The sequence below is a fragment of the Cognatilysobacter segetis genome (assembly GCF_004359965.1).
Taxonomy (GTDB): Bacteria; Pseudomonadota; Gammaproteobacteria; order Xanthomonadales; family Xanthomonadaceae; genus Cognatilysobacter; species Cognatilysobacter segetis.
Map to the genome: position 1 here is coordinate 1 of NZ_SMRQ01000019.1, position 56,438 is coordinate 56,438.

The following is a 56,438-nucleotide window of genomic DNA, read 5'->3' on the forward strand; positions in this document are numbered from 1 at the left end:
GCGCCTGCCGCGCATGCGCGTTGGCGATCGCCACCGCGTCCTCGAGGCGCCGGCCCGCCAGCGTCAGCGGTTCGAGCCGCGCGGCCGCGGCGCGGTCGACCAGCAGGTGCCGCCGCACCGCCGCCGCGTGGCTGTCCGGATCGTCGGGATGGAGCCAGCGTTCGTCGACCAGCCCGACGTCCACGCGCTCCCAGTCCAGCGGCGCGCGCGCCAGGGCGCGCAGCACCGGCGCCATGGACTCGCTCGGCGACAGCAGCAGGCGCGACCGCGGCCGTTGCTGGAGGTCGCGCCGGAGTTCGCCCGCGATCATTACCGCCGCGGCCCAGGTCCAGACGTGGGTATCGCGGTGCAGGTAGAGCTGCGCGCCCGCCGGGAGCGTCCGATGTTCCGTGGCGGGCACTCCGGGCGGGATGCCGAAGACCATGCCGGGATCATGACGGCTCGACGCCGCCGGCGCACCCGTTGGGCGGCCCGGCCGGCCGGCGCGGCGTCGCACCGCCGCTATACTCGCGGGCCGCGCGCCGGCCCACCGGCCGGCGCCCTCCGCGAGCCCTGCGCCGCACCCGAGGTCGCTCCGCCGAATGCGTCTTTCCACGATCAAGCTGTCGGGCTTCAAGTCGTTCGTCGACCCGACCACCGTCCATCTGTCCGGCAACATGACGGGCGTCGTCGGCCCCAACGGCTGCGGCAAGTCGAACATCATCGACGCCGTGCGCTGGGTGATGGGCGAGAGCTCGGCCAGCCGCCTGCGCGGCGATTCGCTGACCGACGTGATCTTCGCGGGCTCGTCGGCGCGCAAGCCGGTGTCGCAGGCGATGGTCGAGCTGATCTTCGACAACTCCGACCACACGATCACCGGCGAGTACGCCGCGTTCAACGAGATCTCGATCAAGCGCGTGGTCTCGCGCGACGGCCAGAGCCAGTACTACCTCAACGGCACGAAGTGCCGCCGCCGCGACATCACCGACCTGTTCCTCGGCACCGGCATCGGCCCGCGCAGCTACTCGATCATCGAGCAGGGCATGATCAGCCAGGTCATCGACGCCAAGCCCGAGGACCTGCGCATGTACCTGGAGGAGGCCGCCGGAATCTCCAAGTACAAGGAACGCCGCAAGGAAACGGAAACGCGCATTCGCCACACGCGCGAGAACCTCGACCGCCTGAACGACCTCCGCGAGGAAGTGGGCAAGCAGTTGCAGCACCTCGCGCGGCAGGCGAAGCAGGCCGAGCAGTACCAGGCGATCCAGGCCGAGCGCCGCGTCAAGGACGCCGAGTGGAAGGCGCTCGAATTCCGCGCGCTCGACCGCAAGGTGCAGGCGCAGCGCGAGAAACTGTCGCAGGCCGAGACACGCCTCCAGCAGCTCATCGCCGAACAGCGCGAGGCCGAGCGCCAGCTCGAGGAAGGCCGCGTCAAGCGCGAGGAAGCCGCCGAGCATCTTTCGCGGGCGCAGGCCGAGAGCTACGAGGTCAGCGGCGCGCTGGCGCGCGTCGAGCAGCAGATGCAGCACCAGCGCGAGATGTCGTCCCGGCTGCAGCGCGCCCGCGACGAGGCGCTGGCGCAGCTGTCGGAGATCGCGAACCACATCGGCAGCGACCAGGCCCGCCTGGATGCGCTGCGCGACGCACTCGAGAACGACGAGCCCCGCCTGGAGATGCTGCGCGAGGAGGAGATCGCGCGCGCCGACGCCTTGCGCGATGCCGAAACCAAGCTCGGCGACTGGCAGCAGCGCTGGGATGCCCACGCGCGCGCGCAGGCCGAGGCCTCGCGCGCCGCGGACGTGGAGCGGGCCCGCATCGAGGGGCTCGACCGCATCGCCCTCGACGCGGAACGCCGCCGCGAGGCACTGGCGGCCGAGCGCGCCGGCCTCGACGTCGATGCGCTCGCCGAGGCGGCTTCGTCGATCGTCGAGCAGCTGGAGACGCAGAAGCTCTCGGTCGACTCGCTGAGCGAGCAGCTCGACGAGCGCAAGCAGGCGGTCTCCGCATTGCAGGAGCGCCAGCGCGAATCGCAGGCGCAGCTGGCGGATGTCCGCAAGGCGACGCAGGCCGCGCGCGGCCGGCTTTCCGGGCTTGAAGCCCTGCAGGCCGCGGCGCTGGGCCAGGAGCAGGGCCGCGCGATGGAATGGCTGCGGGCGCATGGCCTGCAGGACGCGTCGCGCGTTGGCGAATCCCTCGATGTCGACGCCGGCTGGGAAACCGCCGTCGAGACCGCGTTGGGACAGTTGATCGAAGGCGTGCTGGTCGACCGGCCCGAATCGCTCGCGACGGCGCTCGATGCGCTCGGCGAGGGGAGGCTGGCGCTCGTCGCGCGTGACGGCGGTGATGCCGCCTATCCATCGACGTCACTGGCCTCGCGCGTGCGCGGCCCGGCCGCGATCCGCGCGATGCTCGCCCGCGTGCATGGGGCGGACGACGTCGCCTCCGCGCTCGCGATGATTTCCGGTCTTCCGGCCGGCGACCTGGTCATCACGCGATCGGGCGAGCGACTCGGCGCCGGCTGGGTGCAGGTCGTGCGCGCGAGCGCCGCGACGCAGGGCGCGCTGCTGCGCGAGCGCGAGATCCAGTCGCTGCGGTCGGAGATCGACGGCCTCGTGCTGCGCGAGCGCGAACTCGACGCGCTGTTGATCGAGCTTCGCGACCAGGTGCTGGTCGCCGAGCAGCACCGTGAGGACGCTCAGCGCGGCCTGTACATGGCGCATCGCGCGGTCAGCGAGCTGGGCGGGCAGCTGCAGAGCCAGCAGGGCAAGGTCGACGCCGCGCGCGGTCGCATCGAGCGCATCGACGCCGAACTCGCGCAGCTGGCCGAAACGCTGGAGTCCGCGCGCGAGCAGTCGCGGCTGGCGCGCTCGAACCAGGAGGACGCGGTCGTCCGCATGTCCGAGCTGGAGGACACGCGCGGCGAGCTGGAGAACGAACGTCGCCGCTTTACCGAGATGCGCGACGGCGCGCGGAATGCCGCGCGCGAGGCCCGCGATGCGGCGCACGCGCTTGCGCTCACGGTCGAGTCGCAGCGCGCTCAGCTGGCCGGCCTGACGCAGGCCCTGGACCGCATGACCGGGCAGCGCGGGCAACTCGATTCCCGCCTGGGCGAGCTCGCCGCGCAGCTCGCGGACGGCGACGCGCCGGTGCGCGAGCTCGAGGAGCAGCGCCAGGTCGCGCTCGAGCAGCGTGTGCTGGCCGAGCAGAAGCTGACCGCCGCGCGGACCGCGCTCGACGGCATCGACCATGAACTGCGCGGCTTCGAGCTCATCCGCCAGCAACGCGACGAACAGGCGCTGCAGCAGCGCGAGGCCATCGGCCAGCGCCGGCTGGAGCAGCAGGCGCTCGCGCTCAAGGCCGAGCAGCTCTCGGTCGCGGTCGCCGAGGCCGGCTTCATCCTCGACGAGGTGACCGCGACGCTGACGGACGAGATGGAGCCGCAGGTGTGGGAGCGGACCGTCGCCGAACTCGACGCCCGGCTGCGCCGGCTCGAGCCGGTCAACCTCGCCGCGATCGCGGAACACGCCGAGGCCGCGCAGCGCAAGGACTACCTCGACGCGCAGGACATCGACCTGCGCACGGCGCTGGAGACGCTCGAGGACGCGATCCGCAAGATCGACCGCGAAACGCGGGGCCGCTTCAAGGACACCTTCGACCGCGTCAATTCCGGCATGCAGGAGCTGTATCCGCGCCTGTTCGGCGGCGGTCATGCCTACCTCGAACTCACCGGCGAGGACCTGCTCGACACCGGCGTCGCGATCATGGCGCGCCCGCCGGGCAAGCGCGTCTCCAACATCTCGCTGCTCTCCGGCGGCGAGAAGGCGATGACCGCGGTCGCGCTCGTGTTCGCGATCTTCCGCCTGAATCCGGCGCCGTTCTGCCTGCTCGACGAGGTCGACGCACCGCTCGACGAGGCCAACGTGGGCCGGTTCACGGCGATGGTCAACGAGATGAGCGAGCAGGTACAGTTCCTGTTCGTCACCCACAACAAGGTCACGATGGAGGCCGCGCGGCAGCTCATGGGCGTGACCATGCGCGAGCCGGGCGTGAGCCGCCTCGTGTCCGTCGACCTCGCCGAAGCCGCGCGCCTCGCCGGCGCCGCCTGACGCCCAGGAGCACACGATGTCGAGTATTTCGGACCAAACGATGCTGCGCGTGTGGATCCTGATCGCAGGCGTGGTGCTGGTCGCCGCGATCATGTTCTTCGGCCGGCCGCGCCGCCCGGGGCAGGGCCGGCGCGTCGCGCGAGGGGAGGGCGGCCGGGTCGAGCCGACGCTCGGCGAGCAGCTCCAGGCCGAACTCGCCACGGACGACGCACCCGCCGAGCCCTCGCAGGAGTCGCTCGACCTGCAGCCCCGCGGCGGCGCTGCGACGGACGAGCTCGGCAAGCGCACCACCGAGGAGTTCGACAAGATCGTGACGCTGTACCTCGCGGCGCGCGCCGGGCAGCTGCTGCACGGGCCCGACATCGTGGTCGCGGCGGAAAGGCCGGGCTCGACTACGGCCACATGGGCGTGTTCCATCGGCTCGTCGAGGGGCATCCCGAGCGCGGGCCGGTCTTCAGTGTCGCCAACATCATGAAGCCCGGCAGCTTCGACATGGCGAACATCCAGTCGCTGCAGACGCCGGCGATCGCGTTCTTCCTGACGCTGCCCGCGCCGGTCTCGGCGCTGGATGCGTGGGACACGATGCTGCCGACCGCGCAGCGCATGGCCGAGTTGCTCGACGGCGTGGTGCTGGACGAGCAGCGCAACGCGATCGGTCGCCAGCGCATCGCGCACATCCGCGACGAGCTGCGTGCATACGACCGGCAGCGCGAGGCGCCGCCGCTGACCCGCCCGACGCGTTGGTGACCGGCGACGGCGCGATCACGGTTCGGCGCTAGACTCGGTCCGTCTCTTAGGGAGGCGGCCGACATGCCCGACATCGGACTCCATCGTTCGCGCCACGACCGCATGATCGCGGGCGTGCTGGGCGGCGTCGCGCGTCGCTACGGCTGGAACTCGACGCTGCTGCGCGTCATCTACGTGCTCGTGTCGCTGCTCTCGGCGGCGTTCCCGGGCATACTCGTCTACCTGATCGCCTGGCTGCTGATGCCGGAGAGCGACTGAGCCGCGATGCGCGATGAAGGGGCGGACACCCCGGCATCCGCGCGGGTCGAGGCCGTGGCCCGACGTGCACTGGTCGCGCTCGGGATGCTGTGGACGCTGCCGAACACCGCCGTCGGGCTGCTGCTCGGTGCGGTCGGGCTCGCGTTCGGCGCGCGCCCGCAGTGGCGCCGGCAGGAGCTTGCCTGCGTGTTCCATGCGTGGCCCTGGGGCCCCGGCGGCGCGCTCACGCTCGGCAACGTGATCCTGCACACCGGCGCCGACCTCGACGTCGCCTGCGTGACCTATGCGCACGCGGCCGGGCTGCACGTCGAGGCGCCCGTCCAGCTCGCGGCCCATGAGCGCGCGCACGTCTACCAGTACCTCGTGCTCGGCCCGCTCTTCCTGCCCGTCTACCTCGTCTGTGGCGGCATCGGCGTGCGCAACCGGTTCGAGCGCGCCGCGGACCGCTATGCCGCGACGGGGCGCGGCTGGTGGCCCTGGCCGACGCCGCCGATGTCCGTGCGCAACGCCGACGAACGGTGATCAGCGGATTCGTTGCAGCGGTAACGTCGATTGCACAGGGGGCTGCTGCGTCGCGTCGCGACACGGAGGGCAGCAATGGACTTCAAGGCTTACCGACGACCCGACGGCGCGTACGTGCTCGTACCGGATTGCCTGGTCGCTTCCCGCGATGCGCAGGCGCGGCACGGTCCGCTCGTGCTCGTCGCGCGCTTCGACGCACCATGCCCGGCGGAGGATCCCGTCTGGAATCGCGTGCTCGGCGACCTCGACCGCCAGTCGTACGCGGTCGTCCGGCGGGAGACCGGTGAGCAGCTGCTGCGCCTGGCCACGGTGTCGGAACTGGTCTGAGCGCGGCGCGTGAACCCGGCGGCGCAACGAGAAAGCCCCGTCGTCGCGGGGCTTCTGGTGCCGGAAGTGGGACTCGAACCCACACGCTTTTAAGGGCGGCGGATTTTGAGTCCGCTGCGTCTACCGATTCCGCCATTCCGGCGCGGACGCGAAGTATAGCCGCGGTCAAATGCGCCGGCGCGCGGTCTGGCCCGCTTACGCGGCCTCGTCCGTTTCGAGCGTGCGGTCGTTGCGGACGTACCACTCGCCCTCGCTGGGCGCGAACGTCGAGCAGCACTGCATCTCGGCCTTGTAGATATGCAGCGAGATGGCGACGCGATCGTCGCTGGCGTTCCGGATGGTGTGGTACTCGTGCGGCGGAATCAGGCTGCCCGCGCTGCCCGGACCGGCCTGGATGCCGCCGGCGGGGCGGAAGCGGAACCGCTCGCCGTCACGCTCCAGCAGCTCGTACTGCGTGATGTCGAGCTCGCCGTCCCACACGCCTTCGACGCACCAGAGGCCCGAGTGGTCGTGCACCGGGGTGCCCTGGCCGGGCCCCCACGTCATGGCGACGACGCTGTAGCCGTGCAGCGGGCTGCGGTAGAGCTCGCGCCGCGCGTAGTGGTCGCTGATGGGCTCGTAGACGCAGGCGGGCAACTCGACCTCGCGGTCGCGGATGAGTTCGCACAGCGCCTGGCGCACGGCGCGCGTGACCGACTGGCAGTCCCCGCGCGACACCGCGGCGTCGAGCGACGCGATCATCTTGTCGTGGCCGGGAAACGAGACGTCGGGGAGAGCGGCGGCGTTCATGCGTCGATTCTAGCCCCGGCGGTCCGCGGCGTCCGCAGCGTGTCGAGGAAACCGCCCACTGCGGGCCCGAAACGGGCGAAATCCACGAGGAACGCGTCGTGGCCCTGCGGCGATTCCAGCGGCAGGAAGCGCGCGTCGGTGCCGCCCTGAGCGAGGCCCGCGGCGATTTCCTCCTGCTGCTGCAGCGGGAAGAGGATGTCCGTCTGCACGCCGATGACCAGCGCCTTCCCGAGCGGGATCGAGGCGAGCGCGGCCAGCGTGTCCGTGTGGCTGTCGCCGCAGCGGCCTGCGCAGTAGTCGCCGATGTCGAACCAGTCCATCGCACGGCTCAGGTAGAGGTAGCAGTTCGGGTCGAAACGGCGCACGAAGCGGCGCGCATGCGCCTCCAGGTAGCTCTCGACCTCGAACTCTAGGCCGAACGGATCCTCGCCCGCACGGTCGGACTCGAGCCGCACGCGGCCGAATCGGCCGTCCCACTCCAGCGCGGAGCGGTACGTGATGACGCCGAGCTTGCGCGCCATCCGCATGCCCGATTCCGGATAGGTCGCGTCGTCGTAGCGCCCGCCGTTCCAGCTCGGGTCGAGGCGGATCGCCTCGCGCTGCAGCGAACGGATCGCGATCGAGAACGGCAGCGCGCGGGCGGCCCCGGAGATGTTGACGTGGTGGCGGGCGAGGCCGGGATGCCGCTGGAGGAAGGCGAGGGCGACCATGCCGCCCATCGAGTTGCCGATGACGCAGGCCAGTTGCCCGATCCCGAGCGCACGCACGACGTGTGCGGCGGCATCGGCGCAGTCCTCGACCGACAGCGGCGGAAACTCGAGCCGGTACGGCCCGCTGCCGTCCGGCAGGGGGGAGGCCGGCCCCGTCGACCCCTTGCAGCTGCCGAGCGTGTTGACGCAGATGACGTGCCAGCGATCGGTATCGATCGGCTTTCCCGGGCCCAGCATCGCTTCCCACCAGCCGGGCGTGGGATCCGCAGGACTCGACGCGGCATGCGCGTCCGGCGACAGGCCGGTGAGGATCAGGATCGCGTTGTCGCCGGCGGCGTCGAGCTCGCCCCAGGTCTCGTACGCCATGCGGGCGCCGTGCAGTTCGCCGCCGCGCTTCATCGGGAACGGCGAGGGCAGGTCGACGAAGCGCGATCCCGGCGGGATGAATTCGGTCATGGCGAGGTCCATTGCACGGGCGCAATTGTGCCTGCCCGCGGCCGCCGGGCGCCAAACGGCCGCTTGAACCGGCGCTACACGCGGCGGGTTGCAGAGTGGGGTTCCATTCCAGAAGGAGCAGGGCCGTGGCCAACAAGCCGAACGACACGAACGACATGAACCGCGATCCGATCTCGGGCGCGCCGGGCTCGCATCCGGTCGGGACCGGCGTGGGCGGCGTCGGCGGTGCCGCGGTGGGTGCAGCGATCGGCAGCGTGTTCGGACCGATCGGCACGCTGGTCGGCGGCGCGATCGGCACGGTCGCCGGCGCGGCGGTCGGCCATTCCGCGGCCGAGCGCGTCGATCCCACGGGCGAAACCGAGGCGTGGCGTAGCGAAGCCACGACGCGGCCGTACTACGACGGCCAGTACGACTACGACCGCGACTACGCGCCGGCGTACCGCTACGGCACCGAGGCGCGCAACGAGAACCGCAACGAGGCGTGGGGCCGCGCCGAGAGCCGCCTGCAGTCGGGCTGGGAAAAGGCCAAGGGCGAGTCGCGCCTGGCCTGGGACAAGGCGCGTGAGCCGATCCGCGATGCGTGGGATCGCAGCGACCGCACCTATCGCACGTACGACGCATCCGACCGCTACTACGAGCAGCGCTTCAACCAGGCCGACTACTACAAGCCGGACTACAGCTTCGACGACTACAAGCCTGCGTACCGCTACGGCACCTACGCCCGTAGCCAGTCGGCGAACGGCCAGTGGGACGACAACACCGAGCGCGAGCTGGAGCGCGGCTGGGAATCGGCGCGCGGCACGTCGCGCTTGGCCTGGACCGACGCCAAGGAGGCGGTGCGCGACGCGTGGCACGGCGTCGAGCGCATCATGCCGGGCGACGCGGACCGCGACGGCCGCTGAACTCTGGAAGCACGCAACGCGGCCGGCGAATGCCGGCCGCGTCGTTTTGTGAGTGCCGAGCTTGTCGCGGGAGAGGGGCGCCGCGGAGTTGCATGCCAAGAGCGCTGTTTGGACCTCGCGCGCGCGGAATGCCGTAACGCACCGTTTGTCGACGCTCGATAGACATGCCGAGGGTTCGCCTGCGCTCCGCGCCAATGTGAGGGCCCCGAGGGGTACTGTCGGGCGGAGCCAACAGCGAGGCGCTAGCGGCAGCTGCGAACGCCGACCGGCAGCGGTTTCAGCCGGGCCGCGGTCAAGACAGCGTCAGCCGTTGCGGCCGATAACATAATAGGCATTATGCGAAGTCACAGAAGTCGGGATTGAGGCCCGCCGGGCCAGCCTCGACCCGTCAATCCCGGCCGTACGCCGAAGACGCTTCGATCCTCCGCCGCACTTCGCCTTCCAGTCCCTTCAGGCCCCAGCGCTTCCCGATCTCGATCGCCTCATCCGCCGGCCTGCCTTCGACCCAGGCGGCCCGGAGCGCGGCCATGGCGCCGACGCGGTTGCCGCTCGCGCAGTGCACCAGCACGGGTTTCGGCGACGCGCGCAGCAACGCATCGAATGCCACGACGTTTCCGCGCGTCAGGTCAGCGGCGCCTCGCAGCGGCAGGTTCGCGTAGCCGAGCCCGTTGGCGCGCACGGCGGTCGCCTCGTCGAAGTCCGGCGTTTCGTCGTCGGGCGTCAGGTCGACCACCTGACGGATGCCGGCGGCCTTCAGGCTGACGATGTCCCCGGGCGCGATGCGTCCGGCGGCGACGACGCCCCGCGCGGGCGACACCGCGTTGGTCACGGGCGGCACCTTCGTGCGCAGGGCCGCGCCGCTGCAGCCGATCGCAATGAGGGTCGCGAGCAGTACCGGCGCATAAACGGACTTCATGCCTTTCTCCTTCGGCGTCGGCGCACGCCTGCGTTGCGCGATTGTGGTCCTTGTCGGCCCGGCGGCGAACGCCGGGCAGGCACGTTGCCACCGGTCGGCGCCGCATCGAGCGCGTGGCGACCCTGCGACACATGCGACGGGTTCCGCGAAAGTCGCGAAATTCCGGTCGCTCGTGTCATCAGAACCAAAGCCGGACGCCCGCGACGACGCGGGTTTCCTGCACGTCGAGACCATCGGCCCGCCGAAAAGCCGCGGTATCGCCGAACGCGCGTTCGACTTCGACGCCGATGTACGGCGCGAACCGCCGCGTGACCTCGTAACGCAGCCGTGCGCCGGCGTCGACAGTCGACAGGCCGGTGCCGAGGTGCCGCGCGGCGTCGTCACGTCCGCCGTAGAGGTTCGCTTCCGAACGCCACTGCAGGATCAGCCGGTTGGTGACCAGCGTTTCGTACTCGGCCTCGAGGCGCGCGGCCGCGCGTCCGCGGCCGACATAGGCGGTCGCCTGTACCTCGATCTTGTACGGCGCCAGGCCCTGCACGCCGAACGCGGCGAACGCCCGGCCCGGCCCGTCGCCGTCGTCGGCGCGTACGCCGGCCACGACGTCCCACCACGGAGTGATCGAGCGGCCGTACAGCGCCTCGATGCTGCCGTGGTCGATGCGTCCGTCCGCAACGATGCCTTCGCTGCGTAGCCACAGGCGGTGCAGATCGCCGCCGTACCACGCCGTCGCGTCCCACGCGCCCTCCCCCGCGCCGCGCGCCTCCAGGCGATCGATCAGCACGTAGCGATGCGCCATGGCGTCGTGCGTGGCATGCGATCCGGCAAGCGCGGGAAACGCCGCAGCGCGATCCGCGTCGGTCAGTGCCGGAATTGCGGTTCGCGGCGCGGCGCCCGCGGGCAGGTCGCCCGGATGCATGCCGGGGTGCGTCGCGTCGTGCTGCATGCCGGCGTGCGCGGCGTGCGCGTCGGCCCCCTGCCCTGCGGGCATTCCGTGGCCCGCATGTCCCGACGCCTGGTCGGCCCCGTGCGCCATCGCGGCGTGGTCCATCGCGGACATGTCGTGCCTGGACATGTCGTGGTCCGGCGGGTGGCCGCTCTTCACCTCGTCGCCGTCCATGCGGTGACCCCGCATGTCGTGCCCTTCCATATGGTGTTCCGCTATCGGATGGTCAGTGGTGTCCTGGGCCGACGGCGCGGCATCGGGCGGCGGTGCGAGCGTCGCGCGCGCTGTCGTCGCCTTTGGAGCGGGCTGCGACGGCGCGGTCGTTGCGGCGTGCGCTGCGTGGTGCTGCGCATGTACCGCCGGCGCGACGACGATCGCGAGCACGAAGGCAGCGGTCGGATACCGGATGCTCATTCGCGCACCTCCACTTCCCGCATCATTCCCGACTCCATGTGGAACAGCAGGTGGCAGTGGTAGGCCCAGCGGCCGAGCGCGTCGGCACGCACGCGGTAGCTGCGGCGACTGCCGGGCTGCATGTCGACGGTGTGCTTGCGGACGAGGAACCGGCCGTCGTCGTCCTCCAGGTCGCTCCACATGCCGTGCAGGTGGATCGGGTGCGACATCATCGTGTCGTTGACCAGCACGATGCGCAGGCGCTCGCCGTAGTTGAAGCGCAGCGGGCCCGAGTCGGAGAACTTCACGCCGTTGAACGACCAGGCGAACTTCTCCATGTTGCCGGTGAGGTGGATCTCGAGCTCGCGGCCCGGTTCGCGACCGTCGGGGTCGTCGAACAGGCTGCGCAGCATCGAATAGCTCAGCGCCTTGCGACCGTCGGTGCGCATGCCGTTGCCCGGATCCTCGAGCCGCGACGTCGGCGTCATCGCCTGGTTGTCGACCAGCGGATTGCCGGCCTCGCTCGCCGGATGCGCCTGCATCGCCCTGCCCTGCATGGCCGCCATGTCGTGGCCCGCGGGCATGGCCATGCCGGCCATGTCGTGGCCCGTCGCCTGCGAGGCGTGCGACATCGTCGACATGTCGTGGCCGGGCATCGCCTGCGCATGCGACATGGCGGCCATGTCGTGGCCGCCGCCCGCGCCGTGCGACATGCCGCCCATGTCGTGCGCGGCCATGCCCATGTCCTGCATGGTCAGGATCGGGCGCGCATCCAGCGCCGGTACCGGCGCGCGCAGCCCGTCGCGCACGGCGAGCGTGCCCGAGACGAAGCCGGTGCGCGCCGAATCCTGCGCGAAGATGGTGAAGGCGTCCTGTCCGGACGGCTCGACGATCACATCGAATGTCTCCGCCGTAGCGATGCGGAACTCGTCCACGGTGACCGGATGCACGTACTGGCCGTCGGCGGCCACCACCGTCATCAGCAGGCCGGGAATGCGAACGTCGAAATACGTCATCGACGAACCGTTGATGAAGCGCAGCCGCACCTTCTCGCCGGAGCGGAACAGCCCGGTCCAGTTGCCCGGGCCGGTCGTGCCGTTCATGAGGTAGGTGTAGGTCTGAGCGTTGACGTCCGACAGGTCGGTCGGCGTCATGCGCATGCGGCCCCACATCGCGCGGTCGGCGAGCGTCGCGTCGAACCCCTGCCGCCGCGCATCGCGCACGAAGTCGCCGACGGTGCGCTTGTGCAGGTTGTCGTGGTCCGACATCTGCTTCAGCCGCGACATCAGGCGCGCCGGGTCGAGGTCGGTCCAGTCCGACAGCAGCACGACGTAGTCGCGCTGGAACACGAACGGCTCGGGTTCGACGGGATCGATCACGATCGCGCCGTAGAGGCCGGCCTGCTCCTGGAACGCGGAGTGGCTGTGGTACCAGTACGTGCCGTGCTGCCGCACGTCGAAGCGGTACTGGTAGGCCTCGCCGCGGTGGATGCCGTCGAACGATATGCCGGGCACGCCGTCCATGTTCGCGGGCAGGATCATGCCGTGCCAGTGGATCGACGTTTCGTGCCCGTGGATCGATCCCGGCGGCAATTCGTTGCGCACGCGGAGGTTCACCGTCGTGCCCTGCCGCCAGCGCAGCAGCGGCGCAGGCAGGCTTCCGTTGACGACCACGGCGCGCCGCGCGCGGCCCGTGAAGTCGACGGCGATCTCGCCGACGGACAGATCGAACTCGGTGCCGCTAAGGACCCCGGGATTGCCGACGCGTGGGCCGGCGACGGCGCCGCGCGCGGGCAGGCCGAGCGCGAGGGACGCCCCGCCGAGCGCGAGGCCCTGCACGAAGCGGCGGCGCGACGGCAGCACGGCGTCCGCGCCGGGACGGTGGAAACGGAAGGACATGGCTGGACTCCGGCGGCCGATGGCCACCTCGATGAGCGTAGGAGAGCACGGCGTGCATGCACGCCGGATGCGTCCGGTGCGCCCGGGGGCGCGGGCGTCACCTAGCCGATCGGAGGTCGTATCAGCGGCGGCAGTCGCGGCGGGGCGTGGTTCGCCCGAGGCAGCAGGCGGCTCGGCGGGCTCCGCGCGGCGATGCGGCCTTCGCCGACGGGTGCCATGCCGATGGGCAATTGCGCCGGGCACGGACACGCGCAGCCGCCGCGGTCGCAGCCGTCCTCCGAAGAGGAAGGGTGCGACGACGAATGAGGCGTCGCATGGCCATCCGACGCGTCGTGGTGCCGCGGCATCGCATCCGGATCGCAGCAGTCGTGCGCATGACCGTGCATCGCGGCGGCCGCATCGCGTGGCGCGCCGGCGTGCCCACAGGCCACATGGGTCGACGCGCGCGCCGCGCCTGCACCGTTCGCCACCAGGGCCAGGCAGAGCACGATCCGCAGCAGGAGCGCGACGAGATTCACGTCGTTACTTTACCCCGTGGCATCCGCGCGGAGCGGGGCGGCGGCTGAACGCGGCGACGCCCCCTGCCCCGCACCGAGCCGCAGCGCATTCATCACCACCGACACGGAACTGAGGCTCATCGCGAGCGCGGCGATCATCGGGCTTAGCAGCAGGCCGGTAAACGGGTACAGCACGCCTGCCGCGATCGGCACGCCCAGCGCGTTGTAGACGAAGGCGAAGCGCAGGTTCTGCCGCATGTTGGCGACCGTCGCCTCCGAGATCGCGCGGGCCGTGGCGATGCGCCGAAGGTCGCCCTTGAGCAGCGTCACCTGCGCGGTGGACATCGCCACGTCGGTGCCCGTGCCCATTGCGATGCCGACGTCCGCGGCCGCGAGCGCCGGCGCGTCGTTGATGCCGTCGCCCGCCATCGCGACGGTGCGGCCCTGCGACCTGAGCCGCCGCACCAGTGCGACCTTGTCCTGCGGACGGACGTCGCCGTACACCTCGTCGATGCCGAGCCGTCGGCCAACGGCGTGCGCGGTGGTGTCCGCATCGCCCGTCGCCATCACGATGCGGACGCCGTCCGCGCGCAATGCCGCGACCGCGTCGATCGCCGAGTCCCTGATCGGGTCCGCCACCGCGATCGCGCCCAGCAGCCTTTCGTCCGTGGCGAGAAACACCACGCTTGCACCTTCGCTGCGCAGTGCATCCAGCGCGACCGCCGACAGGTCCACGGCGATCCCCGCGTCCTCCATCAGCCGCCGATTGCCCAGCCGCAACGCGCGGCCTTCGACCTCGCCGTGCACACCGAGCCCGGTCACCGATTCGAATGCCCGCACGGGCGATAGCGCCAGGCCGCGGCGTCGCGCCTCCGCGACGATCGCATCGCCGAGCGGGTGCTCGCTGCCCTGGTCGAGGCTGGCGGCCAGTCGCAGAAGCTCGGCCTCGTCCACGCCCGTCGCCGGCACCGACGCGCGGAAGGCGGGCCGCCCTTCGGTGAGCGTGCCGGTCTTGTCGACCACCAGCGCGTCGACGCTGCGCAGCCGCTCGATCGCCTCGGCGTCGCGGAACAGGACGCCGGCACCCGCCGCGCGGCCGGTCGCGACCATGATCGACATCGGCGTGGCGAGGCCCAGCGCGCAGGGGCACGCGATGATCAGCACCGACACCGCATTGAGCACGGCATACGTCCACGACGGCTCCGGCCCCAGCAGGCCCCACGCGAAGAACGTCGCCACCGCGACGGCCACCACCGCCAGCACGAAGCCGACGGCGACGCGGTCGGCCATCCGCTGCATGGGTGCGCGCGACCGCTGCGCCTGCGCGACCATCTGCACGATCTGCGACAGCACGGTCGCGCTTCCCACCTGGTCGGCGCGGATCACGAGGCTGCCGGTGCCGTTGAGCGTCGCGCCGAAGACCTTCGCGCCCTCCCCCTTCCCCACCGGCATCGGCTCGCCGGTCAGCATCGATTCGTCGACGCTCGACCGCCCTTCCAGCACGGTGCCATCGACAGGCACCTTCTCGCCGGGCCGCACGCGCAATCGATCGCCGACGTGCACATGCGAAAGCGGAACGTCCTCTTCGGCACCGTCGTCACGCAGGCGGCGCGCGGTCTTCGGTGCGAGCCCGAGCAGCGCGCGGATGGCGGCGGACGTCTTGGAGCGTGCCCGCAGCTCCAGCACCTGACCGAGCAGCGTCAGCGACACGATCACCGCGGCCGCCTCGAAGTAGACGCCGACGCGGCCGTGCTCACGGAAGGACGTGGGGAACGCGCCCGGTGCGATCGTCGCGGCCACGCTGTACAGGTAGGCGGCGGCCACGCCGAGGCCGATCAGCGTCCACATGTTCGGGCTGCGGCGCCGGATCGACTGCAGGCAGCGCAGGAAGAACGGCGCGCCCGCCCACGCGACCACGGGCGTCGCGAGCAGCAGCTCGATCCAGCTGCGCACCGCCGGCGACGGCCAGCGCAGCCCGTGCCCGAGCATGGCGAGCAGCAGCACGAGGATCGTCAGCGGCAGCGTCCACGCGAAGCGCCGGCTGAAGTCGCGCAGCTCGGGGTTGTCCTCGTCGCCCGGCGCCGGCAGCGCCGGCTCGAGCGCCATGCCGCAGATCGGGCAGCTGCCCGGGCCTGGCTGGCGGATCTGCGGATGCATCGGGCAGGTGTAGACGGTGCCGGTCGCGACCACGACCGCGGCCGGCGCGGCGGACCGAGCGGCCACGAAGGCGCCGGGATCGGCCAGGAAACGGTCCCGGCATCGCGGCGAGCAGAACGCGTAGTCGAGGCCCCCGTACGAGGCGTGGTACGGCGTGCGGGCCGGATCGACGCGCATGCCGCAGACCGGGTCGCGCCCGGTGTCGGCGGCGCGGTCGGGCTCGGCGGTGCGGGGATGGGTCATGGAGGCGTTTCGATGCCGGTGTGTTCGCGGATGGCGCCATGGTGGACCGGCGGCGTGCGCGGCGGATTGACGCCGATCAGGTGGACGCGCGGACACCGTGCGTGCCGCATCGCGCCCGATTGCTGACGTGCGTCAGCATGCGCGCAGGCCGCCACGGCAGGCTGCGCACGGATGGCGGCGAAAACGGCGGCGCCGGTCGCGCGCGCCGACGCCGACGAGTGGCGGGGCCCGCCCCGATGCGCGTCGTAGAGTCGGGACGGCACTCCTCCTTCACGTCGCCGCGCCGATGAACCGCGCCGCCGCTCCGTCCGCCGTCCGGGTCCTGATCGTCGACGACGATCCGGGTATTGCCGGGCTGCTGGGACGTTACCTGGACGCGCGCGGTATGCAGACCCACTCCACCGACTCGATCGCGGGCATGCGCGCACTGCTGCGCCAGCGCGCGTTCGACGTCGTGCTGCTCGACCTCGGCCTGCCCGACGGCGACGGGCTCGACGCGCTGCGCGACCTGCGGGCCGAATGGAGCGGCCCCGTGCTGATCCTCAGCGGTCGCGGCGAGGCGGTCGAACGCGTGATGGGGCTGGAAACCGGCGCCGACGATTTCATCGACAAGCCGTTCGACCTCCGCGAGCTGCTGGCGCGCATCCACGCGGTGATGCGCCGCAACCGCGGCGACACGGTCGAGCCGGGCCCGCTGGTGCTCGACGGCCTGCGCTTCGACGCCGCCACGCGCACCGCGTACGACCGCGAAGGCGTGCCGCTGGCGCTGACGTCCGGCGAGTTCGACCTGCTGATGTCCTTCGCGCGCCGGCCGCAGCAGACGCTCAGCCGCGACGAGCTGATGAACGCGACCCGCGGCCGGCCGTCGGGGCCGTTCGATCGCGCGATCGACGTGCAGGTGGCGCGGCTGCGGCAGAAGATCGAGCGCGACGCGTCGAACCCGCGGCTCATCCAGTCGGTGCGCGGCGCCGGATACCGGCTGGCGCAGCGGCCCTCGCCGGACTGACCCGTGCGCGGCGCGCTGTTCGATGCCATCCCCGACGCGCTCGTCGTGGTGGACGAGGCCGGCGCCATCCTCATGGCCAACCGTCGCGCCTACCAGCTGTTCGGGTACGAGCCGCCGGAACTGGTCGGCAGGCCGGTCGAGGTGCTGATCCCCGCACACCTGCGCACGCGCCACGCGCACCACCGCAAGCGCTACGCGCACGAGCCGCGCGAGCGCGCGATGGGCCAGGCGAGCATGGACCTGCAGGGACGCCGCCGCGACGGCTCGCTCTTCCCGGTGGAGATCGCACTGAACCCGCTGCGGCTCGGCACGCGCCAGCAGACGCTCGCGTCGATCCGCGACGTGAGCGCCACCTCGATGTCGCAGCGCGTGCAACGCAAGACCGCGCACGACGCCACGCTGGCCGAGGTCGGCCATCTCATCCTCACCGCCGACTCGGAGACGCGCGTGCTGCGCGACGTCGTGGGCCGGCTGTCGGAGTCGATCGGGCTCGGGCCCGTCTGGCTGCTGCGCGCCAACCGCCGCAGCGGCGCGGTGGAAGCGACCGGCGAGACGCCGCCGCCGGGCGACTGGATGGCGTCGCACGCGCGTGCGCTGCTCGCGGCGATGTCGCGCGGCACGCCGTGCGTGTCCCAGGGCGCCCGGCTCGGCGGCGTGCCGATGCCGCCGGGGATGAATTGCGGCGTCGCGTTCCCGGTGGCCTCGTCCGACAGCGCCGTCGATGGCGTGCTGGTGGCGTTCTCGCGCCACCTCGACGCCTTCGACATCGACGTCCAGCGGTTGCTCGAGACCGCCTCGTCGCTGCTGTCGGCGATGCTGCAGCGGCGGGCCAGCGCGGAGGCGCTCGCGCATGCGCAGCGGCTGGAAGCGATCGGCAAGCTCACCGGCGGCGTCGCGCACGATTTCAACAACCTGCTGACGGTGATCTCCGGCAGCCTGCAGCTGCTCGAGTCGTCGGTCGAGGACGACGCCGCGTCTGCCGAGATCCTCGTGTCCGCGATCCGTGCGGTGGAGCAAGGCGCCGCGCTGACGCGCAAGCTGCTGTCGTTCGCCGGCCGCCAGCACCTGCGCCCGGCGGTGGTGTCGCTGCCGCGGCAGATGCGCGACCTCGAGCGGCTGATCCGCGCGAGCCTGGGCGAACGCATCCGGCTGGTGCTCGACCTCGATCCCGCGACGCCGCCCGCGTACGTCGATGCCGCGCTGCTCGACAGCGTCGTGCTCAACCTGGTGCTTAACGCGCGGGATGCGATCGACGGTGCCGGTGAAGTCGAGATCTCCGTGCGCGGCGAGCCTGCGGCGGATACCGATGCGCCCGCCTACGTCGCGCTGACCGTGCGCGACACCGGGCGCGGGATGACCGCCGAGGCGATGGAACACGCGTGGGAGCCGTTCTTCACCACCAAGCCGAACGGGCGTGGTACCGGGCTGGGCCTGAGCATGGCCTACGGCTTCGTGCAGCAGAGCGGCGGGCACGTGCGGCTGGACAGCCGGCCGGGCGAAGGCACGCGGGTGACGCTCTGCTTCCCGGTGGCGACCGAAGCGCAGCAGCAATCGGTGGACGCCGCGTTCGGCCCCGCGCCCGGCGGCGACGAGGTCATCGTGGTAGTCGAGGACGACGAGGCCGTGCGGCGCACCGTGACCGCATCGCTGAAGGCCCTCGGTTACAGCGTCATCGCCACCGATTCGCCCGAGGACGCGCTGGACTGCGTGGAGACGTTGCGCGACGTTGCCCTGCTCTTCAGCGACCTCACGCTCGGTGCCGCGATGACGGGCGATCAGCTCGGACGCGAAGCGCGCCGGCTGCGGCCGGACCTGGCCGTGCTGCTGACCTCGGGCTACCCCGACGCGGTGCGCGAGGCCGGCTCGTTCGAATTCGCGCTGCTGCCCAAGCCCTACCACCGCGAGGAACTGGCCACCGCGGTACGCAACGCGCTTGCCGAACGCACCGCGGTCGCGGCCGGCTGACGCCCGGCTTCGCGCAGGCGGCGGTTAGCGATCGCCGGCATCCTCATCGACGTCGTTGCGATCGGACGCGGGTGCCGGCGCGGTCTTCCCGGGCGGCTGGATGCGCGCCCATGCGCGCTGCATCGCGCCGGCGAGGTCCCGGTACGCGGCGATGATGCGCGTCTTGGCCTCTGACATTGCCGTGTTCGAGCGATCGTCCAGGCGCTCCAGCTGGGTCGCGAAGTGCGCCCGCTGCGTGCGCACCGCGGCCAGCGAGTCCTCGGCCGCGCGGCGCGACTCGGCTGTCATGCGTTCGGTCGAGGCGTCGAGCCGCGCCTGCAACTCGCGGATACGGACGTCCACGCGATCGGCGGCCGCGCGTGCGGCGGCGCGCAATTCGTCGCGGCGCTGCGCCGGCGTCGCCTCCATCCTTCGCAGGTCCTCGTCGCTCTCGGTCGTCGACGCGGGCGCGGGCTGCGCCGGCGGCGTCTTCGGCGGCGATTTGGGTACCGGCTGGCCGGCATGCAGCGGCGCGGCTAGCGCGATGGAAACGAGGGCGAGCGTCAGGCGGCGTTTCATGGGGGTCTCCTGGCTTGGACGTACGGCAGCCGTCGCGGCGGCCGAACGGGCGGCCGCCGCGCAGCGGAGCGGCGTCAGCCTCGCTTGCGGGCCGCCGGGCGTGCTGACCGGGATCAACATTCAGACCGATCGCCCGCAAACTTGATCCGGATCAACACCGCCACGGCCGGCAACCGCTGTGATGCGGCTGCGGCATCCGCCGCGGACATGGAGTCGACGGCATGGTCGGCACGCGCGCACGCGACGGCGACGGCAGCGGCGGTGCATCCGCCGCAGGTTCGGGCTCGGCATGAACCGCGTACAGGGCAAGACCTGCGTGGTCACCGGCGGTGCGGTCGGCATCGGCGCGGCCTGCGTCCGACGGCTCGCGGAGGAAGGCGCGGACGTGGTGGTGCTGGACCTCCCGGAGACCGCTCCTGCGCTGATGGACGGCCTCGGCAGCGCACGCGACCGCGTCACCTACCGGCAGTGCGACGTCGCCAGCGAAGCGTCGGTCGCCGCGGCGATGACCGCCGCGGCCGCCCGCTCCGGGCGGATCGACGTGCTCGTCAACAACGCGGGCATCGCGGGGGCGAACAGGCCCACCCACGAGATCACCGAGGACGAGTGGGATCGCGTACAGGCCGTCAACGTCAAGGGCGTGTTCTTCTGCACCAAGCACGCGCTGCCGCACATGCGCGCGCACGGCGGCAGCATCGTCAACCTCTCGTCGATCTACGGCCTGGTCGGTGCGCCGGACGTGCCGCCGTACCACGCGTCGAAGGGCGCGGTCACGCTGATGACGCGCACCGACGCGCTGTTCTACGCGGCCGACCGCGTCCGGGTGAACTCGATCCATCCTGGTTACATCTGGACACCGATGGTCGAGGGCCACCTGCGCAACTCCGGGGTGCACGACCTGGAGGCCGGCCGGCGCGACCTGGCCGCCCTGCACCCGCTCGGCCGCGTCGGCGAGCCCGACGACATCGCCTGGGGCGTGGTGTACCTCGCTTCCGACGAATCGGCCTTCGTGACCGGCGCGCAGCTGGTGATCGACGGCGGCTACACCGCGCGCTGACGCGCCGGCCCTGCACGAGATGATGCGATGACGACCGTGATGCCCGCCCCCGTCCCCACCGAAACGCACGTCGCGCTGCGCGACGGCCGACACGTGCTGATCCGCGCGCTGCGGCCGACGGATGCACAGGCGCAGCGACGCTTCATCGAGCGGCTGCCGCCGGAAGATCGCCGCGCACGGTTCCTCTGCACGATGTCGGAAGTGGACGACGCCCTGCTCGCGCTGCTGATGGCGCCCGATGCCCGCGGCCCGACGGCCGTGGTGGCCCTGACGCCGGGCGAGAACGGCGAGGACATCGTCGGCGTCGCACGGCTCGCGCAGGCGGGCGATACGCCGGGCGCCGAGATCTCGGTCAGCGTGGATGCCGGCTGGCGCGGCGCGGGCCTCGGCACGGCGCTATTCCGGGCGCTGTGCATGCTGGCTCGCCGTCGCGGCATCACGCGGCTGTGGTCGATGGACGCGGCGAGCAACGCCGGGATGCACGGTTTCGCGAAGTCGCTCGGCGCGCACTGCCGTCGCGATCCCGACGACGTGCACCAGGTCATCTACGAGCTCGAGCTGCACTAGCGAACGCGCGCTATCGCATCGACGGCCCGTGCGGCGCCTGCACCCGCGACGTCCGGTGCGCATGGCGCAGGTCGACGTGCGTGTCGGACAGCGCCTGGATGAAGTCGTCGTACTGCAGGAAGAAGCGCTGCCAGAGATATTCGAGGTCCGCGCCGCGGGCCTGTTCGATCTGGCGATGCAGGTCGGCCAGGTGCTCCTGCCGCCGGATCAGCTCGCCGAGGCGATCGCGTGCATGCAGGCGCGATTCGCGCGTGCCCGGCGCCTGGTCGATGCGCTGGCGCGCGGCGCCGATCACGCGGTCCACATGGCGCAGCGCGGCCCCCGCATGACGTTGCCAGCGGCCGGCGACGTCGTCATCGTGGCCGTCGTCAGTGGGAGAAGAGCACGGGAACATCGGCCCGCTCCAGCAGTTCGCGCGTGACGCCGCCGAACGCCCACTCGCGCGCGCGCGAATGGCCCCAGGCGCCGGCGATCAGCAGGTCGGCCCCGGTTTCCGCGGCATTGAGCAGCAGGTCGTTGCCGGCCGAGCCGCGTGCGTTATGACGGACGGTCACGTTCACCGGGATGCCGTGCCGTGCGAGGTGCGCGCCGATGTCCGCCCCCGGGTCCTGCCCATGCCGGCGTTCGCCCACCATCGGCTGCGAAAGGATCACGTCCACGCGCTTGGCCTGCCGCAGCAGCGGCAACGCGTCGTGGACCGCGCGCGTGGCCTCGGGCGTCGGCACCCAGCCGATGGCGATGCGGTCGAGCGCGAACGGCCGTCCCGTCGCGGGCGGCACCGTCATCACGGGTCGCCCGGAATCCATCACCAGCGACGAGAAGATCGTATGCACGATCGCGGCGTCCGCGCGCTCCTCGCCCGGCCGCGGCGCGGCGATCATCACGAGGTCGTGGTAGCGCGCCTCGAGCGTGAGCAGCGCCGTGGAGGAATACACCTGCGCTTCGGCCAGGTGCACGTCGAAGCGCACGTCGCGATCGTGCAGCCGCGACTTGATGCGCGTGACCTCCGCCGACGCCTCGTCGCGCAGGTCGGCGAAGCTCGCCTCCAGCACGATCGGCGAGGTGCCGTAGGCCGCGGCGGTCGCCAGAGGGATCTCGAACGGCACCGACACCGATAGGCGGGCATCCATCGCCTGGCACAGGCTCACGGCGGCGTCGAGCGCGCGGTCGTCGAAGCCGGTGCGGGTGATGGCGAGCATGACGTCGCGGTACATGGCGCGGCCTCCGTCCAGGCGCGTGCGACCTCGCCCACGCTGTGGACAGTCAAGCGCGAATCCACCGGCGCGTGTTGATCCACGTCAGGAAACGGCGTGCTTCCGCCGGTGCAGCACGCGACCCGTGGCGAGCACCGCGATCGCGGGCAGCGCGGCGGCGACCAGCGCATGAGCCGGTACCAGCGCCTCGAGGTGCAGCAACCGCGCGGTCGCCGGCACGAGTGCTGCCGTCACGACCACGACCGTAGCCGCGAGCACGGCGATGACGATCGGGCGCAGGTCCCCTGCCCCGCCATCGGCCGGCCAGGCCGTCACCGCGAGCGTGGCGAGGTTGCCGCCGAGGATCGACAGGAAGGCGTAGGCGTACAGCGCACCGGGGTCGAGGCCGACACGCATTGCGATGCCGTACCCCATCAGCGCACCGACCAGCGCGGCCAGCCCGAGCGCGGCCGCGGGCCGGCCCAGCGACCAGGTGACCAGCGAGGCGCGGATCGGTCGCGGCGGTTGCTGCATGGCCGCGGGATCGCCGCCGCGGCGCTCGAAGACGAGCGTCGACGCCGGGTCGATCAGCAACTCGAGCAGCACGACGTGCACGGGCAACAGCACCGGCGGCAGGCTGAACAGCACCGGCAGCAGTGCCGCGCCGGCGATCGGAACGTGCACTGCGGTGACGTACTGCACGGCGCGCAGCAGGTTCGCGTAGATCGCGCGTCCGAGCCCGACCGCGTCGACGATGCTCGCGAAGCGGTCGTCGGCCAGCACCACCGACGCGGCATGCCGCGCGACGTCGCTGCCGCGACGGCCCATCGCGATGCCGACATGCGCGGCCGCCAGCGCGGGCGCGTCGTTGATGCCGTCGCCGGTCATGCCGACCACGTCGCCGGCATCGACCAGGCACTGCACGAGCTTGAGCTTGTCCGCGGGACGCACGCGCGCGTAGACGTTGCAACGGCGCGACAGCGCGAGCAGCTCCGCCGGGGTCGCCGCGGCGATGTCCGCGCCGCTCAGCACCTCGCCGTCGGCCGCGATGCCGGCGGCCTTCGCGATCGCGCGCGCGGTCACCGGATGGTCGCCCGTGACCAGCAGCACGCGGATGCCGGCGCCGCGCGCACGCTGCACCGCCGCCGGTACGTCGACGCGCAGCGGGTCGGCGAGCGCGAGCAGGCCGAGCCAGTCGAACCGCAGGCCGCGGAGGTCGTCGGGATACGGAGCGTCGCGGAGATTGCAGCGCGCGACCGCCAGTACGCGGAAGCCGGACGCCGCGAGTGTCGCGATGTCGTGCTCGAGCGACGCCTGCTGCGCCGCATCGAATCCGCACAGGCCGGCGACGGCCTCCGGCGCGCCCTTGATGCACACCTCTCGCGCCGCGCCGTCGCCCGCGATGCCCGCGGTGGCGTGGAGCGCATTCGAGAACGGATAGAAACGCTCCAGCGGGCGGCGCGTCGTCTCCACGCCGGCCGCCTCGAGCACGGCGATGTCCATCGGGTCGACCGGCCTGTCGGGACAGGCGCGCGCAGCCGCCGCGAGCACCGCATCGCGCGCGACGCCCTCGGCTGCGCGATGCGTCGACGTGGCGTCGCGCACCAGCACCTGCTCGACGCGCATCCGGTTCTCGGTGAGCGTGCCGGTCTTGTCGGTGCACAGCACGCTCATGCAGCCGAGGGTCTCGATCGCATCGGGCCGCTGCACGAGCGCGTTCGCGCGCGCCAGTCGCCAACCGCCCAGCGCGAACATCACGCTCAGGATCACCGGGAACTCTTCGGGCACCGTGGCCATGGCGAGCGTCAGGCCCGAAAGGAGCGCTTCGCGCCATTCCGTTCCGCGCGCGAGCGCGAGCGCGGCAAGCACGGCCGCGCCGCCGAGGCTCAACGGCGCGAACAGCCGGACCAGCCGGCCGATCTGCTGCCGCAACGGGCTGCTGGCACGCCGGACGGTGGCGAGCGAGCCACCAAGCCGACCGAACTCGCTGCGGGGGCCGGTCGCGACGACTTCCGCCGTGCCCTCGCCCTGCACGACGAACGTGCCCGCGTAGAGCGATGACGCCTGCTCATCCTTGCGCACCGGCACCGACTCGCCGGTCAGCAGCGACTCGTCGACCTCGAGGCTAGAACCGTCGAGCAGGCGCGCATCGGCGGCGATGCGGTCGCCCTGCGCGACCAGCAGCAGGTCGCCGGCCACCAGCGTCGCCGCCGGCACCGTCTGCACGGCACCGTCGCGGAGCACCCTCGCCTTCGGTGCGGTGAGCTCGCGCAGCGCGTCCAGCGCGCGTTCGGAGCGCAGGTTCTGGTAGACGTTGAGCAGTACGACGAAAGCGACCGACGCGATCATCGCGCTCGCGTCCAGCCACTCGCCGATCCCCGCGTACAGCGCGGCGGCGGCGGCCAGCAACAGCAGCATGGGTTCGGTGAGGACGGACAGCACCGCGCGGACCGGGGCGCGTCGTCGGACATCGAGGGTGTTGGGTCCGTCGCGCAGCAGGCGCGCGGCCGCCTCGGCGGTGCTCAGGCCGCGTGGTCCCCGCGGCAGGCTATCGGTGGCGTCGGACTGCGGCATCGCGACCTCGCTCCGCACTCGCCGTCCGCGTGCGCGTGGCGGCGTGATGCCGTTCTACCAGATGCGCGCGTGGTGCCGGATCAGGCGTCGGCGGCGAGCAGCCGCAGCGCGTCGTCGAACAGCGAGACCACGCGCAGCGCGAGATGCTCTCGATCGGGTGCGCTCATGCGGGCCAGCGCGTCGGCGACCGTGTCGGCCCCGTAGGTGATGTCCGCCACCAACTCCTCGAAGCGGAACTGCAGCGCTGCGGGAAGATCGCGCACGGGGTCGATGGCCGCCAGCTGCCGGTGGGCGGCGTCGAGCCGTTCCGCAAGCGGCCCCTCCCGGCACAGTGCGGCCACCGCGTCGCGGAGGTGCCGGTGCGCGTGGGGCGTGGTCGATGCGGTCATGGGATCTGCCGTCGCGCAGGCGAAAAAAAACCGCCGGCCCGAAGGCCGGCGGCTTGGAAGCGGATCAGACCGCCGCGTCCTTGAGCTTCTTCAGGGGACGCGCCTTGAGCTTGACGCTCGCCGGCTTCGCGGCGAACCACTGCTCTTCCTTCGTGAACGGGTTGATGCCCTTGCGCTTGGGCTTGGCCGGGACATCGACCTTCGTGACCTTCAGCATGCCGGGGAAGGTGAAGGTGCCGCAGCCCTTCTTGTGCAGCGAGCCGTGGGCCGCCTCTTCGAGGGCGCCCAGGACGGCGCGGATGTCGCGCGGGGCGAGTTCGGTACGCTCGGAGATGAAGTTGACCAGACCGCTCTTGCCCAGCGGCTCGGTCACCGGCTTGATCTTGGAGGCACCGCTCGCTTTCTTCGTCGCCATGGTTTGCAGGTTCCGGGTGGAAGGAATGCGCGTTATCGCGCGACCGCGGCCCGCTTGCAAGAGCTTTTCGTCGATTCGCCCCTTTTTCAGGGGTTTCGGGCCGTTTCGGGCGGCCCGGAGGCGGATCCGGCACCCGGTGCGGCCTCGATCGGCAATTGCGGGACGCCGTACTCGGCCAGGATCCGGGCGATCGCCTCGCGGTTGCGGGCGAGCGCGGCGTCCAGCTCGCGGCGCAGTGCGCGGTCCTCGCGGCGCACGCCCATCGAGATGTCGAAGACCATCGGCACGCCCGCGTCCAGCCACGGGCTGACCGGGGTCAGCGTGAGCGGCGGCACCGAGCCACGCGCGAAGTAGCCGGCGGTGGGCCCCCAGGCGACGGCCAGGTCGACGTCGCCGCGGGCGACCGCGTCGAGGATGGGCCGTTGCGGCGTCGAATCGGCGTAATCCCCGTACACGGTGTAGCCGCGCACGTTCGCGACGAGGCCGCGACGTGCGAGTGCCTGCGCGGGCGGCGGGTTCGCGCCGTCGTCGCCGATGAGCTGCACGCCCACGGTCGCCTCGCGCAGTGCCGCGTCGTCGAGCGACGCCACCTTCGCCCAGCGCGTGCCGGCGCGGGCGACGAACACGTACGTGGAGCGGTAATACGGGCTCGTGGTCGACAACGTGTCCACGCCGCTCGCCACGCCCGGCACCACGTCGCAATCGCCCTCGCCCAGCGTGTTGCGCACGTTGCCGCGCCGCTGCGCCCACCACGTGTAGCGCACCTGCGCGCCGAGGTCGCGGGCGACCAGCTCGACGATGCGGTTCTCGAACCCGGAACGGTCCTCGCGCGAGAACGGCAGGTTGTTCGGGTCGGCGCACACGCGCAATTCCCGGGCCTCTGCCCCGCATGCGAACAGCAGCGTTGCGAGGATCAGGGTCCCACGACGACGCCCCATGGCTTGCCTCCCGTCCTGATCGTGGTGAGCGCGCGACCGCTGGCCAGGTCGACCACGCTGACGTCGCCCGAGAGCCCGTTCGCGGCGTACAGGCGCTTGCCATCCCGCGATAGCGCGATGCCCCAGACGCGATGCCCCGCAGGCAGGTAGCGCAGGATCCGGCCGTCGCGCGTGTCGACTTCGCCCACCGCGTCGCCGCGGCCGAGCGCGACGTACAGCCGCGACGCGTCGGACGACAGCACCATGCCCACCGCCTGCACCGTGGCCGGTGCGTTGGCGTCGCGGTCGAAGTCGACGACTCGGACGGGCTTGCGATCGCGCATGTCGAACAGCGTGGCCGTGGCACGCACCTCGGAGCTCACCCAGAGCCAACGCCCATCGGGCGTGAACAGCGCATCGCGGGGACGCGTGCCGACCATCAGGCTGTCGACGAGCGTCATGCGCTTTGCGTCGATGAAATGCGCGAGGCTCGCCGTTTCCGATGTCGCCACCACCCACCGACCGTCAGGGCTGACGGCGATGCCCTCGGGCTCCGCGCCCACCTGCGTGCGCTGCGCGATCCGCCGCGCCGCGACGTCGACCGCCGAGACGTGCGCATCGGCTTCGTTCGCCACGTACAGGCGCTTGCCGTCGGGGCTGAGCGCGAACCGCTCGGGGTCGGGCCCCGAGGGAATGCGGTCGACGACCTTGCGTGACGCGGTGTCGACGACGTCGATGCGGTCGTCGTCGCCGACCGCCACCAGAAGGCGGCGCCCGTCCGCGCTGAGCGCCAGTCCGCGCGGCCGGCCGCCCACGGGAATCGCCGAACGGTGCCAGTCGCCCGAGCGGATCACGTGGATCAGGTCGCCCTGCTCGTCCGACACGTAGATCGTTTCGGCCGACGCGCGCGTGCCGACGCCGAGCGCGGCGATCGCGACGGCCAGCGCGGCGGCCCCGCGCGGCGCGTCGACCAGCCCCCGCGCGAGCAAGGCGATGCCGGCCGCCGCGTGCACCAGGCCGCCGGGCACCCACATCAGCAGACCCGCGAGTTGCTGGTCCTCGGCGGGACTGAGACCGAAGGCGTCCAGTCCGAGCGCCGCGTAGCCGGCGTACCAGGGGCTCTCGGAAAACGCCATGAGCGCGCCGAGCGCGCCGCTCGCCGTCGCGGTGAAGAACAGGCAACCGACGACGAGGCCGCGCCGCGCGCGCGGCGACTGGAGCATCGCCCACCAGAACAGCAGCGCGGTCACGAGGAAGGACACGTGCTGCGCCACATGCCAGCCCGGATTCGCAAGCGCGCGGTCGAAGGCCGCGGGCGCGTGCCAGCCCCAGAGCGCGGCCATCTGCAGCAGGCTCGCGGCGACCGGGGCGGTCAGGGCATGCCACGGGAGGGCGACCGTGCGTCGCTTCCCCAACGTCGCCAGCGCGATGCGCGCACGCACCGGAAACGCCCAGAGATAGACGCCGAGTGGGCGGGACAGCACCAGCAGCGGTGCGGCGACGAGCATCAGCAGCTCGTGCTCCAGCATGTGCGCGGCGAAGGAGCGCTCGCCCGCGGCGTGCAGTGGCGACACCAGCGCGCCGGCGAGGACCGACCACCCGGCGAAAAAGGCCACCGCCCCGCCCCGCCACGCGGCGGGCGCCGCGCTGCGCCTTGCAAGGCGGATCAATCCCGTCGAGTAGGCGGCCAGCGCGAGCGCGAGCGGCACCGTGACCCAGGCATCGAACGTCCAGTCCGGGGCGGCGGCTGCGCGGTCGCCGTGCGCGAATGCAGCCATGGGCACGAGCAGCGCGGCGAACGCCGCGAGGCGGCTCAGGGCGCGCATGCCGGCACGATCATGGTGGCCATCGTCTGCCAGACGATCGCAACGGCCAGCAACCCGCCCATCATCGTCGAGACCTGCGCGATGAAGCGCCGCGTCTGGGCATGCGCGCCCTGCGGGTCGCTGCCGCGCACGGAAGCCCACGAAACGCCGACCCCCGCCGCGATCAGCAGCAACGCGGGAATACCGACCGCGAGACCCGCCGTGGCGCCGCCGAGGCGGCAGTCGTAGCGCAGCATGTCGCTCAGCAGCTGGTGGTGCACGATCTCGGCGGCCATGCCCGCGAGCAGCCCCGCCCATGGCGCCAGCCTCGAGGCGTGCAGGCGATTCACAGCCATCGCGGCGTCCAGTACACGACGAGGTAGAGCACGACCCAGCTCCACACGATGAAGTGCCAGTACATGGCGTTGTCGGAGGTGTCGCCGAACTTGCGGCCATCGAACTTCTCGAAGAAGGCGATGGCGAGCAGGACGATGCTGTCGTAGACGTCGGTGAGCATGTGCACCGTGTGCAGCGCCAGCAGCGCCCAGACGATCGAGCCATAGGCGCTGCGCTGCCACAGCACGTTCAGCGCGTCGAACTCGAACCAGCGCACCACGAGCATCGCCAGGCCGAACAGGATGGCGAGCGACAGCGCGATTCGGACGCCGCGGAGGTCGAGGCGCTTGGCGGCCCGCTTCGCCCAGACGTTCGGGATCTCGCTGGCGATCCCGAGCACCGTGAACACCGTCGACCAGAACAGCGGCGGCACGGGCGCCGTGGGCGGCCAGACGTTCTCGTTGGGCAGCAGGAAGTAGTACGCGCCGATCGCGAGCACGAACCCCATGCCCTCGATGAGCATGAAGCCGACCACCGCCCACCAGGTGAGCGTGCGCGGCCCGAAGCCAAAGTCCTCCAGGTCGGCGACGTCCGCGACCGTTTGCAGCGTGCGCGTCATGCGGCCTCCTTCGGCTCGCCCTGGTCGCCGCGCTTGGGCCAGAACCAGGCCGTGAGCGTGATCGCGACCGGGATCGCGCCCCAGACCGCGCCCCATTCCTCGAATACGGTCCAGACGAAGAGCACCGTGAGTGCGAGCGCGCCCCATAGCGGCCAGATCGTCGGCTGCGGCATCGCCCAGCGGTGCGTGGGAACGGCGTCGACCGGCGACGTCAGCAGCAGCTCGCGGCGATCGCTGCGTACCCCGTCGACGACCGCGAGCTCGGTCGCAGGCGTGCCCGTCTCGTCCGCCCACAGCGGATGCCGGTTCGCGACGACCGGGATCCGCGCGAAGTTGTACGGCGGCGGCGGCGACGACGTCGCCCACAGCAGGTCCGAGGCCTGCCACGGATCGTCGCCGGCCACCTGGCCGCGTCGCAGCGACTTCAATGCATTGACGACGAACAGGAGCACGGCGACCGCGATGAGGTACGCCCCCAGCGTCGACACGAAGTTCGGCACGTCCCAGCCGAGGCCCGGCAGGTAGGTGTAAACGCGACGCGGCATGCCGGCGAGCCCGAGGTAGTGCATCGGGAAGAACGTCACGTTGAAGCCGACGAACAGCAGCCAGAACTCGAGCTTGCCGAGGCGCTCGCTCATCATCCGGCCGGTGATCTTCGGATACCAGTAATGCACGGCGCCAAGCAGCGGGAACACCGCGCCGCCGATCAGCACGTAATGCAGGTGCGCGACGACGAAGTACGTGTCGTGCACCTGCAGGTCGAGCGGTACCGAGGCCACCATCACGCCCGTCATGCCGCCGAGCACGAACAGTGCGAAGAAGCCCATGACGTACAGCATCGGCACGCGCAGCACGGGCCGGCCCGTCGCGATCGTGGCGATCCAGCAGAAGATCTGGATGCCGCTCGGCACCGCGATGAGCATGCTCGCGGCGGTGTAGAAGCTGTTGCCCATCGGCGGCAGCCCCGTGGCGAACATGTGGTGCACCCACAGGCCGAACGCGAGGAAGCCCGTCGCCACGAGCGAAAGCACCATGGCCGGGTACGCGACGATCGTGCGGCGGCTGAAGGGTTCGACGATCGACGAGATCATCCCCAACGCGGGCACGAAGATGATGTACACCTCCGGGTGTCCGAAGAACCAGAACAGGTGTTGCCACAGCAGCGGGTCACCGCCCTCGGCCGCGTTGTAGAACTGCGTGCCTACCAGCCGGTCGGTGATGAGGAACGTGCTCGCCAGCATCACCGCCGGCATCGCGAAGATCACCATCAGGCTGGTGACGAACATCGACCAGACGAACAGCGGGATGCGCGCGAGCGTCATGCCGGGCGCACGCTGCGTCATGACCGTCGCCACGATCTCGACCGCGATGCTCAGCGCGGCGACCTCCGTGAACGTGATCATCTGCGCCCAGAAATCGGTGCGCTTGCCGGGCGAGAAATCGGAATCGGACAGCGGCGGATAGCCCGTCCAGCCGGCCTCCGGGCCGATGTCCAGCAGGAACGCGGCGAAGATCATGATCCCGCCGATCAGGTACATCCAGTAGCTGAAGGCGTTCAAGCGCGGGAACGAGATGTTGCGCGAGCCCACCATCAGCGGCACGACGTAGATGGCGACGGCCTCCATCACCGGCACCGCGAACAGGAACATCATCGCGCTGCCGTGCAGCGAGAACACCTGGTCGTAGCGGTCCGGGCCGAGCACGCGGTTTTCCGGGAACATCAGCTGCGTACGCATCGCGAGCGCGAGCAGGCCGGCGAAGGCGAAGAACACGAAGGCCGTGACGATGTACCGTTTGGCGACGCGCTTGTGGTCGACCGTCGTGAACCAGCCGACCAGGCCCGGCCGATCGGCCCACACGCGTTCGAGGGTGGCGATGGACGTGTCGCGGCTCGCCATCACTTCAGCTCCGAAAGGTAGGCCACGAGGTCGCTCACGTCCTGCGGGGTGAGCGGCACGGCCGGCATGTTGTTGCCCGGCTTGGCGTGTTGCGGGTCGACGATCCACGCGGCCAGGTTCCCGCGATTCATCGCGAGCGTTCCCGCCGCAAGGCTGCGCCGGGTCGCCAGGTGCGTGAGGTCCGGCCCGACGCGACCGCCGCTCGGCGTTCCGCCGATGCGATGGCAGATCGCGCAGGCCGCGCGCTCGTACACGACCAACCCCCGCTGCGCCGCCGCGTCCGTCGGCGCCACTGCCGGCAGGCGCTGCCGATCGGCCCACGCGCGGTAGGCCGCGTCGTCCTCGACCTGCACGTCCAGCGCCATGTGCGCATGCTGCAGGCCGCAGAACTCGGCGCACTGGCCACGGAAGTAGCCGTTGACGCGGGGCGTCAGCAGGAGCGCGTTCACGCGTCCCGGGATCATGTCGTGCTTTCCGCTCAGCGAGGGCACCCAGAAGCTGTGGATGACGTCGCCGGAGCGCAGTTCGACGTGCGCGGTGCGGTCGCGTGGCAGGTGCAGTTCGTTGGCGGTGCGGAAATTGCGGGCGATGATCGGGTCGAGGTACTCGACGTCCCACCACCATTGCTTGGCGGTGACGCGGATGGATACCTCGCCGCGACCGTCGCGCAGGCGGCGATCGGCGAGGAAGCTGGCCGCGGTCAACCAGCTCAGAAGGCCGAGGGTCAGCACCACCCAGCCGACCAGCGCGGCGACGATGGCGGGATCCCGCGCGGTACCTTCGCGCGCCCGCGAGCGGCGGCGCAGCAGCGCGTAGGCGAGGCCGACGAGTACCAGCACGTACATCGTCCCGCAGATCGCGATCATGAGATCCCAGACGCCGCGGATCGCGGCCGCCTGGTCGCCCGCGGGCACCAGCGCGGACCACCGGCTGTCGCAGCCGGCCAGCGCCGCGGCGATCGCGGACAGCACGGGGCCTCGCGCGAACGCGCGGCGCTTCATGGGCCCGGCACCCCCGCCGCCGGTTCGTTCCCGCCCTTGGGCGGACGGCGCGAGGTCTGCGTGGGCGGCGGCGCGCCGAGGAGGGCGTCCGGCCGGCTCGGCGCGGCGTCCTTGCGGATGTTGCCCGACAGCGAAAGCACGTAGGCCGACAGTTGCCACGCCTGCTGGTCCGTCATCTTCCCGCGCCAGGACGGCATGCCGTTGGGGCGCCCCTCGAGGATCGTCGCGTGGATCTGGTCGATCCGGCCGCCGTAACGCCACTCGTCGTCCATCAACGCCGGACCCATGCCGCCGCCGCCCATCGCATGGCAACCGTTGCAGTTGAACCAGCGGTAGAGCCGCCCGCCCTGCGAGATCGCGTAGGCGTTGTTCGTGTAATGCACCCCGACGGGATCGACGGGATCCGGGCGCGCGTCCGGCTCGCCGGGCTTCAGCGTCGACAGCCGAGGACTCGGCAAGGGCGCGCGCGTGGGCGCGGCCTGGTACTCGCGCCGTTCGCGCTCGCAGCCGACGGCCAGCAGCAGGCCGGCGGCGAGCACCGCGATCAGCAGCGGATCAGTGCGGAAGCGCGAAGACATAGAGCGTCCCTCCCGCCTGCGTGCGCTTCTTGAGGTCGGGCAGCGCCGAGCCCCATCCGCCGGCGGCGGTGGCATCGCGCGTATCGAGGTTGTTGCTGACGATCGCGCCTGGCCAGCCACCGATGCCCGACAGAATCGCGATGTACTGGTGGCCGTCGGGACCTCGATACGCGATGGGCTGGCCGATGATTCCCGAGTCGGTCTTGAACTTCCACAGCAGCGCGCCGCTGCGCGCGTGCACGGCCTTGAACCACCCGTCCATCGTTCCGTAGAACACGACGTCGCCCGCGGTCGACAGCGTGCCGCTCCACACCGGCAGGTCTTCCTTGATCTTCCACATCGCCCGCCGCTGCACCGGGTTCCACGCCGTCACGACGCCGCGGTGGCCGCCGGGACCCGGGTAGTAGCGCTCCTCGGCACCGACGTAGGGCGTGCCCGCGATGTAGTTCACCTCGGACGGCTGCATGTCCATGCAGAGGTTGTTGTGCGGGATGTACACGAAACCCGTGCGCGGCGAGAAGGACGACGGATTCCAGTCCTTCATCCCCGGCGCGGCCGGGCAAATCTGCCGGGTCGTCCGGCCCGTCTTCGGCCATTTCTCGGCGTTGTACTGTGGCCGTCCGGTCTTGAGGTCCACGCGCAGGATCGAATTCACCGGCCCGTACGGATCGGCCGACAGCACCTCCCCGGTCGCGCGGTCGAGGATATAGACGAAACCATTGCGCTCGGGCCGCACGATGACCTTGCGCCGCTGTCCGCGGATCGTCATCTCGAGCAGCAGGTTCTCGTTGACCGCGTCGTAGTCGAACAGGTCGTGCGGACTGAATTGGTAGAACCAGCGCGCCTGGCCGGTGTCGGGGTCGCGCGCGAAGATGCCCGCGGTCCACTTGTTGTCGCCGGGACGCTGGTCGGCGTTCCAGGGCCCGGGATTGCCGGTGCCGTAGAAGATCAGGTCGGTCTGCGGGTCGTAGGAAATCCAGCCCCAGGCCGTGCCGCCGCCGATCTTCCACGCGTCGCCCGGCCACGTGGTCGTGCCGAGATCCTTGCCGCGGTCGCTGGCGTAGTGCGGCTTGAACGACGGACCGATCAGAACGTCCTTGTCGGGGCCCGTGCTGTAGGCCTTCCACACCAGCTTGCCGCTGCCGGCGTCCAGCGCGGCCAGCCAGCCGCGCACGCCCATCTCGCCGCCGGCGTTGCCGACGAGCACTTTCCCCTTGACCACCATCGGGGCCATGGTGATGGTCTCGCCCTTGTTGATGTTGCCGAGCCTGGTGCGCCACAGGGGCGCGCCGGTGTCGGCGTCCAGGGCGATGGTGTTGCCGTCCAGCGTGTTGAAGATGAACTTGCCCTGCCAGTACACGCCGCCGCGGTTGACCACGTCGCAGCACGCGACGCCCTGCGACGCCGGCTCGGGCTTGGGCTTGTACGTCCACTTCGTCGGGGCGCCAGGCTGGGTGAGGTCCAACGCGTACACGTAGTTGGGGAACGGCGCGACGATGTACATCGTGTTGCCGACCACGATGGGCGCCGCTTCCTGCCCGCGATTGACGCCGGTCGAGAACGTGAAGTCGACCTTCAGTTGGCCCACGTTGGCGGCGGTGATCTCGGCGAGCGGGCTGTAGCGCGTGCTCTCGTAATCGTGGGCCGGCATCGTCCAGTCGCCGTTGGGCGCGGCGCCCAAGGCCGTGCCGGCGGCCAGCGTCAGGAGCGCGGCAACGCCGCCCCGCCGCCATGCGCTTCGCACCTGTGCGGATCGCTGCACGATTCGTCGCCTCCCTGGCCCGCGACACGCTGCGCGGGCAATGGCGGCGACGCTAAGCGGCGGTAGGTGAAAATTCAGTCATGTGCAGAAGACGCGAATGAACCGTTCGACCTGGCGACGGGCGGGCGTCTCATCCGTCAGCGACAGGCCTCGAACACCCGGCGCTGCAGCGCCGACAGCAACTCGTAGTTGCGGGACAGCCCCGCCCTGCGCTCGCCCTCGTCGCGGTAGGCCCGCGCTTCGGCACATGCGTCCCGAGTGTCGGTCCTCGCCGCGGCGTACGAACGACGCGGGCGCACCCGGCGCGTGCCGCGGGGCCTGGACTCCGCTACGGCCGCAGGGCGGCTCGGCGGCTCCGCCTCGGGCACCGCGGCCCACACCTCCGCGGTGCGCAGGCCGCGCCCGCACGGCTCGCTCTGGTAACGCGCCCCGCCATCCCGGGCGACGCACTTCTGCACGGTCTGCGAGTGGGCGACCGGGAAACCGGCAAGGAGCAGCAGGAACAGGCAGGCGGATCGCATGACGGCGCGCTCGATCGGGGTAGCCGCCATGCTCGCGACGTGGGCGCATGCGCACCATCGGACCGCATCGGCACGCGTCGTCGGAAATCTCCGAGACACCGCTTGCGCGCGGGCGGCATCATAGGCGGCGCGGCTGGACGTACCTGCCGCACTTCGACCTGCAAGGAACCGCGATGCGAATCCTCGTGACCGGCGCGGCCGGCTTCATCGGCGCCCACCTCGCCCGCCGCCTCATCGGACGCGGCGACGAAGTGTTGGGCTACGACGACCTCAACGACTACTACGACCCGCAACTCAAGCGCGATCGCCTCGACCGGCTCGTGCCGCGCGAGGGGTTCCGCTTCGTCGAAGCCCGGCTGGAGGATCGCGACGCGATGGATCGCGCCTTCGCCGACTTCCGCCCGCAGCGGGTCGTCAACCTCGCCGCGCAGGCCGGTGTCCGCTATTCGCTCGAGAATCCGCGCGCCTACGTCGACAGCAATCTCGTCGGCTTCATCAACGTGCTCGAGGGCTGCCGCGGTGGTGACGTGGAACACCTCGTGTACGCCTCGTCCAGCTCGGTCTACGGGGCCAACCGCCAGCTGCCGTTCGCGGTCGAGCACAACGTCGACCATCCGGTCAGCCTGTACGCCGCGACCAAGAAAGCGAACGAACTGATGGCGCACACGTACAGCCATCTGTACGCCCTGCCGACCACCGGGCTTCGCTTCTTCACCGTCTACGGGCCTTGGGGCCGGCCGGACATGAGCCCGTTCCTGTTCGCCAAACGCATCATCGCGGGCGAGCCGATCGACGTCTTCAACCATGGCCGCCACAGCCGCGACTTCACCTACATCGACGACATCGTCGAAGGCGTCGTGCGGGCGCTCGACACCGTACCGAAGCCGTCCGACGACGCGGCGCTGCTCGATTCGCCCGCGACGTCGACCGCGCCGTACCGCGTCTACAACATCGGCAGCCATCGGCCGGTCGAGCTGCTGCGCTACATCCAGGTGCTGGAAGAACGCATCGGACGCAAGGCGGAGCTGCGCCTGCTGCCGCTGCAGCCGGGCGACGTGCCCGACACCTACGCGGACGTCGAAGCGCTGCGACGCGATACCGGCTATACGCCGTCGACAACGCTCGAGGAAGGCGCCGCGCGTTTCATCGACTGGTACCGCGACTACTACCGCGTGTGAGCCGCGGTATCGGCGATCGCGCGCATCGGATGTCGCATTGTGGGACGGCACTGCACACGCCGCGGCAGGCGCGCCGTCCTCCCGCGACTACGGGCCGCCCTCGCCGTCGCGCGCCGCCGCCCTCGCCTGCCGCAGCCGTGCCAGCTTCTCGCCGAGCTTGATCTCGAGCCCGCGCTCGACCGGCCGGTAGTAGACCTGCTCGCCCATCGTATCCGGGAACGCGGTCTGGTCCAGCGCGACACCGCCGTCGACGTCGTGGTCGTAGCGATACCCCTTCGAGTAACCCAGCGACTTCATCAACCTGGTGGGGGCGTTGCGCAGGTGCATCGGCACGGGCTGCGTGCCGTGGCGGCGCACGTCCGCCCGCGCTTCGCCCCAGGCCACGTAGCCCGCATTCGATTTCGCGGTCGTCGCGAGGTAGATCACGACCTGCGCCAGCGCCAGTTCGCCCTCGGGGCTGCCGAGACGGTCGAACGTCTCCCACGCCTCGATCGCCATGGTGAGCGCGCGCGGGTCGGCCAGCCCCACGTCCTCGACCGCCATGCGCGTGATGCGCCGCGCGAGGTAGTTCGGGTCGGCGCCGCCGTCGAGCATGCGGGCAAGCCAGTAGAGCGCGCCGTCCGGGTTGGAACTCCGCACGGATTTGTGCAGCGCCGATATCTGGTCGTAGAACTGCTCGCCGCCCTTGTCGAAGCGTCGCGTGCGGTCGGCGAGCACCTGTTCGAGCGTCGACGCGGTGATGTGCCCGCCCTCGTCGCCGGCCAGTTCGGCCGCGATTTCCAGCAACGTGAGCGCGCGTCGCACGTCGCCGTCGGCCGCGGTCGCGATCTGCCGGAGCAGCTCGTCGTCGACCACCAGCCCCATGCGGGCAAGGCCGCGGTCGGCGTCGTTCAAGGCGCTATGCAGCGCTTCGACGAGGTCGTCGACGTCGACGGGCTCCATCACGTGCACGCGGCAGCGCGACAGCAGTGCGGAGTTCAGTTCGAACGACGGGTTCTCGGTCGTCGCGCCGACGAAGACGATCGTTCCGCGTTCGATCGCAGGCAGGAAGGCGTCCTGCTGCGCCTTGTTGAAGCGGTGCACCTCGTCGACGAACAGGACCGTGCGGCGACCGTCCGCGAAGCGCTGGGCGGCTTCGGCGAGTACCTGGCGCACCTCCGGCAGACCCGAGAGCACGGCGGAAATCGCACGGAAATCCGCGTCGGCGTAATGCGCCAGCAGCAATGCGAGGGTGGTCTTGCCGCAACCGGGCGGGCCCCAGAGCACCATCGAGTGCACGCGGCCGGCCTCGACGGCCCGCCGTAGCGCGGATCCGGGCGCGAGCAACCGCTTCTGCCCCACCATTTCGTCGAGCGTGCGCGGGCGCATGCGCTCGGCGAGCGGACGGAGCGCGTCGAGTTCGGGGTCGTCCTGGGGCGTGGGGGATGCGGTGCGGCGGGTCACGGCGGTCGAGTCGGAGAACCGCCGCGAACCTTATCAGCCGCGCGTCACAGGCTTGCGACCGCCTCGCCTGCGGCCGGGCCCAGCTCGTAGTGGACGCGCACCCAGCGCTTGGCCGCGGTGTCGTACAGGCCCTCGACCTGTGCCGGCGTGCTGCCGTCCGCGCCGAAGTCCGCCACGCCGCTGCCCTGCACCCGGGTGAAGCGACCGAGCTGCACGGTGCGGGCGTTCTCAAGCGACCAGCTCACCGGCTGGCTCTGGAACTCGTTCTCCAGCGCACGCGCGACCTGGCCGTCGAGCGACGCGGCGATGGCCGACGTCGGCGAAACGGCCGCGGCGGCGCCGCCACGCAGCTCGAGCTGCGGATAGGTCACTTCCGCGCTGGCGGTGTCGTAGAGCGCGTCGAAGTGGAACGGGATCCACTCCCCCGTGCCGTCGATCCGCAGGCGGCCGCCGCCGGTGACACGGCGGTCCTGGATGCTCGCCGGGCGCACGTCGACCTGGCCGAGCTGCACCAGCACGTCGGCGGTGTCGAACTGGCGCGAGATGCTTTCGATGACCGCGGCGGCAATGGCATCGTCAACGCGTTCGCTCCCGATCGCAGCCGTCGGTTCGGCGGACGGAGCCGGGATCGCGGACCGCGCGCCGGCGGCCGTGGCCTGTTGACCGCCGATGACCGACATCGCCGCGAGGGCGGAAAACGTGCCGATCGAGAGGAGTGTGGTGCGGAGGGCCATCGCCGGAAGCCTTGCTGGACGCGGACGCGTCGTGTGAAGGCCACTCTGCGGCAGTGCAGCGTGCACGACCCGTGATATCGCCGGCGGCAAATTCCCTGTCTTTCCAACCGGTTAAGCCCGGCGACAGGTCGCCCAAACGGAAAAGGGGCGGTTGCCCGCCCCGTCTGGTCCAGCGCGTCGGGCCTCAGCCGCCGATGACGTCGACGCCCTTGGGCACCGTGAACCGGAACGTCTGCGGCGGCAGGCTCGCATTGCGCTTCCAGTCGCTGAAGCTGATGTCCGTCCGCTGGCCCAGCTGGTCGACCACCTGCATCTTCGACAGGCCGGCGGGACCGAAGCCCAGCTTGGCAGTGCGGAAGCCGGAAGCCTCGCCCTTCGGCGTCAGCAGCAGCCACTGCAGGCCGTTCTGCGCGCCCGCATCCTTGACCGAGAACTGCGCGTCCAGCTTGGCCGGATCGGTGAGCGCGGCAAGCGGGCTCGACCGCTCCTCGGCGCCCTGCGGGCGCTTGGTCACCTGCTGCAGGTCGGGCTCGTAGATCCAGACGGTCTTGCCGTCCGCCACGATCTGCTGCGGATAGGGCTTCGCGTATTCCCAGCGGAACAGCTTCGGCGCGGACAGCGACACACGCCCGCTGCTGCTCTCCTTCAGCTTGCCCTTGGCGTCGAAGACCTGCTGGCTGAAGCGGCCGTCGAGCGTCTTCAGGCCCTTGGTGAAGCTGTTGAGCTGGTCGCGCGCGCCGGCGGAGGCGGCGCCCGCGAAGAGCATCAGGCCGGTGGCGACGGCGGTCGTGATCGGACGCATGGCGTTCTCCCGATAAGGTCTGCCGCGAGTGTGTGCGGCGCAACATGAACAGGGTGCGAGCCCGCGGCCATGGCGGTTTCGCGCTTTAGGCCGACGCAAGCTTCAGCCCTTCGGCGGCGGCGGTGCCAGGACGGAACGGTCGCCGTTGTGCTCAGGCGGGCTGACCACGCCGGCCGCCTCCATCGCCTCGATCAGGCGCGCGGCGCGGTTGTAGCCGATCTTCAGGCGACGCTGGACGCCCGAGATCGATGCGCGCCGACTCTCGGTGACGATCCGCACCGCCTCGTCGTACAGCGGATCGGACTCGTCCCCGCCCCCACCGCTCGATTCCGGCAGGCCGGTCGGGCCGACGACGACGCCGTCGCCCATCGTCTGGATTTCCTCCAGCACGCCTTCGATGTAGTCCGGACCGCCGCCGATCTGCTTGAGGTGTTCGACGACGCGATGCACCTCCTCGTCGCTCACGAACGCCCCGTGCACACGCTCGGGCATCGACGTGCCCGGCGGCATGTACAGCATGTCGCCGTGGCCGAGCAGCGTCTCCGCGCCCGACTGGTCGAGGATCGTGCGCGAATCGATCTTCGAAGACACCTGGAAGCCGATGCGCGTCGGGATGTTCGCCTTGATCAGGCCGGTGATGACGTCCACCGACGGTCGCTGCGTGGCCAGGATGAGGTGCATGCCGGCGGCGCGCGACTTCTGCGCCAGGCGCGCGATGAGTTCTTCGACCTTCTTGCCGACGATCATAATCATGTCGGCGAATTCGTCGATGAAGATGACGATGAAGGGCAGCGGCTCCAGCTGGCGCGGGGTTTCGCCGGCCTCCGCATTGGGGCGGAACAGCGGGTCCATCATCGGCTGGCCGGCGTTGATGGCGTCGGTCACCTTCTTGTTGAAGCCCGACAGGTTGCGCACGCCGACGGCACTCATCAGCTTGTAGCGCCGCTCCATCTCCGCGACGCACCAGCGCAGGCCGTTGGCGGCCTCCTTCATGTCGGTGACGACCGGCGCGAGCAGGTGCGGAATGCCCTGGTAGACGCTGAGCTCCAGCATCTTCGGGTCGATCATCAGGATGCGGACGTCCTTCGCGGACGCCTTGTAGAGCAGCGACAGCACCATCGCGTTGACCGCGACCGACTTGCCCGAACCGGTGGTGCCGGCCACCAGCAGGTGCGGCATGCGCGCGAGGTCGGCCACCGTCGGCCGGCCGGCGATGTCCTTTCCGAGCGCGAGCGTGAGGGGGCTGCCGGCCTTGTCGTACTCCTTCGAGCGCAGCAGCTCGGAGAGGTAAATCATCTCCCGATTGACGTTCGGGATCTCCAGGCCGATCACCGACTTGCCCGGGATCACGTCGACCACACGCACAGACTTTACTGAAAGTCCGCGCGCTATGTCCTTGTCCAGGCTGGAAATCTGGCTGACCTTGATGCCCGGCGCGGGCTCGATCTCGAAGCGCGTGATCACCGGGCCCGGGTAGGCGCCGACGACTGCCGCGTCGATGCGGAAGTCCTTGAGCTTGAATTCGATCTGCCGCGACAGCGTTTCCAGCGTGTCCGGGTCGTAGCCCTTCGGCTGCGGCTTGGGATCGTCGAGTAACGCCAGCGGCGGGATGCCGGTCCCGTTGGGCACGTGGAAGAGCGGGATCTGCTGCTCGCGCTTGGCGCGTTCGCTCTTCTCGACCACCGGCGCCGGCGGCGGCTCGATCTTGACCGGCGCGCGCTTCTCGCGCTTCTCGGTCTCGACCTTGCGGACCTGCTCGCGCTCCTCCCGGAGTACGCGGACTTCGTTCCAGGTCTCGGCCTGTTTCGCACTGCGGCGGAACGTGCGCGACACGAACGGCCCGGCGGCCATGACGAGGGCGCCGATGCGGTCCATGACGGCCAGCCACGACAACCCGGTGGCCAGCGTGACCGAGGTGAGCAGCAGGGCGAGCAGGAACAGATTGCCGCCGAGCTGCCCCAGCCCACGGCCCAGCGAGCGGCCCACGAGGCGACCGAGGATGCCGCCCGCGCGCGTCACCTCCACGCCATCGCCGCCCAGCCGCAGGTGCAGCAGGCCGGTCATCGCGATCAGGAACGCGACCAGCCCGACCAGGCGAAGCGCCGGCGTGAGGTCGGTGGTTTCGGTGTCCGGCTCCGTCTGGAACAGCGCGATCCAGGCGATCGAGCCGAGGATCAGCGGCAGCAGGTAGGCGGTGTAGCCGAAGAGGTTGAAGAGAATGTCCGCGATCACCGCACCGACGCTGCCGCCGAGGTTGTGCAGCGGCGCCGTCACGGCCCCCGAACTCGTCCAGCCCGGATCCTGCGGGGAATAGGTGAAGAGCGTCGCGACCAGATACAGCAGCGCCGGCGCGATGAAGATCATCGCGATGTCGCGCGCCATGCGCTGGCGTCGTGGAGACGCCGGCGGGCGCGGTGCTCGGGCGGCCGTCGCGGCCTTCTTTCGGGTAGCGGCTGGCGCCTGCGCCACGTGAGAGTTCGCCTCAGCTGGTGCGTCTTAGTCGTTGAATATACGTGAAAACCGGCGTCGCATACGGCCGACGCCGGTCTCCGGAGGTCGCGAAATCGCGACCGGTACCGCGGATTGTCCCGATCGCCGTCTCAGGCGGTCAGAGCGCCATGCCCTGCAGCGCCGGATGGACGATCCGGCCGCCCTCGACGTTGATGCCGCGGGTGAGCGCGGCGTTGTCGCGCCAGTTGCCCGAGGCCAGCTTGTTCACCCACGGCAGGATGGCCGCGCAGATCGCCTGCGACGAGGTCTGCGGCACGGCGCCCGGCATGTTCGTCACGCAGAAGTGGGTCACACCCTCCTCCACGTAGGTCGGCTCCTTCCAGGTGGTCGGGCGCGACGTCTCGAAGCAGCCGCCCTGGTCGATCGCGATGTCGACGACGACCGAACCGTCCTCCATGCCCTTCAGCATCTCGCGCGTCATCACGTGCGGCGCCTTCGCGCCGGTGACGAGCACGGCGCCGATCACGAGGTCGGCCGACGCGACTTCACGCGCGACGACGTCGTGGTACGGATACAGCGCGGTGACGTTGTTGCCGAGGCGCATCATTTCGTCCATGCGGTCTTCGCGCATTTCGAAGACCGTGACGTTCGCGCCGCCAGCCGCGGCGAGCGCCGCCGACGCGCCACCGGCACGGCCCGCGCCGAACACCACGACCTTGCCGCGCTCCGTCGCCGACAGCCCGCCGAGCAGCTTGCCCTTGCCGCCCATGGGCTGGTGCAGCAGGTGCGTGCCGACCTGCACGCCGATCTTGCCGGCGATGACGGACATCGGCGCCAGCAGCGGGAGGTCGCCGTTCGGCAGTTCCACGGTCTCGAACGCGACGCCGGTCAGGCCGATGTCGAGCAGCTGCTTCGTCAGCGCCGGCTCGGCGGCCAGGTGCAGATAGCAGAACAGCAGGTGGTCCTTGCGCAGGTGTTGCAGGTCGCCGGCGATCGGCTCCTTCACCTTCACGATCAACTCGCCCTTCTCGTACAGGGCGGCCTGGTCCGGCGCGATCCTGACGCCGAGGCGGGTGTATTCGTCGTCCTTGAAGCCGCTCTTCAGGCCCGCGCCCTGCTCGAGCCACACCTCGTGGCCGCGCTTGACGAGGTCGCCGGCGGCGGCCGGCACGAGCGCGACGCGCCCTTCGAGGGTCTTGGTTTCCTTGGGTACACCGATGCGCATTGCTGTCTCCGTGGCGCCTGCGGCCACGGCGGCTGCAAAGGGCGCGGGTCTTCGGGATGAGTCGCGGTGTTTCGTCACCGCGCCTTGTGCTGCCGTCATGCGACCGCCAAGCTATGGCGCTTCCTGTCGTGCACGGCGGCGGAATGATCGGCCTGCGGGCCCATCGATCCGCGTGCCGGAATGCACGCATCACATAACGCGCCATTATATCCATGACCCTTTCGAAGCATTCGCAGCTGATCATCCTCGGCTCCGGCCCGGCCGGCTGGTCCGCCGCCGTCTACGCGGCGCGCGCCAACCTCAAGCCGGTCGTCATCACGGGCCTGCAGATGGGCGGGCAGCTGATGACCACGACCGAGGTCGACAACTGGCCGGGCGATCCCCATGGCCTGATGGGTCCGGACCTGATGGCGCGCATGCAGGCGCATGCCGAGCGCTTCAACACCGAGGTGCTGTTCGACCACATCCACACCGCGGACCTCGCCAGCCGGCCGTTCCGCCTGGTCGGCGACAGCGGCGAATACACCTGCGACGCGCTGATCATCGCGACCGGCGCGACCGCCAAGTACCTCGGGCTGCCGTCGGAAGAGGCCTACAAGGGTCGCGGCGTGTCGGCCTGTGCCACCTGCGACGGGTTCTTCTACAAGGACCAGGACGTCGCGATCGTCGGCGGCGGCAACACCGCGGTCGAGGAAGCGCTCTATCTCGCCAACATCGCCCGCAAGGTCTACCTCGTGCACCGTCGCGACACGCTGCGCGCCGAAAAGATCATGCAGGACAAGCTGTTCGCGAAGATCCAGGCGGGCAAGATCGAGCCGGTCTGGCACCACACGGTCGACGAGGTACTCGGCAACGAAGCGGGCGTCACCGGTCTGCGCGTACGCTCGGTGCTGGATGATTCGACCCGCGACCTGCCGGTGCACGGCTTCTTCGTCGCCATCGGCCACACGCCCAATACCGCGCTGTTCGAAGGCCAGCTGGCCATGCGCAACGGCTACGTCACCGTGCAGTCCGGCATCGAGGGCAATGCGACGGCGACTTCGACCCCCGGCGTGTTCGCCGCCGGCGACGTCGCCGACCAGGTCTACCGCCAGGCGATCACGTCGGCGGGTTCGGGCTGCATGGCGGCGCTGGATGCCGAGCGCTACCTCGACAAGGCCGGCTGACCCCCGCGCCCGAGTGCGCCCATGAGCCTGCGCGCGCGCTGGCTCTCGCGGCTCGACGAGGTCGACGCCGCCGCGTGGGACGCACTGGCCGGGACGGCGAATCCATTCGTCCGGCATGCCTTCCTGTCCGGCCTCGAGGCCACGGGTTGCATCCTGGCGGGGCTGGGCTGGACGCCCCGCCATCTCACGCTGTGGAACGGCGACGTCCTGGTCGCCGCGGCACCCTGCTACGTCAAGTCGAATTCGCATGGCGAGTTCGTGTTCGACCACGCCTGGGCCCATGCCTACGCGCGCTACGGCCTCGACTATTTTCCGAAGCTGCTCTGCGCGGTGCCCTACTCGCCCGTCACCGGCCCGCGCCTGCTCGCGCATGATCGCGAGGGTCGCGAGGCCCTTCTGCTAACGCTGCGCGCGGCCTGCGATGACGGCTACTCGTCCGCGCACGTCAACTTCCACGACGCGGACGAGGAGGCAGCCTTCGACGACGCCTGGCTCGCCCGGGTCGACGTGCAGTACCACTGGCACAACACGGCCGGCTGGCGCGACTTCGACGCGTTCCTGGGCGCCATGGACCACAAGCACCGCAAGAACATCCGGCAGGAGCGCGCGAAGGTGGGTCGCGCCGGGATCGTGTTCCGCGTCGTCCACGGCGACGAGGCGAGCGAGGATGACCTGATCGCGATGTACGGCTTCTACCGGCAGACGTTCGCCGAGTATGGCAACCGGCCGGCTATCACGCTCGCGTTCCTGCGCCATCTCGCGGCCACGATGCCGCGGGCGCTGGTCATCGTCCTTGCCGAGCGCGAAGGCCGTCCGATCGCCGGCGCTCTTTGCCTTCGCGGCGCGGACACGCTGTTCGGCCGCTACTGGGGCGCGATCGAGCACCATCCGGGCCTGCACTTCGAGACCTGCTACTACCAGGGCATCGAGTACTGCCTGCGCGAAGGGCTTGCGCGCTTCGAGCCGGGTGCGCAGGGCGAGCACAAGCTCGCGCGGGGCTTCCTGCCGACCATCGTCCGCAGCCGGCACTGGATCGCCGAGCCCGCCTTCCGCGACGCGCTCTCCCCGTGGTGCGCCGACGAGCATCAGGCGGTGCTGGGCTTTGCCCGCGGGCTGTCGGCCAGCAGCCCGTTCCGGGAAGCGACGGCGTGAGCCCGCTTCCGATCGCGCGGCTGGGCGTCGATCCGGCCGCGCGGTTCCCCGATCCGGCCCGCGCGTTGAGCGAGCCCGACGGTTTGCTCGCCGCCGGCGGCGACCTGCATCCGGTGCGCCTGCTCAATGCCTACCGCGCGGGCATTTTCCCCTGGTTTTCGGAAGGCGAGCCGCCGCTGTGGTGGAGTCCCGATCCACGCACGGTCTTCCGCACCGACCACGTCGCGACGTCGCGGCGTTTCCGCCGCGGCCTCCGACGAAGCGACTGGGTGCTCCGCGCCGACACCGCATTCGACGCGGTGATCGAGGCTTGCGCGGGCATCCCCCGGCCCGGCCAACGGGGGACGTGGATCACGCCCGCGATGCAGGCCGCCTACATCGAGTTGCATCGCCTTGGGCACGCCCACTGCGTCGAGGCGTGGTCCGGCGAGGCGCTGGTCGGCGGCATCTACGGCGTGGCGATCGGCCGGATGTTCTTCGGCGAGAGCATGTTCAGCCGTCGGCCCGACGGCTCGAAGGTGGCGATCGCGGGCCTCGCGCACCGGCTGCACGGTTGGGGCTGGCCGCTGATCGACGCGCAGGTCGAGAACCCGCATCTGCTCGCGCTCGGCGCGGAGCGGTGGGAGCGGCCACGATTCCTGCAGGCGGTCGCCACCCTGACGGCCGACGCCGGCGCAGCCGGGGCGTGGACGGCGCGATTCGGCGAACTGCCCGCGTGCGAGCTCGCCGACCCGGTCGCCTGACGGCCGCTTTTGCGCGTATTCACGCCCGCGTGGCACAATCCACCGCTTAACGAGCCCGCTCCGGACTCCAGAGACCCATCAGGAACCCATGGCAAAAGACGACGTGATCGAATTCGAAGGCACCGTGTCGGAGACTCTTCCGAACACGATGTTCCGCGTTCGCCTCGAAAACGGCCACGAGATCATTGCCCACATCTCCGGTCGCATGCGGAAGAACTACATCCGCATCCTCACCGGCGATCGGGTCAAGGTCGAGATGACTCCGTACGACCTCACCAAGGGCCGCATCACCTACCGCATGAAGTAACCGCGGCGATGCAGGCATGAAATAGGCGGCCCGAAGGCCGCCTTTTTCGTTCCGGGCTCCCGTCAGTTCTCCACGGTTGCCGGCAGCAGGCGCTCCGGCTCGGCCTGCGCGTCGACCACCAGCTTGTCGTCGCGCACGTCGACCGTCACCCGGCCGCCGCTCACCAGCTTTCCGAACAGCAGCTCGTCCGCCAGCGGACGCTTGATGTTCTCCTGGATGATGCGGGCCATCGGGCGCGCACCCATCTGCGGATCGAAGCCGTGCTTCGCGAGCCAGTCGCGCGCTTCCGGCGTGGCCGAGAGCGTGACGTTCTTCTCGTGCAACTGGGCCTCCAGCTCGATGATGAACTTGTCCACCACGCGCAGGATGTGGTCCATCCCCAGCGGCTGGAACTGCACCACCGCGTCGAGCCGATTGCGGAACTCCGGGGAGAAGCTGCGGCGGATCACCTCCATCGCGTCCGAGGCGTGGTCCTGCTTGGTGAAGCCGATCGAACGGCGCGAAGCCTGGGACGCACCCGCGTTGGTCGTCATCACCAGGATCACGTTGCGGAAATTCGCCTCGCGACCGTTGGTGTCGGTCAGCATGCCGCGGTCCATGACCTGCAACAGGATGTTGAAGATGTCCGGATGCGCCTTCTCGATCTCGTCGAGCAGCAGCACGCAGTGCGGCGTCTTGACGATCTTCTCGGTCAGCAGGCCGCCCTGGTCGAAGCCGACGTAACCCGGGGGCGCGCCGATCAGGCGGCTCACCGAATGCGCTTCCATGTATTCCGACATGTCGAAGCGCACCAGCTCGATGCCGAGCTGCATGGCGAGCTGCTTGGTGACTTCGGTCTTGCCGACGCCGGTCGGGCCGGCGAACAGGAAGTTGCCGATCGGCTTGTCGGGGCTGCCGAGACCGGAACGGGCGAGCTTGATCGCGGACGTCAGCGAGTCGATCGCCGGGTCCTGGCCGAAGATCACCATCTTCAGGTTGCGCTCGAGATTGCGCAGCACGTCCTTGTCGGTGGCCGTGACCTGCTTGGCCGGGATCCGGGCCATCTTGGCGACGATGCGCTCGACCTCTTCCACGTCGATGATCGCCTTGCGTTCGCCCTCGGGCAGCAGGCGCTGGCGGGCGCCCGCCTCGTCGATGACGTCGATGGCCTTGTCCGGCAGCAGGCGATCGCCGATGTGCTTCACCGACAGGTCGACCGCGGCCTGGATGGCGTCGTCGTCGTAGCTGACGCCATGGTGGGCCTCGTACTTGGGCTTCAGGCCCTTGAGGATCTCGACCGCCTCGCTCACCGTCGGCTCGACGATGTCGATCTTCTGGAAGCGACGCGCCAGCGCGCGGTCCTTCTCGAAGATGCCGCGGTATTCCTGGAACGTGGTCGAGCCGATGCAGCGCAGCTCGCCCGACGACAGCGCCGGCTTGATGAGGTTGGACGCATCCATCGTGCCGCCCGACGCCGAACCGGCGCCGATGATCGTGTGGATCTCGTCGATGAAGAGCACCGCGCCCGGAATCTTGCGCAGCTGCTGCAGGACGGACTTCAGGCGCTTTTCGAAATCGCCGCGGTACTTCGTGCCCGCGACGAGTGCGCCCAGGTCGAGCGAGTAGATCGTCGCGTCCTGGAGCACCTCGGGGACATCGCCGTCAACGATGCGCTTGGCCAGGCCTTCGGCGATCGCCGTCTTGCCCACGCCGGCCTCGCCCACGTACAGCGGATTGTTCTTGCGGCGACGGCAGAGCACCTGGATGGTGCGCTCGACTTCGTCGGCACGGCCGACGAGCGGATCGATCTTGCCCTCGCGCGCCTGCTGGTTGAGGTTGGTCGCGAACTCGGTGAGCGCGTCCGACTTGCCCTCGCCGTCGGCGCCTTCCGCGCTGCTGCCCTGCCCGTCCTCGCGGCCGGACTCTTCGCCGCCCTGCTTGCTGATGCCGTGCGACAGGTAATTGACGACATCCAGGCGGGCGATGTCCTGCTGGTTCAGGAAATAGACGGCGTGCGAGTCCTTTTCGCCGAAGATCGCGACGAGCACGTTCGCGCCGGTCACTTCCTTCTTGCCGGACGACTGCACGTGGTACACCGCGCGCTGCAGGACGCGCTGGAACCCCAGCGTCGGCTGCGTATCGCGGTCGCTGTCGTCGGAGAGCACCGCCACCGACGTGGCGATCGCCTCGTCGAGCTCGCGGCGCAGTCGCGGGACGTCGGCGTCGCAGGCGCGCAGAACGCCCTCCGCCGACGGGTTGTCGAGCAGTGCCAGAAGCAGGTGCTCGACGGTCATGAATTCGTGGCGAGCCTCGCGGGCGCGCTTGTAGCACTGCCCGATGCTGTACTCGAGATCCTTGCTGAACATGGTGGAGGCCTCCGAAGCGTCTGCGATGCTAGATGGGGTCCGGCACCGCGGTTTAAACCGCTTTTAGGCCTGTTCCATCGTGCACAGCAAGGGATGCTGGTTCAGTCTTGCGTATTCGTTCACCTGCGACACTTTCGATTCGGCAATCTCGCGCGTGAAAACCCCGCAAACGCCGCGCCCGCGGGTGTGCACGTGGAGCATGACCTGGGTCGCTTTTTCGATATTCAGCGCGAAAAAACGCATCAGGACGTCGACGACGAAATCCATCGGCGTGTAGTCGTCGTTCAGCAACAGGACGGAGTACATCGGCGGCGGCGCGACTTCGGGCCGGCCGGTCTCGACGGCGAGGCCGTGCTGACCGTGATGATCGTGTTCGTGCGGGATGTGCTTCGGCATCGAGGCAGTATAAATCCCGGCTCGTGGACGACCGCCGCGAACGGCCGGCAGAATGCCGCTTCGCATCATTGGACCCGATCATGCCGGCGACCTTCCGCCCGACCGTTCCCGAGCTGGCACTGTGCATTCCGCCGATCGCGCAGCCTGCGACCGCCGTCGTGGGGCGCGACGCCCGATGACCGCCGACCCCCGCTTCTGGCAGCCGGACGTCACCGTCGCCACGGTCGTCGTCGACGGCGGCCGCGTGCTGGTGGTCGAGGAGCGCGTGGAGGGTCGGCTGGTGCTGAACCAGCCCGCCGGCCATCTCGAGCCCGATGAGCCGATCGTCGACGCCGCCATCCGTGAAACGCGCGAGGAAACCGGCTGGGACGTGCGGCCCACCGCGTTCGTCGGCGCGTACCAGTGGAAGGCGCCGTCCGTCAGCCTCGGCGGCGCGGAGCGCACCTACGTCCGCTTCGCCTTCGTCGCCGAGCCGTTGCACTTCGATCCGGCGCGCGAGCTCGACGAGGGCATCGTGCGCGCCGTCTGGATGACGCCCGCCGAGCTGCGGGCGGCGTCGTCCCGCCATCGCAGCCCGCTGGTATGGCGGGTGGTCGAGGACGCACTGGCCGGGCGGCGCTATCCCCTCGAGCTGGTGCGGGCGCTGGGCTGATGGCGGTGGCCCGCACCATCGTGGGCATGTCGGGCGGCGTCGATTCGTCGGTCGCGGCGCTGCGCCTGCGCGACGCCGGCGAGCCGATCGCGGGCCTCTTCATGTCGAACTGGGCGGACGACGGCAGCGGCGAGTGCCGCGCGGAGGACGACCGCCGTGATGCGGTCGCGGTGTGCGGCCGACTGGGCATTCCGATCCATTTCCGCGATTTCTCGGGCGAATACTGGGCCGGCGTCTTCGAGCACTTCGTCGCCGAGTACGCCGTGGGCCGCACGCCCAACCCCGACGTGCTCTGCAACCGCGAGATCAAGTTCAAGCATTTCCTCGACGCCGCGCGCGAGCTCGGCGCCGAGCGCATCGCGACGGGACACTACGCGCGCGTGGCGCACGCGCACGACCGCTGGCGCCTGCTGCGCGCCGTCGACCGCAGCAAGGACCAGACCTACTTCCTGCACCAGCTCGGCCAGCCGCAACTGGCGTCCACCCTGGTCCCGCTGGGCGAGCTGCCGAAGGCGGACGTGCGACAAATCGCCGCCGCGGCCGGTCTGCCGACGGCCGCCAAGAAGGATTCCACCGGGATCTGCTTCATCGGCGAGCGCGACTTCCGCGACTTCCTCGGCCGCTACCTGCCCGCGCGCGAGGGCGAGATCCTGACCCCGGCCGGCGAACGCGTGGGACGCCACCCCGGCGTCTTCTTCTACACGCTGGGCCAGCGCGAAGGCCTGCAGATCGGTGGCGTGCGCGGCCGGCCCGCGGCGCCGTGGTACGTGGTGGGCAAGGACGTTGCCTCGAACGTGCTCTACGTCGAACAGGGCACCGACAACCCGTGGCTGATGTCCACCCGGCTGTTGACCGGTGCCGCGCACTGGATCGCGGGTGCGCCGCCGGCGGCCGTGTTCGAATGCACCGCGCAGACGCGCTACCGCCAGAATGACGAGCCGTGCCGCGTGCAGGTGCGCGAAGATGGCCGCCTGGCGGTCGCGTTCGCGCGGCCACAGCGCGCGGTGACGCCCGGGCAGTCGCTCGTGCTCTATGCCGGCGACGAATGCCTCGGCGGCGCCGTGATCGATGCCACCGACGCGCCCCTCGACTCCCTTCCGGACGCCGCATGACCCGTACCACGTCGGAAATCGCCGCCTCGATGGCCACGGTCGAACCGATCTACGACCGCGTCGTGGCGCTCGCCGGGCTCCTGCAGGCGCTGGCGCAGGTGCGCCGCGTCGCCGACACCGGCGAGGCGAACGAGGACATCCTCGCCACGTGCATCGACTCGCTGTTCCGCTTCGACGCCCGCACCACCGCCGACGTCTACGGCGGCCTGGAGAACGTGCGGCCCGGCCTGCTGCTGCTGCGCGACTACCTGTCCGGCGCCAATCGGGACGAGCAACTCGCTCGCCTGTCGCTGGCGGTGATGCAGCTGGAGCGACGCTTCGTCCGCGATACATCGATGACGGATCGGGTGCGTCGCGGGCTGCAGGAGATCCAGTTCCAGGCCGAGCGCGAAGGCCCCACGCACCCCGAGGTGCTCGCCCCGATCGGCCAGCTTTACGCGAAGACGCTGAGCACGCTCCGCCCGCGCGTGCTCGTGCAGGGCAACCCGCACTATCTCGGGCAGCCGGCGGTGGTCGCGGAAGTACGTGCCGCCCTGCTGGCGGCGGTCCGTTCGGCGGTGCTGTGGCGCCAGCGCGGCGGCAGCCTCTGGGATCTGGCGCTCCAGCGCCGCCGGATGCTGGCGGCCGTGGACGCGCACCTCGGCTGAGGCTGCCGGAAGGCGGGCGGATACGGCATAATTAGCCGGTTTTCCGCGGTGATTCGTTCCGGACGGCCCCGGGCCTCCGATGCAGACCGCCGTGCCCCTGCCGCCTCCCTGGAGCCCCCATGGCCGACTCCTTCGCCACACGCGCGCAGCTTGCCGTCAACGGCAAGTCGTATACCTACTTCAGCCTCCCGACGCTGGGCCAGCGCTTCAACCTCGCGCACCTGCCCTACTCGATGAAGATCCTGCTGGAGAACCTGCTCCGGCACGAGGACGGCGTCACCGTGCTGCCCGAGCATATCGAGGCGGTCGCCACGTGGGACCCGAAGGGCGAGTCGGACACCGAGATCGCCTTCATGCCCGCGCGCGTCGTGCTGCAGGACTTCACCGGCGTGCCGTGCGTGGTTGACCTCGCCGCGATGCGCGATGCCGTCACCAAGCTCGGCGGCTCGCCGTCGCAGATCAATCCGCTGATCCCGTCCGAGCTGGTCATCGACCACTCGGTGCAGGTCGACGTCTACGGCCGCCCGGACGCGGCCGACATCAACGGCCAGATCGAATTCCAGCGCAACATGGAGCGCTACAGCTTCCTGCGCTGGGGCCAGAAGGCGTTCGACAACTTCAAGGTCGTGCCGCCGAACACTGGCATCGTGCACCAGGTGAATCTCGAGAACCTCGCGCGCGTGGTCGTCGAGCGTGACGTCAACGGCGAGCTGCAGGCGTTCCCGGACACCGTGTTCGGCACCGACTCGCACACCACCATGATCAACGGCATCGGCGTGCTCGGTTGGGGCGTCGGCGGCATCGAGGCCGAGGCCGCGATGCTCGGCCAGCCGTCGTCGATGCTGATTCCGCAGGTCGTGGGCTTCAAGCTCAAGGGCGCGCTGCCGGAAGGCACGACCGCGACCGACCTCGTTCTCACCGTCACGCAGATGCTTCGCGCCCTGGGCGTCGTCGGCAAGTTCGTCGAGTTCTTCGGCGAGGGCCTTCAGCACCTGCCGCTGGCCGACCGCGCGACGATCGCCAACATGGCGCCGGAATACGGCGCGACCTGCGGCATCTTCCCGATCGATGCCGAGGCCGTGAACTACCTGCGCCTGTCGGGCCGTCCGGACGAGCAGATCGCGCTCGTCGAGGCCTATGCGAAGGCGCAGGGCCTGTGGCACGACGTCGGCACGCCGGAAGCGTCGTACTCGGCCGTGCTGGAGCTGGACCTCGCCGACGTCAAGCCCTCGCTTGCCGGTCCCAAGCGCCCGCAGGACCGCGTGCTGCTCGAGAAGGTGAAGGACAACTACAACGCCAACCTCGGCGGCCTGACCGCCAACCGCGAGGCGAAGAAGTCCGAGCTCAAGCGCTTCGACAGCGAAGGCGGCGACCAGCCACAGGCGGAGCACCTGGCCGCCAAGCCGCGCTCGCGGATCCGCATGAAGGACCAGGACGTGGAGCTCGGCGATGGCGCCGTCGTGATCGCCGCGATCACCTCCTGCACCAACACGTCGAACCCGGCGGTGATGCTGGGCGCCGGCCTGCTCGCGCGCAACGCCGCGCGCATCGGCCTGAAGACCAAGCCGTGGGTCAAGACCTCGCTCGGCCCGGGCTCGCTGGTCGTCACCGACTACCTGCGCAAGGCGGGCGTACTCGACGACCTCGCGACGCTCGGCTTCGACGTCGTCGGCTACGGCTGCACCACCTGCATCGGCAACTCCGGCCCGCTGCCGGACGAGGTCTCGCGCGGCATCGCCGAGAACGACCTGGTGGTGACGTCGGTGCTGTCCGGCAACCGCAACTTCGAGGGCCGCGTGCATCCCGAAGTGAAGATGAACTACCTCGCCTCGCCGCCGCTGGTGGTGGCGTACGCGCTCGCCGGTACGGTCGACATCGACCTCACCACCGAGCCGCTGGGCACGGGCAGCGACGGCCAGCCGGTCTACCTGCGCGACATCTGGCCGTCGAACAAGGAAATCGGCGACACCATCGCCGCGACGATCGGCCCGGAGCTGTTCAAGCAGAACTACGCCGACGTGTTCAAGGGCGACACGCGCTGGAACCAGATCGCCTCGCCGGAAGGCGAGTCGTTCGCCTGGGACTCGGCGTCGACCTACATCAAGAACCCGCCCTATTTCGACGGCATGTCGATGCACGTCGGCTCGATCGACGACATCGCGGGCGCGCGCGTGCTCGGCCTGTTCGGCGACTCGATCACGACCGATCACATCTCGCCGGCGGGCAACATCAAGAAGGACTCGCCCGCGGGCCGCTACCTGATGGAGCGCGGCGTGCAGCCGACCGACTTCAACAGCTACGGCAGCCGTCGCGGCAACGACGACGTGATGGTGCGAGGCACGTTCGCGAATATCCGCATCAAGAACCTGATGCTGGGTGGCGAGGAAGGCGGCAACACGCTGTACTTCTCGGGCGACGCGCAGCCGGAAAAGCTGGCGATCTACGACGCCGCGATGAAGTACAAGGCGGCGGGCGTTCCGCTGGTCGTGTTCGCGGGCAAGGAATACGGCACCGGCTCGTCGCGCGACTGGGCGGCCAAGGGCACGAACCTGCTGGGCATCAAGGCGGTCATCGCCGAGAGCTTCGAGCGCATCCACCGCTCGAACCTGGTCGGCATGGGCGTGCTGCCGCTGCAGTTCAAGCCCGGCGAGAACGCGAAGGTGCTGGGTCTGGACGGCTCGGAAACCATCGCGGTCGAGGGCCTGAAGGACGGTGCGAGCAAGACCGCCACCGTCGTGGCGCGACGCGCGGACGGCTTCGAGAAGCGTTTCGAGGTCCGCGTGCTGTTGCTCACGCCCAAGGAAGTCGAGTACTTCCGCCACGGCGGCATCCTGCACTACGTGCTGCGCCAGCTGGCCGGCCGCAAGACGGTCTGACGTTCGCCCGCTGCGGCGGGCGCGGCGTCACAGCGACGGGGTGCTTCGGCGCCCCGTCGTCGTTTGGGCCGGGCTGGCGCCGGCGCCGGGCGGCGGATGGCCGCGCTGCATCGCGCCTTGCGACCGCTGCGAGGCCTATGTTCCAATCGAACGACCGTACGCTGCCGCACCGTGGCTGCCTTCGACGGGGCGAACCAAGGGGAAAATCGAATGACGCTAGACCGGCCCTGGCTGGCGAGCTATCCCGCCGGTGTACCGGCCGAGATCGACGTCGACGAGTATCCGTCGATCGTCGCCGTCCTCCAGACCGCGATCGAGAAATACCGCGACCGGCCCGCGTTCTCGAATCTCGGCAAGACCCTGTCGTACGCCGACATCGACACGCTGAGCGCGCGTTTCGCGGCGTACCTGCTGGGCGAGCTGAAGCTCAAGCGCGGCGATCGCGTCGCGATCATGATGCCGAACTGCCTGCAGTACCCGATCGCGCTGTTCGGCACGTTGCGCGCCGGGCTCACGGTGGTGAACGTCAATCCGATGTACACCGCGCGCGAGCTGCACCACCAGCTCGTCGACGCCGGCGCCGTGGCCATCCTGGTGATGGACAACTTCGCGCACACGGTGCAGGAGGTGCTGCACGAGACGCCGCTGAAGCACGTCATTACGACGGCGCTCGGCGACTGCCTCGATTTCCCGAAGCGTTCCGTCGTCAACTTCGTGGTTCGCTACGTCAAGAAGATGGTGCCGGATTACGACATCCCGCACGCCGTGCGCTTCAACGACGTGATCGAGGCCGGCGCAGGCCTGCCGTTCGACGATGCCGGCGTGGACATCGGTCCCGAGGACATCGCGTTCCTGCAGTACACCGGCGGCACCACGGGCGTCGCCAAGGGCGCGATGCTGACGCATCGCAACCTCGTCGCGAACATGCAGCAGGCCGCAGCCTGGATCGGCACCAACGTCAGCTACGGCGAGGAAACCATCATCACCGCGCTGCCGCTGTATCACATCTTCGCGTTGACGGCGAACGGGCTCGTCTTCATGAAGTTCGGCGGCCACAACTACATGATCACGAACCCGCGCGACATGCCGGGCTTCGTGAAGGAGCTCCGCCACACCCGGTTCACGGCGATTACCGGCGTCAACACGCTCTTCAACGGCCTGCTGAACACGCCGGGCTTCGACAAGATCGATTTCTCCGCCCTGCACCTGACCCTCGGCGGCGGTATGGCCGTGCAGCGCTCGGTTGCCGAGCGCTGGAAGCAGGCGACCGGTTCCACGCTGGTGGAGGCCTACGGCCTGACCGAGACGTCGCCCGCCGCCTGCATCAACCCGATGGACCTGCCCGAGTACAACGGCGCGATCGGCCTGCCGATCCCCTCCACCGACGCGTGCGTCAAGGATGACGAAGGCCGCATGCTGCCGGCCGGCGAAATTGGCGAGCTGTGCATCAAGGGCCCGCAGGTGATGCGCGGTTACTGGAACCGCCCGCAGGAGACCGCCAACGTCATCGATGCGGACGGCTGGCTGCACACCGGCGACATGGCGCGGATGGACGATCGCGGCTTTTTCTACATCGTCGATCGCAAGAAGGACATGATCCTGGTGTCCGGCTTCAACGTGTACCCGAACGAAGTGGAAGACGTCATCGCGATGATGCCGCAGGTGCTGGAGGTCGCAGCTGTCGGCGTGCCGGACGAGAAGTCGGGCGAGGCGGTCAAGGTCGTGATCGTGCCGAAGGACCCGTCGCTCACCGCCGAGCAGGTGATCGCGCACGCGCGCGAAAACCTGACGGGTTACAAACTGCCGCGCTACGTCGAGTTCCGCAAGGAATTGCCGAAGACCAATGTCGGCAAGATCCTGCGCCGCGAACTGCGGGTGCCTGCAACGGCGTGATGGATTTACGTCGCGTCTGACGTGCCCGGGCCCGCCTCGCGCGGGCCTGTCTTTTGCATGCGCGCGCGGGGTGTACGATCGACCGGTGGGCACCACCCGATCGCCCGCGCCCACCGGCATCCGCGGGCGGTTCCCTATTGAGGACCCGCATGATGAGCACGAACGAACCGCTGTACCGCGCCCGCACCTACCCCACCGTCCGGGTCGAGACCGACGCAGGGGGAAGCCAATGGCTCTTCATGCACGCGGATCACGCGACGGGCGTGCGGCCCTGCTTCCGGCGCGAACTGATGCACGACATGTGGTCGATGC

The 56,438-nt window shown here is 70.2% G+C and carries 50 protein-coding genes, 1 tRNA gene and 1 pseudogene (1 of these 52 running past the window's edge); 21 read left to right on the forward strand and 31 right to left on the reverse strand.

Annotated elements, in window-relative coordinates:
• The coding region (locus tag E4F61_RS05710) for a 6-phosphogluconolactonase (RefSeq protein ID WP_202908954.1) at positions 1 to 424 on the reverse strand (424 nt) is incomplete at its 3' end.
• 157 nt (positions 425 to 581) lie between these two features.
• Here E4F61_RS05710 and smc point away from each other — a divergent pair.
• The 5 genes and pseudogenes from smc to E4F61_RS05735 all read left to right on the forward strand — a co-directional run bounded on the left by smc (position 582) and on the right by E4F61_RS05735 (position 5,939).
• Complete coding sequence (smc, locus tag E4F61_RS05715; RefSeq protein ID WP_133478710.1) at positions 582 to 4,085, forward strand: chromosome segregation protein SMC; 3,504 nt, start codon at positions 582 to 584, stop codon at positions 4,083 to 4,085.
• Between the two features lie 16 nt (positions 4,086 to 4,101).
• Positions 4,102 to 4,832, forward strand: a pseudogene (gene zipA, locus E4F61_RS05720) (cell division protein ZipA).
• 63 nt (positions 4,833 to 4,895) lie between these two features.
• Entirely contained in the window at positions 4,896 to 5,090 is a 195-nt protein-coding gene (locus E4F61_RS05725) for a PspC domain-containing protein (protein WP_133478711.1), read from the forward strand.
• Positions 5,091 to 5,096: 6 nt separating this feature from the next.
• A complete protein-coding gene (locus E4F61_RS05730; RefSeq protein WP_133478712.1) occupies positions 5,097 to 5,612 on the forward strand; it encodes a hypothetical protein in 516 nt (171 codons plus the stop codon).
• Between the two features lie 75 nt (positions 5,613 to 5,687).
• The gene (locus tag E4F61_RS05735; protein ID WP_133478713.1) at positions 5,688 to 5,939 is read left to right on the forward strand and encodes a hypothetical protein; all 252 of its coding nucleotides are present in this window, start codon (positions 5,688 to 5,690) and stop codon (positions 5,937 to 5,939) included.
• Positions 5,940 to 5,994: 55 nt separating this feature from the next.
• On the opposite strand, the gene E4F61_RS05740 is transcribed toward E4F61_RS05735, so the two are convergent.
• From E4F61_RS05740 to metX, 3 genes are all read right to left on the reverse strand, one after another.
• Positions 5,995 to 6,081: transfer RNA gene (locus E4F61_RS05740), tRNA-Leu, on the reverse strand.
• Between the two features lie 53 nt (positions 6,082 to 6,134).
• On the reverse strand, positions 6,135 to 6,728 hold the full coding sequence (locus E4F61_RS05745) for a cysteine dioxygenase family protein (protein WP_133478714.1): 594 nt from the start codon (positions 6,726 to 6,728) through the stop codon (positions 6,135 to 6,137).
• Positions 6,725 to 7,894 carry a homoserine O-acetyltransferase MetX gene (metX, locus tag E4F61_RS05750; RefSeq protein ID WP_133478715.1) on the reverse strand — a complete coding sequence of 390 codons (1,170 nt, stop codon included), beginning with the start codon at positions 7,892 to 7,894 and terminating at the stop codon, positions 6,725 to 6,727. The genes E4F61_RS05745 and metX overlap by 4 nt, the downstream gene beginning before the upstream one ends.
• Before the next feature lie 155 nt (positions 7,895 to 8,049).
• Between metX and E4F61_RS05755 the strand changes: the two genes are divergently transcribed.
• Complete coding sequence (locus E4F61_RS05755; protein WP_133478758.1) at positions 8,050 to 8,796, forward strand: hypothetical protein; 747 nt, start codon at positions 8,050 to 8,052, stop codon at positions 8,794 to 8,796.
• Positions 8,797 to 9,184: 388 nt separating this feature from the next.
• Here E4F61_RS05755 and E4F61_RS05760 read toward each other — a convergent pair whose 3' ends face one another.
• The 5 genes from E4F61_RS05760 to E4F61_RS05780 form a co-directional block, all read right to left on the reverse strand.
• Positions 9,185 to 9,946: a protein tyrosine phosphatase family protein gene (locus tag E4F61_RS05760; protein WP_238382811.1), complete on the reverse strand. Its 762-nt coding sequence runs from the start codon at positions 9,944 to 9,946 to the stop codon at positions 9,185 to 9,187.
• The gene (locus tag E4F61_RS05765; RefSeq protein WP_238382812.1) at positions 9,891 to 10,859 is read right to left on the reverse strand and encodes a copper resistance protein B; all 969 of its coding nucleotides are present in this window, start codon (positions 10,857 to 10,859) and stop codon (positions 9,891 to 9,893) included. Before E4F61_RS05765 ends, E4F61_RS05760 begins: the two co-directional genes overlap by 56 nt.
• Positions 10,860 to 11,065: 206 nt before the next feature.
• Positions 11,066 to 12,946, reverse strand: coding sequence for a copper resistance system multicopper oxidase (locus tag E4F61_RS05770; protein ID WP_133478717.1), 1,881 nt, complete (start codon positions 12,944 to 12,946; stop codon positions 11,066 to 11,068).
• A gap of 101 nt (positions 12,947 to 13,047) precedes the next feature.
• Positions 13,048 to 13,464: a CopL family metal-binding regulatory protein gene (locus tag E4F61_RS05775; RefSeq protein WP_133478718.1), complete on the reverse strand. Its 417-nt coding sequence runs from the start codon at positions 13,462 to 13,464 to the stop codon at positions 13,048 to 13,050.
• Positions 13,465 to 13,473: 9 nt separating this feature from the next.
• Positions 13,474 to 15,843, reverse strand: coding sequence for a heavy metal translocating P-type ATPase (locus tag E4F61_RS05780; protein WP_133478719.1), 2,370 nt, complete (start codon positions 15,841 to 15,843; stop codon positions 13,474 to 13,476).
• 286 nt (positions 15,844 to 16,129) lie between these two features.
• On the opposite strand from E4F61_RS05780, the gene E4F61_RS05785 reads away from it, so the two are divergent.
• Positions 16,130 to 16,849 carry a response regulator gene (locus E4F61_RS05785; RefSeq protein WP_133478720.1) on the forward strand — a complete coding sequence of 240 codons (720 nt, stop codon included), beginning with the start codon at positions 16,130 to 16,132 and terminating at the stop codon, positions 16,847 to 16,849.
• Positions 16,850 to 16,852: 3 nt separating this feature from the next.
• Positions 16,853 to 18,814, forward strand: coding sequence for an ATP-binding protein (locus tag E4F61_RS05790; protein ID WP_133478721.1), 1,962 nt, complete (start codon positions 16,853 to 16,855; stop codon positions 18,812 to 18,814).
• Between the two features lie 24 nt (positions 18,815 to 18,838).
• Here E4F61_RS05790 and E4F61_RS05795 read toward each other — a convergent pair whose 3' ends face one another.
• Positions 18,839 to 19,372, reverse strand: a complete 534-nt coding sequence (locus tag E4F61_RS05795; RefSeq protein WP_133478722.1) for a hypothetical protein — start codon at positions 19,370 to 19,372, stop codon at positions 18,839 to 18,841.
• A 289-nt stretch (positions 19,373 to 19,661) separates the two neighbouring features.
• On the opposite strand from E4F61_RS05795, the gene E4F61_RS05800 reads away from it, so the two are divergent.
• On the forward strand, positions 19,662 to 20,429 hold the full coding sequence (locus E4F61_RS05800; RefSeq protein ID WP_133478723.1) for an SDR family NAD(P)-dependent oxidoreductase: 768 nt from the start codon (positions 19,662 to 19,664) through the stop codon (positions 20,427 to 20,429).
• A 27-nt stretch (positions 20,430 to 20,456) separates the two neighbouring features.
• Positions 20,457 to 20,996: a GNAT family N-acetyltransferase gene (locus tag E4F61_RS05805; protein WP_133478724.1), complete on the forward strand. Its 540-nt coding sequence runs from the start codon at positions 20,457 to 20,459 to the stop codon at positions 20,994 to 20,996.
• Between the two features lie 10 nt (positions 20,997 to 21,006).
• Here the strand turns inward: E4F61_RS05805 and E4F61_RS05810 are convergent, their stop codons facing one another.
• From E4F61_RS05810 to E4F61_RS05870, 14 genes are all read right to left on the reverse strand, one after another.
• Positions 21,007 to 21,390, reverse strand: a complete 384-nt coding sequence (locus E4F61_RS05810; protein WP_133478725.1) for a hypothetical protein — start codon at positions 21,388 to 21,390, stop codon at positions 21,007 to 21,009.
• Positions 21,365 to 22,210 (reverse strand): universal stress protein, encoded by an 846-nt coding sequence (locus E4F61_RS05815; RefSeq protein ID WP_133478726.1) that lies wholly within the window; start codon positions 22,208 to 22,210, stop codon positions 21,365 to 21,367. The genes E4F61_RS05810 and E4F61_RS05815 overlap by 26 nt, the downstream gene beginning before the upstream one ends.
• 84 nt (positions 22,211 to 22,294) lie before the next feature.
• Complete coding sequence (locus E4F61_RS05820; RefSeq protein WP_133478727.1) at positions 22,295 to 24,763, reverse strand: cation-translocating P-type ATPase; 2,469 nt, start codon at positions 24,761 to 24,763, stop codon at positions 22,295 to 22,297.
• Between the two features lie 80 nt (positions 24,764 to 24,843).
• Positions 24,844 to 25,152, reverse strand: coding sequence for a hypothetical protein (locus tag E4F61_RS05825; protein WP_133478728.1), 309 nt, complete (start codon positions 25,150 to 25,152; stop codon positions 24,844 to 24,846).
• A gap of 64 nt (positions 25,153 to 25,216) precedes the next feature.
• A complete protein-coding gene (locus E4F61_RS05830) occupies positions 25,217 to 25,567 on the reverse strand; it encodes an HU family DNA-binding protein (RefSeq protein ID WP_133478729.1) in 351 nt (116 codons plus the stop codon).
• An 86-nt stretch (positions 25,568 to 25,653) separates the two neighbouring features.
• A complete protein-coding gene (locus E4F61_RS05835) occupies positions 25,654 to 26,430 on the reverse strand; it encodes a quinoprotein dehydrogenase-associated putative ABC transporter substrate-binding protein (protein WP_202908955.1) in 777 nt (258 codons plus the stop codon).
• A 50-nt stretch (positions 26,431 to 26,480) separates the two neighbouring features.
• The gene (locus E4F61_RS14775) at positions 26,481 to 28,310 is read right to left on the reverse strand and encodes a PQQ-dependent catabolism-associated beta-propeller protein (RefSeq protein WP_202908956.1); all 1,830 of its coding nucleotides are present in this window, start codon (positions 28,308 to 28,310) and stop codon (positions 26,481 to 26,483) included.
• Entirely contained in the window at positions 28,298 to 28,645 is a 348-nt protein-coding gene (locus E4F61_RS14660; RefSeq protein WP_162301420.1) for a hypothetical protein, read from the reverse strand. Before E4F61_RS14660 ends, E4F61_RS14775 begins: the two co-directional genes overlap by 13 nt.
• On the reverse strand, positions 28,636 to 29,244 hold the full coding sequence (locus E4F61_RS05845; RefSeq protein WP_133478731.1) for a cytochrome c oxidase subunit 3: 609 nt from the start codon (positions 29,242 to 29,244) through the stop codon (positions 28,636 to 28,638). Before E4F61_RS05845 ends, E4F61_RS14660 begins: the two co-directional genes overlap by 10 nt.
• The gene (ctaD, locus tag E4F61_RS05850; RefSeq protein ID WP_133478732.1) at positions 29,241 to 31,142 is read right to left on the reverse strand and encodes a cytochrome c oxidase subunit I; all 1,902 of its coding nucleotides are present in this window, start codon (positions 31,140 to 31,142) and stop codon (positions 29,241 to 29,243) included. Before ctaD ends, E4F61_RS05845 begins: the two co-directional genes overlap by 4 nt.
• Entirely contained in the window at positions 31,142 to 32,143 is a 1,002-nt protein-coding gene (locus tag E4F61_RS05855) for a cytochrome c oxidase subunit II (protein WP_133478733.1), read from the reverse strand. The genes ctaD and E4F61_RS05855 overlap by 1 nt, the downstream gene beginning before the upstream one ends.
• Positions 32,140 to 32,721 (reverse strand): c-type cytochrome, encoded by a 582-nt coding sequence (locus E4F61_RS05860; protein ID WP_133478734.1) that lies wholly within the window; start codon positions 32,719 to 32,721, stop codon positions 32,140 to 32,142. The genes E4F61_RS05855 and E4F61_RS05860 overlap by 4 nt, the downstream gene beginning before the upstream one ends.
• Positions 32,699 to 34,483, reverse strand: coding sequence for a methanol/ethanol family PQQ-dependent dehydrogenase (locus tag E4F61_RS05865; RefSeq protein WP_202908957.1), 1,785 nt, complete (start codon positions 34,481 to 34,483; stop codon positions 32,699 to 32,701). The genes E4F61_RS05860 and E4F61_RS05865 overlap by 23 nt, the downstream gene beginning before the upstream one ends.
• Before the next feature lie 137 nt (positions 34,484 to 34,620).
• Entirely contained in the window at positions 34,621 to 35,004 is a 384-nt protein-coding gene (locus E4F61_RS05870; protein ID WP_133478735.1) for a DUF4124 domain-containing protein, read from the reverse strand.
• 173 nt (positions 35,005 to 35,177) lie between these two features.
• On the opposite strand from E4F61_RS05870, the gene E4F61_RS05875 reads away from it, so the two are divergent.
• Positions 35,178 to 36,182 carry an NAD-dependent epimerase gene (locus E4F61_RS05875; protein WP_133478736.1) on the forward strand — a complete coding sequence of 335 codons (1,005 nt, stop codon included), beginning with the start codon at positions 35,178 to 35,180 and terminating at the stop codon, positions 36,180 to 36,182.
• 87 nt (positions 36,183 to 36,269) lie between these two features.
• On the opposite strand, the gene E4F61_RS05880 is transcribed toward E4F61_RS05875, so the two are convergent.
• The 5 genes from E4F61_RS05880 to E4F61_RS05900 form a co-directional block, all read right to left on the reverse strand.
• A complete protein-coding gene (locus E4F61_RS05880) occupies positions 36,270 to 37,550 on the reverse strand; it encodes a replication-associated recombination protein A (protein WP_133478762.1) in 1,281 nt (426 codons plus the stop codon).
• A gap of 119 nt (positions 37,551 to 37,669) precedes the next feature.
• Complete coding sequence (locus E4F61_RS05885) at positions 37,670 to 38,359, reverse strand: hypothetical protein (protein ID WP_133478737.1); 690 nt, start codon at positions 38,357 to 38,359, stop codon at positions 37,670 to 37,672.
• A gap of 184 nt (positions 38,360 to 38,543) precedes the next feature.
• On the reverse strand, positions 38,544 to 39,161 hold the full coding sequence (lolA, locus tag E4F61_RS05890) for an outer membrane lipoprotein periplasmic chaperone LolA (RefSeq protein WP_133478738.1): 618 nt from the start codon (positions 39,159 to 39,161) through the stop codon (positions 38,544 to 38,546).
• 102 nt (positions 39,162 to 39,263) lie between these two features.
• Entirely contained in the window at positions 39,264 to 41,630 is a 2,367-nt protein-coding gene (locus tag E4F61_RS05895; RefSeq protein ID WP_238382813.1) for a DNA translocase FtsK, read from the reverse strand.
• Between the two features lie 139 nt (positions 41,631 to 41,769).
• Positions 41,770 to 42,837: an alanine dehydrogenase gene (locus tag E4F61_RS05900; protein WP_133478740.1), complete on the reverse strand. Its 1,068-nt coding sequence runs from the start codon at positions 42,835 to 42,837 to the stop codon at positions 41,770 to 41,772.
• 212 nt (positions 42,838 to 43,049) lie between these two features.
• Here E4F61_RS05900 and trxB point away from each other — a divergent pair, with 212 nt between their 5' ends.
• The 4 genes from trxB (at position 43,050) to infA (ending at position 46,205) form a co-directional block, all read left to right on the forward strand.
• Positions 43,050 to 44,003 carry a thioredoxin-disulfide reductase gene (gene trxB, locus E4F61_RS05905; protein ID WP_133478741.1) on the forward strand — a complete coding sequence of 318 codons (954 nt, stop codon included), beginning with the start codon at positions 43,050 to 43,052 and terminating at the stop codon, positions 44,001 to 44,003.
• A gap of 21 nt (positions 44,004 to 44,024) precedes the next feature.
• Positions 44,025 to 45,155: a GNAT family N-acetyltransferase gene (locus tag E4F61_RS05910; protein ID WP_133478742.1), complete on the forward strand. Its 1,131-nt coding sequence runs from the start codon at positions 44,025 to 44,027 to the stop codon at positions 45,153 to 45,155.
• Positions 45,152 to 45,898: a leucyl/phenylalanyl-tRNA--protein transferase gene (aat, locus tag E4F61_RS05915; RefSeq protein ID WP_133478743.1), complete on the forward strand. Its 747-nt coding sequence runs from the start codon at positions 45,152 to 45,154 to the stop codon at positions 45,896 to 45,898. Before E4F61_RS05910 ends, aat begins: the two co-directional genes overlap by 4 nt.
• Before the next feature lie 88 nt (positions 45,899 to 45,986).
• The gene (infA, locus tag E4F61_RS05920; protein WP_027083105.1) at positions 45,987 to 46,205 is read left to right on the forward strand and encodes a translation initiation factor IF-1; all 219 of its coding nucleotides are present in this window, start codon (positions 45,987 to 45,989) and stop codon (positions 46,203 to 46,205) included.
• Positions 46,206 to 46,267: 62 nt separating this feature from the next.
• Here the strand turns inward: infA and clpA are convergent, their stop codons facing one another.
• Together clpA and clpS are read right to left on the reverse strand one after the other, a co-directional pair.
• Entirely contained in the window at positions 46,268 to 48,550 is a 2,283-nt protein-coding gene (gene clpA, locus E4F61_RS05925) for an ATP-dependent Clp protease ATP-binding subunit ClpA (protein ID WP_133478744.1), read from the reverse strand.
• Between the two features lie 63 nt (positions 48,551 to 48,613).
• Positions 48,614 to 48,946 carry an ATP-dependent Clp protease adapter ClpS gene (gene clpS, locus E4F61_RS05930; protein WP_133478745.1) on the reverse strand — a complete coding sequence of 111 codons (333 nt, stop codon included), beginning with the start codon at positions 48,944 to 48,946 and terminating at the stop codon, positions 48,614 to 48,616.
• A 175-nt stretch (positions 48,947 to 49,121) separates the two neighbouring features.
• On the opposite strand from clpS, the gene E4F61_RS05935 reads away from it, so the two are divergent.
• The 6 genes from E4F61_RS05935 to E4F61_RS05960 form a co-directional block, all read left to right on the forward strand.
• The gene (locus tag E4F61_RS05935) at positions 49,122 to 49,598 is read left to right on the forward strand and encodes an NUDIX hydrolase (protein ID WP_133478746.1); all 477 of its coding nucleotides are present in this window, start codon (positions 49,122 to 49,124) and stop codon (positions 49,596 to 49,598) included.
• A complete protein-coding gene (mnmA, locus tag E4F61_RS05940) occupies positions 49,598 to 50,710 on the forward strand; it encodes a tRNA 2-thiouridine(34) synthase MnmA (protein WP_133478747.1) in 1,113 nt (370 codons plus the stop codon). Before E4F61_RS05935 ends, mnmA begins: the two co-directional genes overlap by 1 nt.
• A 29-nt stretch (positions 50,711 to 50,739) precedes the next feature.
• On the forward strand, positions 50,740 to 51,357 hold the full coding sequence (gene hflD / locus E4F61_RS05945) for a high frequency lysogenization protein HflD (RefSeq protein ID WP_133478763.1): 618 nt from the start codon (positions 50,740 to 50,742) through the stop codon (positions 51,355 to 51,357).
• Between the two features lie 119 nt (positions 51,358 to 51,476).
• Complete coding sequence (gene acnA, locus E4F61_RS05950) at positions 51,477 to 54,233, forward strand: aconitate hydratase AcnA (RefSeq protein ID WP_133478748.1); 2,757 nt, start codon at positions 51,477 to 51,479, stop codon at positions 54,231 to 54,233.
• A 210-nt stretch (positions 54,234 to 54,443) separates the two neighbouring features.
• Positions 54,444 to 56,126 (forward strand): long-chain fatty acid--CoA ligase, encoded by a 1,683-nt coding sequence (locus E4F61_RS05955; RefSeq protein ID WP_133478749.1) that lies wholly within the window; start codon positions 54,444 to 54,446, stop codon positions 56,124 to 56,126.
• 152 nt (positions 56,127 to 56,278) lie between these two features.
• Positions 56,279 to 56,438 carry the beginning of a crotonase/enoyl-CoA hydratase family protein gene (locus tag E4F61_RS05960; protein ID WP_133478750.1) on the forward strand. The gene runs 701 nt beyond the window's last position, so 160 of the gene's 861 nt are visible here — the first part of the coding sequence; it begins with the start codon at positions 56,279 to 56,281; its stop codon lies beyond the right edge, outside the window.

What these genes read in the sequence shown, in the direction of transcription:
- smc (WP_133478710.1), top strand. Translation starts at nt 582, where the DNA reads ATGCGTCTTTCCACGATCAAGCTGTCGGGCTTCAAGTCGTTCGTCGAC.
- E4F61_RS05725 (WP_133478711.1), top strand. Translation starts at nt 4,896, where the DNA reads ATGCCCGACATCGGACTCCATCGTTCGCGCCACGACCGCATGATCGCG.
- E4F61_RS05730 (WP_133478712.1), top strand. Translation starts at nt 5,097, where the DNA reads ATGCGCGATGAAGGGGCGGACACCCCGGCATCCGCGCGGGTCGAGGCC.
- E4F61_RS05735 (WP_133478713.1), top strand. Translation starts at nt 5,688, where the DNA reads ATGGACTTCAAGGCTTACCGACGACCCGACGGCGCGTACGTGCTCGTA.
- E4F61_RS05745 (WP_133478714.1), bottom strand. Translation starts at nt 6,728, where the DNA reads ATGAACGCCGCCGCTCTCCCCGACGTCTCGTTTCCCGGCCACGACAAG.
- metX (WP_133478715.1), bottom strand. Translation starts at nt 7,894, where the DNA reads ATGACCGAATTCATCCCGCCGGGATCGCGCTTCGTCGACCTGCCCTCG.
- E4F61_RS05755 (WP_133478758.1), top strand. Translation starts at nt 8,050, where the DNA reads ATGAACCGCGATCCGATCTCGGGCGCGCCGGGCTCGCATCCGGTCGGG.
- E4F61_RS05760 (WP_238382811.1), bottom strand. Translation starts at nt 9,946, where the DNA reads ATGGTCTCGACGTGCAGGAAACCCGCGTCGTCGCGGGCGTCCGGCTTT.
- E4F61_RS05765 (WP_238382812.1), bottom strand. Translation starts at nt 10,859, where the DNA reads ATGGAAGGGCACGACATGCGGGGTCACCGCATGGACGGCGACGAGGTG.
- E4F61_RS05770 (WP_133478717.1), bottom strand. Translation starts at nt 12,946, where the DNA reads ATGTCCTTCCGTTTCCACCGTCCCGGCGCGGACGCCGTGCTGCCGTCG.
- E4F61_RS05780 (WP_133478719.1), bottom strand. Translation starts at nt 15,843, where the DNA reads ATGACCCATCCCCGCACCGCCGAGCCCGACCGCGCCGCCGACACCGGG.
- E4F61_RS05785 (WP_133478720.1), top strand. Translation starts at nt 16,130, where the DNA reads ATGAACCGCGCCGCCGCTCCGTCCGCCGTCCGGGTCCTGATCGTCGAC.
- E4F61_RS05795 (WP_133478722.1), bottom strand. Translation starts at nt 19,372, where the DNA reads ATGAAACGCCGCCTGACGCTCGCCCTCGTTTCCATCGCGCTAGCCGCG.
- E4F61_RS05800 (WP_133478723.1), top strand. Translation starts at nt 19,662, where the DNA reads ATGAACCGCGTACAGGGCAAGACCTGCGTGGTCACCGGCGGTGCGGTC.
- E4F61_RS05805 (WP_133478724.1), top strand. Translation starts at nt 20,457, where the DNA reads ATGACGACCGTGATGCCCGCCCCCGTCCCCACCGAAACGCACGTCGCG.
- E4F61_RS05810 (WP_133478725.1), bottom strand. Translation starts at nt 21,390, where the DNA reads ATGTTCCCGTGCTCTTCTCCCACTGACGACGGCCACGATGACGACGTC.
- E4F61_RS05815 (WP_133478726.1), bottom strand. Translation starts at nt 22,210, where the DNA reads ATGTACCGCGACGTCATGCTCGCCATCACCCGCACCGGCTTCGACGAC.
- E4F61_RS05820 (WP_133478727.1), bottom strand. Translation starts at nt 24,763, where the DNA reads ATGCCGCAGTCCGACGCCACCGATAGCCTGCCGCGGGGACCACGCGGC.
- E4F61_RS05825 (WP_133478728.1), bottom strand. Translation starts at nt 25,152, where the DNA reads ATGACCGCATCGACCACGCCCCACGCGCACCGGCACCTCCGCGACGCG.
- E4F61_RS05830 (WP_133478729.1), bottom strand. Translation starts at nt 25,567, where the DNA reads ATGGCGACGAAGAAAGCGAGCGGTGCCTCCAAGATCAAGCCGGTGACC.
- E4F61_RS14775 (WP_202908956.1), bottom strand. Translation starts at nt 28,310, where the DNA reads ATGCGCGCCCTGAGCCGCCTCGCGGCGTTCGCCGCGCTGCTCGTGCCC.
- E4F61_RS14660 (WP_162301420.1), bottom strand. Translation starts at nt 28,645, where the DNA reads ATGGCTGTGAATCGCCTGCACGCCTCGAGGCTGGCGCCATGGGCGGGG.
- E4F61_RS05845 (WP_133478731.1), bottom strand. Translation starts at nt 29,244, where the DNA reads ATGACGCGCACGCTGCAAACGGTCGCGGACGTCGCCGACCTGGAGGAC.
- ctaD (WP_133478732.1), bottom strand. Translation starts at nt 31,142, where the DNA reads ATGGCGAGCCGCGACACGTCCATCGCCACCCTCGAACGCGTGTGGGCC.
- E4F61_RS05855 (WP_133478733.1), bottom strand. Translation starts at nt 32,143, where the DNA reads ATGAAGCGCCGCGCGTTCGCGCGAGGCCCCGTGCTGTCCGCGATCGCC.
- E4F61_RS05860 (WP_133478734.1), bottom strand. Translation starts at nt 32,721, where the DNA reads ATGTCTTCGCGCTTCCGCACTGATCCGCTGCTGATCGCGGTGCTCGCC.
- E4F61_RS05870 (WP_133478735.1), bottom strand. Translation starts at nt 35,004, where the DNA reads ATGCGATCCGCCTGCCTGTTCCTGCTGCTCCTTGCCGGTTTCCCGGTC.
- E4F61_RS05875 (WP_133478736.1), top strand. Translation starts at nt 35,178, where the DNA reads ATGCGAATCCTCGTGACCGGCGCGGCCGGCTTCATCGGCGCCCACCTC.
- E4F61_RS05880 (WP_133478762.1), bottom strand. Translation starts at nt 37,550, where the DNA reads ATGCGCCCGCGCACGCTCGACGAAATGGTGGGGCAGAAGCGGTTGCTC.
- E4F61_RS05885 (WP_133478737.1), bottom strand. Translation starts at nt 38,359, where the DNA reads ATGGCCCTCCGCACCACACTCCTCTCGATCGGCACGTTTTCCGCCCTC.
- lolA (WP_133478738.1), bottom strand. Translation starts at nt 39,161, where the DNA reads ATGCGTCCGATCACGACCGCCGTCGCCACCGGCCTGATGCTCTTCGCG.
- E4F61_RS05900 (WP_133478740.1), bottom strand. Translation starts at nt 42,837, where the DNA reads ATGCGCATCGGTGTACCCAAGGAAACCAAGACCCTCGAAGGGCGCGTC.
- trxB (WP_133478741.1), top strand. Translation starts at nt 43,050, where the DNA reads ATGACCCTTTCGAAGCATTCGCAGCTGATCATCCTCGGCTCCGGCCCG.
- E4F61_RS05910 (WP_133478742.1), top strand. Translation starts at nt 44,025, where the DNA reads ATGAGCCTGCGCGCGCGCTGGCTCTCGCGGCTCGACGAGGTCGACGCC.
- infA (WP_027083105.1), top strand. Translation starts at nt 45,987, where the DNA reads ATGGCAAAAGACGACGTGATCGAATTCGAAGGCACCGTGTCGGAGACT.
- clpA (WP_133478744.1), bottom strand. Translation starts at nt 48,550, where the DNA reads ATGTTCAGCAAGGATCTCGAGTACAGCATCGGGCAGTGCTACAAGCGC.
- clpS (WP_133478745.1), bottom strand. Translation starts at nt 48,946, where the DNA reads ATGCCGAAGCACATCCCGCACGAACACGATCATCACGGTCAGCACGGC.
- E4F61_RS05935 (WP_133478746.1), top strand. Translation starts at nt 49,122, where the DNA reads ATGACCGCCGACCCCCGCTTCTGGCAGCCGGACGTCACCGTCGCCACG.
- mnmA (WP_133478747.1), top strand. Translation starts at nt 49,598, where the DNA reads ATGGCGGTGGCCCGCACCATCGTGGGCATGTCGGGCGGCGTCGATTCG.
- hflD (WP_133478763.1), top strand. Translation starts at nt 50,740, where the DNA reads ATGGCCACGGTCGAACCGATCTACGACCGCGTCGTGGCGCTCGCCGGG.
- acnA (WP_133478748.1), top strand. Translation starts at nt 51,477, where the DNA reads ATGGCCGACTCCTTCGCCACACGCGCGCAGCTTGCCGTCAACGGCAAG.
- E4F61_RS05955 (WP_133478749.1), top strand. Translation starts at nt 54,444, where the DNA reads ATGACGCTAGACCGGCCCTGGCTGGCGAGCTATCCCGCCGGTGTACCG.